Origin of the sequence: Burkholderia sp. BCC0097 (assembly GCF_902832985.1) — a bacterium.
Taxonomy (GTDB): Bacteria; Pseudomonadota; Gammaproteobacteria; order Burkholderiales; family Burkholderiaceae; genus Burkholderia; species Burkholderia orbicola.
Window position 1 is genome coordinate 1 of sequence record NZ_CADFDM010000001.1, and the last position, 57671, is coordinate 57671.

General features: G+C 68.6%; 42 protein-coding genes, 1 tRNA gene, 1 pseudogene and 2 riboswitches (1 of these 46 running past the window's edge). Of the genes and pseudogenes, 20 read left to right on the forward strand and 24 right to left on the reverse strand.

What is annotated here, in order from left to right; all coding sequences use genetic code 11:
- Positions 1-57: 57 nt before the first annotated feature.
- A tRNA-Arg gene (locus HWX07_RS00005) sits at positions 58-133 on the reverse strand.
- Between the two features lie 251 nt (positions 134-384).
- Between HWX07_RS00005 and HWX07_RS00010 the strand changes: the two genes are divergently transcribed.
- Positions 385-1272, forward strand: coding sequence for a c-type cytochrome (locus HWX07_RS00010; protein WP_175874688.1), 888 nt, complete (start codon positions 385-387; stop codon positions 1270-1272).
- A 112-nt stretch (positions 1273-1384) separates the two neighbouring features.
- Here HWX07_RS00010 and HWX07_RS00015 read toward each other — a convergent pair whose 3' ends face one another.
- Positions 1385-3472: a UvrD-helicase domain-containing protein gene (locus HWX07_RS00015; RefSeq protein WP_175874689.1), complete on the reverse strand. Its 2088-nt coding sequence runs from the start codon at positions 3470-3472 to the stop codon at positions 1385-1387.
- A gap of 311 nt (positions 3473-3783) precedes the next feature.
- On the opposite strand from HWX07_RS00015, the gene HWX07_RS00020 reads away from it, so the two are divergent.
- The 8 genes from HWX07_RS00020 to HWX07_RS00055 all read left to right on the forward strand — a co-directional run bounded on the left by HWX07_RS00020 (position 3784) and on the right by HWX07_RS00055 (position 14451).
- Positions 3784-4491 carry an SGNH/GDSL hydrolase family protein gene (locus HWX07_RS00020; RefSeq protein WP_175874690.1) on the forward strand — a complete coding sequence of 236 codons (708 nt, stop codon included), beginning with the start codon at positions 3784-3786 and terminating at the stop codon, positions 4489-4491.
- Between the two features lie 523 nt (positions 4492-5014).
- Positions 5015-6067: an oxidoreductase gene (locus tag HWX07_RS00025; RefSeq protein WP_006477327.1), complete on the forward strand. Its 1053-nt coding sequence runs from the start codon at positions 5015-5017 to the stop codon at positions 6065-6067.
- Between the two features lie 218 nt (positions 6068-6285).
- Entirely contained in the window at positions 6286-6651 is a 366-nt protein-coding gene (locus HWX07_RS00030; protein ID WP_034174299.1) for a hypothetical protein, read from the forward strand.
- 114 nt (positions 6652-6765) lie between these two features.
- Positions 6766-6869, forward strand: a riboswitch (glycine riboswitch).
- 33 nt (positions 6870-6902) lie between these two features.
- Positions 6903-7036, forward strand: a riboswitch (glycine riboswitch).
- A gap of 83 nt (positions 7037-7119) precedes the next feature.
- A complete protein-coding gene (gene gcvT, locus HWX07_RS00035) occupies positions 7120-8238 on the forward strand; it encodes a glycine cleavage system aminomethyltransferase GcvT (protein ID WP_175874691.1) in 1119 nt (372 codons plus the stop codon).
- A gap of 127 nt (positions 8239-8365) precedes the next feature.
- On the forward strand, positions 8366-8746 hold the full coding sequence (gene gcvH, locus HWX07_RS00040; protein WP_089466348.1) for a glycine cleavage system protein GcvH: 381 nt from the start codon (positions 8366-8368) through the stop codon (positions 8744-8746).
- A 61-nt stretch (positions 8747-8807) separates the two neighbouring features.
- Positions 8808-11735: an aminomethyl-transferring glycine dehydrogenase gene (gene gcvP / locus HWX07_RS00045; RefSeq protein WP_175874692.1), complete on the forward strand. Its 2928-nt coding sequence runs from the start codon at positions 8808-8810 to the stop codon at positions 11733-11735.
- Positions 11736-11889: 154 nt separating this feature from the next.
- The gene (locus HWX07_RS00050) at positions 11890-13032 is read left to right on the forward strand and encodes an alginate lyase family protein (protein ID WP_105798302.1); all 1143 of its coding nucleotides are present in this window, start codon (positions 11890-11892) and stop codon (positions 13030-13032) included.
- A 30-nt stretch (positions 13033-13062) separates the two neighbouring features.
- Positions 13063-14451, forward strand: coding sequence for an L-serine ammonia-lyase (locus tag HWX07_RS00055; RefSeq protein ID WP_059503223.1), 1389 nt, complete (start codon positions 13063-13065; stop codon positions 14449-14451).
- A gap of 59 nt (positions 14452-14510) precedes the next feature.
- On the opposite strand, the pseudogene HWX07_RS00060 reads toward HWX07_RS00055, so the two are convergent.
- From HWX07_RS00060 to HWX07_RS00070, 3 genes and pseudogenes are all read right to left on the reverse strand, one after another.
- Positions 14511-14746 (reverse strand): annotated as a pseudogene (locus HWX07_RS00060) (AbrB family transcriptional regulator).
- A 182-nt stretch (positions 14747-14928) separates the two neighbouring features.
- Positions 14929-15213, reverse strand: a complete 285-nt coding sequence (locus tag HWX07_RS00065; protein ID WP_175874694.1) for a type II toxin-antitoxin system RelE/ParE family toxin — start codon at positions 15211-15213, stop codon at positions 14929-14931.
- Positions 15210-15671 carry a hypothetical protein gene (locus HWX07_RS00070; RefSeq protein ID WP_175875457.1) on the reverse strand — a complete coding sequence of 154 codons (462 nt, stop codon included), beginning with the start codon at positions 15669-15671 and terminating at the stop codon, positions 15210-15212. The genes HWX07_RS00065 and HWX07_RS00070 overlap by 4 nt, the downstream gene beginning before the upstream one ends.
- Before the next feature lie 281 nt (positions 15672-15952).
- Between HWX07_RS00070 and HWX07_RS00075 the strand changes: the two genes are divergently transcribed.
- Positions 15953-17656, forward strand: a complete 1704-nt coding sequence (locus tag HWX07_RS00075) for a thiamine pyrophosphate-binding protein (protein WP_175874695.1) — start codon at positions 15953-15955, stop codon at positions 17654-17656.
- Positions 17653-18750 carry an ADP-heptose--LPS heptosyltransferase gene (locus HWX07_RS00080; RefSeq protein WP_175874696.1) on the forward strand — a complete coding sequence of 366 codons (1098 nt, stop codon included), beginning with the start codon at positions 17653-17655 and terminating at the stop codon, positions 18748-18750. Before HWX07_RS00075 ends, HWX07_RS00080 begins: the two co-directional genes overlap by 4 nt.
- Before the next feature lie 232 nt (positions 18751-18982).
- Here HWX07_RS00080 and HWX07_RS00085 read toward each other — a convergent pair whose 3' ends face one another.
- The 3 genes from HWX07_RS00085 to HWX07_RS00095 form a co-directional block, all read right to left on the reverse strand.
- Positions 18983-19999, reverse strand: a complete 1017-nt coding sequence (locus HWX07_RS00085; RefSeq protein ID WP_175874697.1) for a helix-turn-helix domain-containing protein — start codon at positions 19997-19999, stop codon at positions 18983-18985.
- 209 nt (positions 20000-20208) lie between these two features.
- On the reverse strand, positions 20209-20757 hold the full coding sequence (locus HWX07_RS00090; protein ID WP_175874698.1) for a hypothetical protein: 549 nt from the start codon (positions 20755-20757) through the stop codon (positions 20209-20211).
- A 182-nt stretch (positions 20758-20939) separates the two neighbouring features.
- Positions 20940-22466, reverse strand: a complete 1527-nt coding sequence (locus HWX07_RS00095; protein WP_011694006.1) for an aldehyde dehydrogenase family protein — start codon at positions 22464-22466, stop codon at positions 20940-20942.
- Positions 22467-22704: 238 nt separating this feature from the next.
- On the opposite strand from HWX07_RS00095, the gene HWX07_RS00100 reads away from it, so the two are divergent.
- Positions 22705-23226: a pyridoxamine 5'-phosphate oxidase family protein gene (locus tag HWX07_RS00100; protein WP_244129925.1), complete on the forward strand. Its 522-nt coding sequence runs from the start codon at positions 22705-22707 to the stop codon at positions 23224-23226.
- Between the two features lie 228 nt (positions 23227-23454).
- Here HWX07_RS00100 and HWX07_RS00105 read toward each other — a convergent pair whose 3' ends face one another.
- Complete coding sequence (locus HWX07_RS00105; RefSeq protein ID WP_175874700.1) at positions 23455-25080, reverse strand: MFS transporter; 1626 nt, start codon at positions 25078-25080, stop codon at positions 23455-23457.
- Between the two features lie 164 nt (positions 25081-25244).
- On the opposite strand from HWX07_RS00105, the gene HWX07_RS00110 reads away from it, so the two are divergent.
- The gene (locus tag HWX07_RS00110) at positions 25245-26129 is read left to right on the forward strand and encodes a LysR family transcriptional regulator (RefSeq protein ID WP_023477992.1); all 885 of its coding nucleotides are present in this window, start codon (positions 25245-25247) and stop codon (positions 26127-26129) included.
- Between the two features lie 60 nt (positions 26130-26189).
- Positions 26190-26834 carry a hypothetical protein gene (locus HWX07_RS00115; RefSeq protein ID WP_175874701.1) on the forward strand — a complete coding sequence of 215 codons (645 nt, stop codon included), beginning with the start codon at positions 26190-26192 and terminating at the stop codon, positions 26832-26834.
- Positions 26835-26972: 138 nt separating this feature from the next.
- On the opposite strand, the gene eutC is transcribed toward HWX07_RS00115, so the two are convergent.
- The 4 genes from eutC to HWX07_RS00135 all read right to left on the reverse strand — a co-directional run bounded on the left by eutC (position 26973) and on the right by HWX07_RS00135 (position 32354).
- Positions 26973-27767, reverse strand: a complete 795-nt coding sequence (gene eutC / locus HWX07_RS00120) for an ethanolamine ammonia-lyase subunit EutC (RefSeq protein ID WP_175874702.1) — start codon at positions 27765-27767, stop codon at positions 26973-26975.
- Positions 27764-29161 carry an ethanolamine ammonia-lyase subunit EutB gene (locus HWX07_RS00125; protein ID WP_006477307.1) on the reverse strand — a complete coding sequence of 466 codons (1398 nt, stop codon included), beginning with the start codon at positions 29159-29161 and terminating at the stop codon, positions 27764-27766. Before HWX07_RS00125 ends, eutC begins: the two co-directional genes overlap by 4 nt.
- 98 nt (positions 29162-29259) lie before the next feature.
- A complete protein-coding gene (gene eat, locus HWX07_RS00130) occupies positions 29260-30672 on the reverse strand; it encodes an ethanolamine permease (protein ID WP_077220366.1) in 1413 nt (470 codons plus the stop codon).
- 218 nt (positions 30673-30890) lie between these two features.
- Entirely contained in the window at positions 30891-32354 is a 1464-nt protein-coding gene (locus tag HWX07_RS00135) for a mechanosensitive ion channel (protein ID WP_034174293.1), read from the reverse strand.
- Positions 32355-32629: 275 nt separating this feature from the next.
- Here HWX07_RS00135 and HWX07_RS00140 point away from each other — a divergent pair, with 275 nt between their 5' ends.
- Positions 32630-33511, forward strand: coding sequence for an AraC family transcriptional regulator (locus HWX07_RS00140; protein WP_034174292.1), 882 nt, complete (start codon positions 32630-32632; stop codon positions 33509-33511).
- Between the two features lie 159 nt (positions 33512-33670).
- On the opposite strand, the gene HWX07_RS00145 is transcribed toward HWX07_RS00140, so the two are convergent.
- Positions 33671-34054 carry a zinc ribbon domain-containing protein gene (locus tag HWX07_RS00145; protein ID WP_175874703.1) on the reverse strand — a complete coding sequence of 128 codons (384 nt, stop codon included), beginning with the start codon at positions 34052-34054 and terminating at the stop codon, positions 33671-33673.
- Between the two features lie 10 nt (positions 34055-34064).
- Positions 34065-36587 (reverse strand): heavy metal translocating P-type ATPase, encoded by a 2523-nt coding sequence (locus HWX07_RS00150; RefSeq protein WP_175874704.1) that lies wholly within the window; start codon positions 36585-36587, stop codon positions 34065-34067.
- 81 nt (positions 36588-36668) lie between these two features.
- Between HWX07_RS00150 and cadR the strand changes: the two genes are divergently transcribed.
- Both cadR and HWX07_RS00160 read left to right on the forward strand, forming a co-directional pair.
- Positions 36669-37100, forward strand: coding sequence for a Cd(II)/Pb(II)-responsive transcriptional regulator (gene cadR / locus HWX07_RS00155; protein ID WP_006477300.1), 432 nt, complete (start codon positions 36669-36671; stop codon positions 37098-37100).
- A gap of 68 nt (positions 37101-37168) precedes the next feature.
- The gene (locus HWX07_RS00160) at positions 37169-37741 is read left to right on the forward strand and encodes a PadR family transcriptional regulator (protein ID WP_175874705.1); all 573 of its coding nucleotides are present in this window, start codon (positions 37169-37171) and stop codon (positions 37739-37741) included.
- A gap of 45 nt (positions 37742-37786) precedes the next feature.
- On the opposite strand, the gene HWX07_RS00165 is transcribed toward HWX07_RS00160, so the two are convergent.
- The 4 genes from HWX07_RS00165 to HWX07_RS00180 form a co-directional block, all read right to left on the reverse strand.
- The gene (locus HWX07_RS00165) at positions 37787-39217 is read right to left on the reverse strand and encodes an FAD-binding oxidoreductase (RefSeq protein WP_175874706.1); all 1431 of its coding nucleotides are present in this window, start codon (positions 39215-39217) and stop codon (positions 37787-37789) included.
- Positions 39218-39232: 15 nt separating this feature from the next.
- On the reverse strand, positions 39233-40021 hold the full coding sequence (locus tag HWX07_RS00170) for an ABC transporter substrate-binding protein (protein WP_006477297.1): 789 nt from the start codon (positions 40019-40021) through the stop codon (positions 39233-39235).
- A 48-nt stretch (positions 40022-40069) separates the two neighbouring features.
- Positions 40070-41224, reverse strand: a complete 1155-nt coding sequence (locus tag HWX07_RS00175) for a pyridoxal phosphate-dependent aminotransferase (protein ID WP_012327613.1) — start codon at positions 41222-41224, stop codon at positions 40070-40072.
- Positions 41225-41427: 203 nt separating this feature from the next.
- On the reverse strand, positions 41428-42096 hold the full coding sequence (locus HWX07_RS00180) for a TetR/AcrR family transcriptional regulator (RefSeq protein ID WP_175874707.1): 669 nt from the start codon (positions 42094-42096) through the stop codon (positions 41428-41430).
- A 131-nt stretch (positions 42097-42227) separates the two neighbouring features.
- Between HWX07_RS00180 and HWX07_RS00185 the strand changes: the two genes are divergently transcribed.
- Entirely contained in the window at positions 42228-43880 is a 1653-nt protein-coding gene (locus tag HWX07_RS00185; RefSeq protein WP_175874708.1) for an acyl-CoA dehydrogenase family protein, read from the forward strand.
- Between the two features lie 50 nt (positions 43881-43930).
- Positions 43931-45439 carry an AMP-binding protein gene (locus HWX07_RS00190; protein ID WP_175874709.1) on the forward strand — a complete coding sequence of 503 codons (1509 nt, stop codon included), beginning with the start codon at positions 43931-43933 and terminating at the stop codon, positions 45437-45439.
- 215 nt (positions 45440-45654) lie between these two features.
- Here HWX07_RS00190 and HWX07_RS00195 read toward each other — a convergent pair whose 3' ends face one another.
- From HWX07_RS00195 to hemE, 4 genes are all read right to left on the reverse strand, one after another.
- Entirely contained in the window at positions 45655-46794 is a 1140-nt protein-coding gene (locus HWX07_RS00195; protein ID WP_011546793.1) for a branched-chain amino acid ABC transporter substrate-binding protein, read from the reverse strand.
- 84 nt (positions 46795-46878) lie between these two features.
- Positions 46879-50811 carry a trifunctional transcriptional regulator/proline dehydrogenase/L-glutamate gamma-semialdehyde dehydrogenase gene (gene putA, locus HWX07_RS00200; protein WP_175874710.1) on the reverse strand — a complete coding sequence of 1311 codons (3933 nt, stop codon included), beginning with the start codon at positions 50809-50811 and terminating at the stop codon, positions 46879-46881.
- 415 nt (positions 50812-51226) lie between these two features.
- Positions 51227-53488: a primosomal protein N' gene (locus HWX07_RS00205; protein WP_175874711.1), complete on the reverse strand. Its 2262-nt coding sequence runs from the start codon at positions 53486-53488 to the stop codon at positions 51227-51229.
- 451 nt (positions 53489-53939) lie between these two features.
- On the reverse strand, positions 53940-55034 hold the full coding sequence (gene hemE / locus HWX07_RS00210; RefSeq protein ID WP_279612733.1) for a uroporphyrinogen decarboxylase: 1095 nt from the start codon (positions 55032-55034) through the stop codon (positions 53940-53942).
- A gap of 149 nt (positions 55035-55183) precedes the next feature.
- On the opposite strand from hemE, the gene HWX07_RS00215 reads away from it, so the two are divergent.
- Positions 55184-55996, forward strand: a complete 813-nt coding sequence (locus HWX07_RS00215) for a transporter substrate-binding domain-containing protein (RefSeq protein WP_175874713.1) — start codon at positions 55184-55186, stop codon at positions 55994-55996.
- A gap of 735 nt (positions 55997-56731) precedes the next feature.
- Here the strand turns inward: HWX07_RS00215 and HWX07_RS00220 are convergent.
- Positions 56732-57671: the 3' portion of an AMP-binding protein gene (locus tag HWX07_RS00220; protein ID WP_175874714.1), read on the reverse strand. The gene runs 788 nt beyond the window's last position; only the last 940 of its 1728 coding nucleotides appear in the window; its start codon lies beyond the right edge, outside the window; the stop codon is at positions 56732-56734.

The window sequence follows — 57671 nt, forward strand, 5'->3', positions numbered from 1 at the left end:
TCACTGAAGTGGGAGAAAACGATGAAGTAGCGAAACCGCTGGAAGCCTTACTAGGCTTGGCGCGCCCGGCTGGGATCGAACCAGCAACCCCTGCCTTCGGAGGGCAGTACTCTATCCATTGAGCTACGGGCGCGTGAGACAGTGAAGCGACCCCATATACAGGCCACCCACGATTGGCAAGACGGCAAGGATACCCGGTTTCGCATGACGCGTCCACCTTGCCTGCCGAATCGCCGCCGGGCACCGCTGCGTGCGGGTAAACACGCGCCATCGCGCCGCTCGCCGTGATGTAAACGTTCCGTCTATAATCGTCCGTGCTTCATTGGACTGCCATTTTGCCGTTGCACCGCGCTCACAATTCCTATTCATGGAGACGAGGCAAGCATGAGCGAAGCACCCCACGAATCTCCCGTCAAAACCCCCGGGCAGCTGATTGCCGTCATCATCGCGTCGTTCGCGATTCCGATCATCCTGATCGTCCTGTTCGCCAATTACGCGAACCATGCGTTCCGTTCCGGCGCCGGCACGGACGCGCTATCCGACGAGCAGGTCGCCGCACGTATCGCCCCGATCGCGAAGGTCGAGGTGAAGGACGCCAACGCACCCCGCACGTACAAGACCGGCGAGGAGGTCTACAAGGCCGTCTGCGTGACCTGCCACGGCACCGGCGCCGCCGGCGCGCCGAAGTTCGGCAACAAGGACGACTGGGCGCCGCGCATCTCGCAAGGCTTCGACACGCTGCTGAAGACGGCCCTCGCGGGCAAGGGCGCGATGCCGGCGCGCGGCGGCACGAGCCCCGACGACGTCAGCGACTATGAAATCGCCCGCGCGATCGTCTACATGGCGAACAACGACGGCGCGAACTTCCCCGAGCCGGCCGCACCGGCCGCCAACGCGGCGCAGCCCGCCAGCGGCGCGCCCGCGTCGGGCGCCGACGCGTCGAACGCGCAGGCCGCGGCCGCCATGGCCGCGATCGCCGCGATCCCGAAGGCCGGCGAAAAGCCCGCGGCCGCCCCGGCCGGCGCCGACGCGGCAACGGCCGGCAAGGCGCTGTACACGTCGACCTGCCAGGCCTGCCACGCGGCCGGCGTGCTGGGCGCGCCGAAGTTCGGCAGCAAGGAAGACTGGGCGCCGCGCCTGAAGGACTCGATGGATACGGTCTACAACTACGCGCTGCACGGCAAGGGCGCGATGCCGCCGAAGGGCGGCTCGAACGCGTCGGATGCCGACGTGAAGGCGGCCGTCGACTACATGGTCAACGCGGCGAAGTAACGACGTCGACCGGCCATCCGTTAAAAACCCCCGCGACGCACGCGCATCGCGGGGGTTTCGTTTTTGTGTCGCCGGTTAGCCGCGCCAGCGTGCGCGCGGCGGCGGCGCCGCGTCACTTCTGCAGCAATGCCTTCAGGCTCGCGAGCCGGTCCTTCGGCGACATCGGCGCTTCTTCCGGCGTCGGCGGCGGCGCTTCGTCGAGCCCCATCTCCGGGATGAAGCGCGACGGTTCGCACACGACCGTCTCGCGCGCCCGCTTGCGCTTCTTGCACCAGTTCAGGTGCAGGCTGCGCTGCGCACGGGTGATCGCGACGTACATCAGCCGACGCTCCTCCTCGATCCGCTCGTTGTCGATCGGGCCGTCGTCCTCGCTGCCGCCGCGGTGCGGCATGATGCCTTCCTCGACGCCGACCAGGAACACGTGCGGATACTCGAGCCCCTTCGACGCATGGACGGTCGACAGCCGCACGGCGTCCGGGTCCTCGTCCTTGCCCTCGAGCATCGACATCAGCGCGACGGTCTGGATCAGGCCGAGCAGGTTCTTGCCCGTATCGGCGAGCCCGTCCGCGTTGTGGAAACCTTCGGCCTCGCCGTCGACGGCTTCCGTCTCGGGTTTCGTGCCCTTGCGCTTCAGCCATTCGAGGAATTCGAGCACGTTCTGCCACTTCGATTGCGCCTGCCGCTCGTCGAACGCGTCGTAGAGATACGCCTCGTAGTGGATCGCCTCCATCATGTCGTCGAGCACGACGGTCGCGGGCTCCTTGTCCGCGCGCTCGGTCAGGCGCTGGATGAAGTCGCAGAACATCCGCAGCGGCTCGACCTGGCGCGCCGACAGCCGCGCCTCGATCCCGCCCATGTACACGGCCTCGAACAGCGACACCTTCGCCTGCCCCGCGAACGAGCCGAGCGCTTCCAGCGTCGTGTTGCCGATCCCGCGGCGCGGCGTCGTGACCGCGCGGATGAACGCGGGATCGTCGTCGGCGTTCGCGATCAGCCGCAGGTACGCGCACAGATCCTTGATCTCGGCCTTGTCGAAGAACGACTGGCCCCCCGACAGCACGTACGGAATCCGCTCGCGCCGCAGCACCTGCTCGAAGATGCGCGCCTGGAAATTGCCGCGGTACAGGATCGCGTAGTCGCGGAACTGCGCACGCCGCTCGAACTTGTGCGCGGACAGCCGGAACACGACCGATTCGGCCTCGTGCTCCTCGTCGTTACACGCCGTGACGGTGATCGAATCGCCCATCCCGTGCTCGGACCACAGCTTCTTCTCGAACAGCTTCGGGTTGTTCGCGATCACGTTGTTCGCGGCGGTCAGGATTCGCACCGTCGACCGGTAGTTCTGCTCGAGCTTGATCACGTGCAGCTTCGGGAAATCCTTGCCGAGCTGCGCGAGGTTCTCCAGCGTCGCGCCGCGCCAGCCGTAGATCGCCTGATCGTCGTCGCCGACCGCCGTGAACGCGGCGCGCGGGCCCGCGAGCTGCTTCAGCAGTTCGTACTGGCAAGCATTGGTGTCCTGGTACTCGTCGATCAGCAGGTAGCGCAGCTTGTTCTGCCAGCGGTCGCGCACCTGCTCGTTCTTCGCGAACAGCTCGGCCGGCAGGCGGATCAGGTCGTCGAAGTCGACCGCCTGGTACGCGTGCAGCGTCGCCACGTAGTTGCGGTAGACCAGCGCGGCCTGGTGCTCGTCCTCGTTGGCGGCGATCGCCATCGCTTCGTCGGGCATGATCAGGCCGTTCTTCCACAGCGAGATGATGCTCTGGATCTTGCGGATCAGCCCTTTGTCGGTGGTGCCGAGCTGCTCCTGGATCATTCCGAAGCAGTCGTCCGAATCCATGATCGAGAACTGCGGCTTCAGGCCGACGTGCTCGGCCTCCTGGCGCAGGATCTGCACGCCCAGCGAGTGGAACGTGCAGACGGTGAGCTGGTTGACGGGCACCTTGCGGCCTTCCTTGCCCGGCGTGGTGAGCGTCTTGCCTTCCAGCAGCTTCGAAACGCGCTCGCGCATTTCGGCGGCCGCCTTGTTCGTGAACGTGACGGCGGCGATATGGCGCGGCTCGAAGCCTTTCGCTTCGATCAGGTGCGCGATCTTCTGCGTGATCACGCGGGTCTTGCCGCTGCCTGCGCCGGCAAGCACGAGACAGGGACCGTCGAGATAGCGCACCGCTTCGTTCTGAGCGGGATTGAGGCCTGCTGACATGATGGCGGATGGTGTTGCTGGTTGACGGCGAAACGCCGGGAGGATGCCGTGCGCGGCAGGCTGGCGTAGCAGGCGGACACGCGGGCAGGACGCGCATGTTAACACGTCGGCGGCGCGTATTTCGGGCGCGCCGCCGGACGGGGGTGCACAGGCTTGCCGGGCGGGCGCGCCCTGTCCGTTCGGCGTGGTCGTGGCTGTCCGTTCGGTCAATCGGGCCCTGTCCGCGCTGCGATCGGACACAATATGTACTCCCTCGGCGCCATCCGCGCCGCCCCGCTTCAATGCGTTTCAATCACCGCCGGATCGACCTCATGGGATACCCGTTCGCCACCGCTGCCCTCGGCCCGCTGCTGTTCGCGCAAGGGCGCTACGTGCGCCGCGTCACGCCGCGGCTGCCCGAGGCGGCCGGCCCGCGCGACGGCGTGGCCGGGGACGGTCCGCCGCTGCGCGTGCTGGTGGTCGGCGATTCGGCCGCCGCGGGCGTCGGGGTCGCGACGCAGCACGATGCGCTCGCCGGGCAACTGGCGAGCGCGCTGGCGGCCACGCACCGCGTGCATTGGAAACTGCTCGCGCGCACCGGCCTGACCACGCTGGAGCTGGTCGACTGGCTCGCCGCCGAGCCGGCCGAGCCGTTCGACGTGGCCGTGACGTCGCTCGGCGTCAACGACGTGACGGGCGGCGTGCCGCCCGGGCGCTGGCTCGCGCAGCAGGCCGAGCTGGTGCGGCTGCTCGCCACGCGTTTCCAGGTCGGGCACGCGATCCTGTCGGCGGTGCCGCCGATGGAGCGCTTCCCGGCGCTGCCGCAGCCGCTCGCGTGGTATCTCGGGCAGCGCGCGAAGCGGCTCAACGCGGCGCTCGCCGGCTGGGCAGGCGCGCAACCGCACTGCACGTTCCTGCGGGTCGACCTGCCGCTCGAACGCCACTTGATGGCCGCCGACGGCTTCCATCCCGGCGCAGCCGCGTGCGCGGTGTGGGCCGCGCAGGTCGCGGCCGCCGTGCGGCAGCGGCCGGGCGGATGATGGGTAGCGTTCGGGGGCTGACTGCCGTCACGGCTTGCCGGGGGTTGGAGGCCGGGAGCCGGGGGCTTGGGAGGGCCGGGCCGGGCTTGGGCTTGGGCTTGGGCTTGGGCTTGGGCTTGGGCTTGGGCTTGGGCTTGGGCTTGGGCTTGGGCTTGGGCTTGGGCTTGGGCTTGGGCTTGGGCTTGGGCTTGGGCTTGGGCTTGGGCTTGGGCTTGGGCTTGGGCTTGGGCTTGGGCTTGGGCTTGGGCTTGGGCTTGGGCTTGGGCTTGGGCTTGGGCTTGGGCTTGGGCTTGGGCTTGGGCTTGGGCTTGGCTTGGGCCGGAGCCGCGAACCACTCAACCATACCGCGGCGCAGCGTGCGATCCCGCGCAAAATGCCGGCATTCCCCGCGCAAGCGCCGCCTCGCTCCGTGCATTTCGCCCGACGCGTCTGTGCAAGCAGCGGCGCCATGCCAAAATAGCCGGTCGTCCTCGCGCCGCTCCGGCGCGCCATCCTTTAGTTTCCTTCGCAGCCAGGAATTGCCATGTCGTCATTGCTCAGGATTGGTTTGATGGGTTTCGGTTTCGCCGGCGCGACGTTCCACGCGCCGGTGATCGCCACGAGCGGCCGCACCGAAGTCGCCGCGATCGCGACGGGTCAGCCCGATCGCGCGCAGGCCGCGTATCCGGGCGCGCGCATCGTCCCCGATCTCGACACGCTGCTCGGCCTCGATGACATCGAATGCGTGGTGATCGCCACGCCGAACGACACCCACTTCACGCTCGCGCGCCAGGTGCTCGAAGCCGGCCGCCACGTAGTCGTCGACAAGCCCGTCACGCTCACCGCCGACGAGGCGCTCGCCCTCGCGCGGCTCGCGAACGCGCGCAGCCGGCTGTTCGCGCCGTTCCACAACCGCCGCTGGGACGGCGATTTCCTCACCGTGCGCCGGATCGTCGAATCGGGCGAGTTGGGCCGCCTCACCTACTTCGCGTCGCACTTCGACCGCTTCCGGCCGACGCCGCGCACGCGCTGGCGCGAGGAGCCGGCCCGCGGCGGCGGCCTGCTGCTCGACCTCGGCCCGCACCTGATCGACCAGGCGCTCGCGCTGTTCGGCACGCCGGAAACGGTGAGCGCCACCGTCAAGACGCGCCGCGACAACGGCACGGCACCCGATTTCGTGCACCTGCTGCTCGGCTATCCGGACAAGGACGTCGCGCTGCATGCGAGCGCGCTGTCGGCGATCGAGCCCGCGCGCTTCACGCTGCACGGCACGCGCGGCAGCTACCAGAAGTTCGGGCTCGACACGCAGGAAGACCAGCTCAAGGCCGGCCTTACCGCGGACGACGTCGAATTCGGCGGCGGCAATCCGCCCGGCCTGCTGCGCGTGCTCGACGGCGACCTCGAGGTCGAGCGGCCGGTGCCGACGCTCGACGGCCAGTACGCGGAGTTCTACCGCGCGCTCGCCGCGTCGATCCGCGACGGCGCGCCGTTTCCCGTCACCGCGCAGGACGCGGTCGACGTGATGACGATCATCGAGCTCGCCGCGCAGAGCGAACACGACGGCCGCCGGGTGCCGTTCGTGCGTCGCACGGTCTGACGGCCACCGGCCGGGTCCGTGCCGACCCGGCCGCCCTCCGCGCCACGCGGCCAGGCATCGGCACCAGCACCGGCGGCGCTTGCATCTGCCGTCATGTCCCCCGCGGCCACGACTCCGAACATTCCGTTACAAATGGTGCGGGAACGAAAGTCAGCGGTCGTCCGGTCTGACGCGTTTCTCAAAAAGTCGATTCGACACTTATCCGTCAGGAGAATGTGATGCAACGGTTCATTCGCGCAGCGGCATGCTGCGTCCTGGTTTCCTCGCTCGCGGCCTGTATCGTGCAGCCGCAGCGGCCGGCCCGGCAGGCGCCTCCGCCGCCACGACCGAATCCGCAGGTCGTCGCGAACGACCGCATGCAGGAGGTCCAGGGCCGGATCGACAATCTGCATCGCCGGATCGACGCGCGCGTGAACGGCGGCTACTACCCGCCGCCCTACGGGGCGCAGCTGCACCACCGTCTCGACGTGATCCGCCAGGAAGCGAACGACATGTCGGCCCAGCACAACGGCGGCCTGTCCGGCGACGAGCAGCGCGTGCTGAACCAGGAACTCGACACGGCCGCGCGCGCGATCGGCGAGTAACGCGCCGGCGCCTGCCGGAGCGCAGAAAAGCGGCGGCGCCGGCCGCCGCCGCTTGTCGCGAAGCGACATTCTTTTGCTCAAATTGACAAGGCCCACCCGCTCGCGTACAGTCGCCCGCACGCGTCGGGAGAGCGTGTGACCGGGTCGTTCCGACACCGGTTGCGCCGCCGAAGGGGCACACCCGCAAACTCTCAGGCAAAAGGACCGACCGCGTCGGGGAATCGCGTCCGCGCACTGCGCGGGCCATACTCTCCCCGCACTCTGGAGAGCGGCAGTAGCCCGCAGCGCATTGGCTGCGCGGGCAAGCTGCCCACCGAAGGGGCGCGCGTTCGCCGGGCTTGGCCCGCAGCGCAATCTCTCAGGTATCGAGGACAGAGGGGCATGTACCGGATCGCTCGAGGCCATCGGCCGCGGCGGTCGGCACATGGCCGTTCTGATCCGCGCGCAAGCGCCTTGCCTGAGGCCTCGATGACTGCACTGAATCACACCCCGCTCAACGCCGCGCACCGCGCGCTCAATGCCCGCATGGTCGACTTCGGCGGCTGGGACATGCCCGTCAACTACGGCTCGCAGATCGAAGAACACGCTGCCGTGCGCACCGACGCCGGCATGTTCGACGTGTCGCACATGTGCGTCGTCGATTTCACCGGCAGCCGCGTGCGCGCGTTCTTCGAGCATGCGATCGCGAACCACGTCGGCAAGCTCAAGACACCCGGCAAGGCGCTCTACTCGTGCCTGCTCAACCCGCAGGGCGGCGTCATCGACGATCTGATCGTCTATTACTTCACCGAAGAATTCTTCCGCGTGGTCGTCAACGCCGGCACCGCCGAGAAAGACATCGCGTGGTTCAACCAGCTGAACGAGCAAGGCGGCTACGGCCTGACCATCGCGCCGCGCCGCGATTTCGCGATCGTCGCCGTGCAGGGTCCGAACGCCCGTGAAAAGGTCTGGGCGACGGTGCCGTCCGCCCGCGCCGCCACCAGCGAACTCAAGCCGTTCAACGCCGCGCAGGTCGCCGGCACGCCGTTCGGCGATCTCACCGTCGCGCGCACCGGCTACACCGGCGAAGACGGCTTCGAAGTGATCGTCCCGGCCGTGCACGTCGAAGCATTGTGGAACGCCCTCCAGCAAAACGGCGTGCGTCCGTGCGGGCTCGGCGCGCGCGACACGCTGCGCCTCGAGGCCGGCATGAACCTGTACGGCCAGGACATGGACGACACCGTCTCCCCGCTCGACGCGGGCCTTGCGTGGACGGTCGACCTCACCGCGCCGCGCGACTTCGTCGGCCGCGCCGCCCTGGAAGCCAACGGCACGCGCGCCGCGTTCGTCGGCCTGATCCTGCAGAAGGAAAACGGCAAGGCGGGCGGCGTGCTGCGCGCGCACCAGAAGGTCGTCACGCCGCACGGCGAAGGCGAGATCACGAGCGGCACGTTCTCGCCGTCGATGCAGGAATCGATCGCGTTCGCGCGCGTGCCGGCGGCCGTCCAGATCGGCGACATCGTCCAGGTGCAAATTCGAGACAAGAATCTTCCCGCGCGCGTGGTAAAACTGCCGTTCGTGCGCAACGGCAAGGTCCTCGCTGCGTAACGACCGAGAGGCGGCCGCGGGGCCGCCTTCCGGCCAAGCCGGGAGATGGCGCCCGGCGCAACCCTATTCGGCGTGCCATGGCGGCGCGCCAGCAGAACGAACACACCCTTTTATCCAGGAGCATCCGATGAGCAACGTCCCGGCCGATCTGAAGTACACCGACGAACATGAGTGGATCCGCACCGAGGCGGACGGCACGCTGACGGTCGGCATCACCGATCACGCGCAGAGCACGCTCGGCGACATCGTCTTCCTCGAACTGCCCGAAGTCGGCAAGTCGGTGAACGCGGGCGACGCCGTCGGCGTCGTCGAATCGGTGAAGGCGGCATCCGACATCTACTCGCCGGTGTCCGGCGAGATCGTCGCCATCAACGAAGCGGCCACCGACTCGCCGGAAGACGTGAACGGCGACGCATACGGCGTGTGGCTCTTCAAGATCAAGCTCGCGGCCGGCGCATCGACCGACAAGCTGATCGACGCCGACGCCTACAGCAAGCTGATCGACTAATTTTCCTTACCCGAACCGCGCGCGGCCGGGCAGCCGGCCCGCGCGGGACCAGAGTCACGCCATGAAGCTCGAACACCCGGACCGCCTGATGAACCGCACGCCCCTCTCGCTCGCCGCGCTCGAAACGCATGACGCGTTCGCCGAACGCCACATCGGCCCCGACGCCGCCAGCCAGCAGGCCATGCTCGACACGCTCGGCTTCGCGTCGCGCGCCGCCCTGATCGACGCCGTGATCCCGGCCTCGATCCGCCGCGCCGAAACGCTGCCGCTCGGCCCGTTCGCGCAGCCGAAGAGCGAGGCCGAAGCCCTCGCCGCGCTGCGTGCGCTCGCGGACAAGAACCAGGTGTTCCGCTCGTATATCGGCCAGGGTTATCACGACACGCACACGCCGGCCGTGATCCTGCGCAACGTGCTCGAAAACCCGGCGTGGTACACGGCCTACACGCCGTACCAGCCCGAAATTTCCCAGGGCCGCCTCGAGGCGCTCCTGAACTTCCAGCAGATGGTGGCCGACCTCACGGGCCTCGCGATCTCGAACGCGTCGCTGCTGGATGAAGCAACGGCCGCGGCCGAAGCGATGACGTTGCTGCAACGTACCGGCAAGCCGAAGTCGAACGTGTTCTACGTGGCCGACGACGTGCTGCCGCAAACGCTCGAAGTGATCCGCACGCGCGCGCTGCCGATCGGCATCGAGGTCAAGACCGGCCCGGCCGCCGACGCCGCGCAGGCGAATGCGTTCGGCGTGCTGCTGCAGTACCCGGGCGTGAACGGCGACGTGCGCGACTACCGCGCGCTCACCGAGGCGATCCACGCGGCCGGCGGCCACGTGGTCGTCGCGGCCGACCTGCTCGCGCTCACCGTGCTGACGCCGCCCGGCGAATGGGGCGCGGACGTCGCGATCGGCAACACGCAGCGCTTCGGCGTGCCAATGGGCTTCGGCGGCCCGCACGCCGCCTACATGGCCGTGCGCGACGAATTCAAGCGCCAGATGCCGGGCCGCCTCGTCGGCGTGACGGTCGACGCGCAGGGCAAGCCCGCGCTGCGCCTCGCGCTGCAGACGCGCGAACAGCACATCCGCCGCGAGAAGGCGACGTCGAACGTGTGTACCGCGCAGGCGCTGCTCGCGATCATGGCCAGCATGTACGCGGTCTACCACGGCCCGCACGGCCTCAAGACGATCGCGCTGCGCGTGAACCGCATCGCGGCGCTGCTCGCGGCCGGCGTGAAACAGCTCGGCTTCGCGACCGTCAACGACACGTTCTTCGACACGCTGACGATCGACACCGGCGCGCGCACCGCGCAGGTCCACGAATTCGCGAAGGCGAAGCGCATCAACCTGCGCCGCGTGAGCGACACGCAAGTCGGCGTATCGGTCGACGAAACGACGACGCGCGACGACCTCGCCGATCTCCTCGACGTGTTCGCGCAGGCCGCGGGCGGCACCGCGCCGGCCGTCGATGCGCTGGACGCGGGCCTTGCCGGCGTCGCCGCGCTGCCGGCCGGCCTCGAGCGCACGAGCGCGTACCTGACGCACCACGTGTTCAACCGCCACCATTCCGAAACCGAAATGCTGCGCTACCTGCGCAGCCTGTCGGACAAGGATCTCGCGCTCGACCGCTCGATGATCCCGCTCGGCTCGTGCACGATGAAGCTCAACGCGACGTCGGAAATGCTGCCAGTCACGTGGCCCGAGTTCGGCGGCATCCACCCGTTCGCGCCGGCCGAGCAGACCGTCGGCTACCGCGAGATGATCGATCAGCTCGAGGAAATGCTCGTCGCGGCCACCGGCTACGCGGCCGTGTCGCTGCAGCCGAACGCCGGCTCGCAAGGCGAGTACGCGGGTCTGCTGATCATCCACGCGTACCACGCATCGCGCGGCGAAGGCCATCGCGACGTGTGCCTGATCCCGGCGTCCGCGCACGGCACGAACCCGGCATCCGCGCACATGGCCGGCATGAAGGTCGTGGTCGTCGCCTGCGACGCGCAGGGCAACGTCGACATCGCCGACCTGAAGGCGAAGGCCGAGCAGCACTCGGCGAACCTCGCGGCGATCATGATCACGTATCCGTCGACGCACGGCGTGTTCGAGCAGAACGTCCGCGAGATCTGCGAGATCGTCCATGCGCACGGCGGCCAGGTGTACGTCGACGGCGCGAACATGAACGCGATGGTCGGCCTGACCGCGCCGGGTCAGTTCGGCGGCGACGTGTCGCATCTGAACCTGCACAAGACCTTCTGCATCCCGCACGGCGGCGGCGGCCCGGGCGTCGGCCCGGTCGCGGTCGGCGCGCACCTCGCGAAGTTCCTGCCGAACCAGCGCTCGACCGGCTACGCCCGCGCGGAAGACGGCATCGGCGCGGTGTCGGCCGCGCCGTACGGCTCGGCGTCGATCCTGCCGATCTCGTGGATGTACATCGCGATGATGGGCGCGAAGAACCTGACCGCCGCGACCGAAACCGCGATCCTCAACGCGAACTACATCGCGAAGCGCCTCGCGCCGCACTACCCGGTGCTGTATTCGGGCCCGGGCGGGCTGGTCGCGCACGAGTGCATTCTCGACCTGCGCCCGATCAAGGAATCGAGCGGCATCAGCGTCGACGACGTCGCGAAGCGCCTGATGGACTACGGCTTCCACGCGCCGACGATGAGCTTCCCGGTGCCGGGCACGCTGATGGTCGAGCCGACCGAATCGGAATCGCAGGAAGAACTCGACCGCTTCATCGCCGCGATGATCGCGATCCGCGAGGAAATCCGCGCGGTCGAGGAAGGCCGCGCCGATCGCGAGGACAACCCGCTGCGTCACGCGCCGCACACGGCGGCCGTCGTCACCGCGAACGAATGGCCGCACGCGTACTCGCGCGAGCAGGCCGCGTACCCGGTCGCGTCGCTCGGCACGAACAAGTACTGGCCGCCGGTCGGCCGTGCGGACAACGCGTACGGCGACCGCAACCTGTTCTGCTCGTGCGTGCCGATGTCGGACTACGCATAACGCCCGTCTCGCACCGGAGCGTCCGACCGTGAACCCGCCGCACGCAGCCACCGGTTGCGTGCGGTTTTTACGTTCGCCGCCCGCCCAACCGTTTCACGCTCGCCCGCCAATCCGGCTAACATCACACGCGATCCAGCCAATGAAGGAGTTCCGCATGGTGCGTCCGATGTTTCCGGGCCATGGTGCAACAGCGCGGCGGCCGCGCACCCGCGCAGGCCGCTACGTGCCGACGCTCGTCGCAGCACTGTCGCTGGCCGCCGCCGGCCTCGGCGTGTCCGGCAGTGCGCGCGCGGCGATGAATTTCTGCGCGGCGCCGGCGCTGCAGGCGAGCGAGACGACGCAGGCCGAACCGGGCGTGCAGGCGCTGATTCGCAGCGTCGACGCGCGCATCGGCGAGCAGCCGAAGGCGATGGCACGCGTGCACACCGAGGGCACGCTGCCGCACGAAGGCATCTATGACCAGAGTGCGGCCGCGCTCAAGGACATGGACCTGATGCGCGATGCGGCGCTCGCGTGGCGCGTGACGAACGCGCCGCGCTACCTGCAGCTCGTCGACCGCTTCCTGTCCGCGTGGGTCTCGACCTACCAGCCGAGCTTCAACCCGATCGACGAGACGCGCTTCGAGAGCCTGATCGTCGCGTACGACATGACCGCGAGCGCGCTGCCGGTAAAGACGCGCAACGCGACGGCCGCGTTCATCGCGAAGCTCGGCGCCGGCTATGTCGCGCAGGTCGACGCGCAGAAGCGCCCGCTCACCGGCACCTGGCGCAACAACTGGCAGAGCCACCGGATCAAGCTGATCGCGCTGTCCGCGTTCACGCTCGGCGACCGCAAGATGATGAACGCCGCGCAGCGGCTGTTCGTCGAGCATCTCGCCGACAACATCGGCCCGGACGGCAAGACCTGGGATTTCGAGGAACGCGATGCGCTGCATTACGCGGTCTACGATCTGCAGCCGCTGGTGACGGCCGCGCTCGCCGCGCGCCGCTTCAACCGCAACTGGCTGCGCGAGCGCGGCGCGAACGGCGCGACGCTCGCGGCCGCGCTCGACTGGCTCGTGCCGTACGCGCTCGGCGAGAAAACCCACGAGGAATTCGTGAATTCGCCGGTGCCGTTCGACGCAAAGCGCCGCGAGGCCGGCTTGCCGGGCTACACGGGGCAGTGGGACCCGAAAAACGCCACCGAACTCTTTCATCTGGCCGCGCGGCTCGACGGGCGCTATGCCCGCGTCGCGCAGCAGCTTTCCCCAACGCCGCCCGCATGGCTCGCCGCGTGCCTGCCCTTGCAGGCGCGCTAGCATCATTCTTATCGCAAGGCAGGTATCGAAATGGCAGTCAGCGTGTTTGACCTCTTCAAGATCGGCATCGGTCCGTCCAGTTCGCACACGGTCGGACCGATGCGCGCGGCGCTGATGTTCGTCCAGGGCCTCGAGCGCGACGGGCTGCTCGACGCGACGGCCCACGTGAAGGTCGAGCTGTACGGCTCGCTCGGCGCCACCGGCAAGGGCCACGGCACCGACCGCGGCGTGATGCTCGGCCTGCTCGGCGACGCGCCCGACACCGTCGATCCCGACACGATCGACGCGCGGCTGGAGGACATCCGCAAGACGAAGCAGCTCGCGCTGCTCGGCACGCATCCGGTGCCGTTCGTGCTGAAGGAGAACATCGCGTTCTACCGTCAGGCGCTGCCCGAACATCCGAACGGGATGAAGCTGCGCGCGAGCGACGCGAACGGCGCGGTGCTGGTCGAGCGCACTTATCTGTCGGTCGGCGGCGGCTTCGTCGTGACGGCCGGCGCACCGAACACCAAGGTGCTGAGCGCGGCCGAGCAGATGACGCACCCGTTCCGTACCGGCGCGGAGCTGCTCGCGCTGACCGCGTCGACCGGCAAGTCGATCGCGCAGCTGATGTGGGAAAACGAACGCGCGTGGCACACCGAGGAAGAAACGCGCGACGGGCTGCTGAAGATCTGGGCCGTGATGCAGTCGTGCGTGTCGCGCGGCTGCGGGATCGGCAATCCCGATGCCGACGGCAACCTGCCCGGCCCGTTCCAGGTCAAGCGCCGCGCGCCGCAGCTGTACCGCACGCTGACGGGCAGCCCGGAGCGCGCGCTGCAGGACCCGCTGTCGATGATCGACTGGATCAACCTGTACGCGATCGCGGTCAACGAGGAAAACGCGGCCGGCGGTCGCGTCGTCACCGCGCCGACCAACGGCGCGGCCGGCATCATCCCGGCGGTGCTGCATTACTACACGCGCTTCACGCCGGGCGCGAACGAACAGGGCGTGATCGACTTCCTGCTGACGGCCGCCGCGATCGGCATCCTGTACAAGCTCAACGCGTCGATCTCGGGCGCGGAAGTCGGCTGCCAGGGCGAAGTGGGCGTCGCGTGCTCGATGGCGGCAGGCGCGCTCGCGGCCGTGCTCGGCGGCACCCCGCAGCAGGTCGAGAACGCGGCCGAGATCGGGATGGAACACAACCTCGGCCTGACCTGCGACCCGGTGGGCGGGATGGTGCAGATCCCGTGCATCGAGCGCAACGCGATGGCGTCGGTGAAGGCCGTCAACGCGGCGCGCATGGCGCTGCGCGGCGACGGCTCGCACTACGTGTCGCTCGACTCCGTGATCAAGACGATGCGCGAGACGGGCGCCGACATGAAGACCAAGTACAAGGAAACGTCGCGCGGCGGGCTGGCGGTGAATATCGTCGAGTGCTGATGCGGGAGCCGGCGGTCATGGAGGACGCTCCGCGTCTCGCATGACCGTCGGGTGCACAATCACCCATCCTTGCGTTCGGCCTGCTCCTGGTCGCCATGCCCTTCGGCCATGAAATTCGGCCCGAATTGAGCGAACTTCTCGAGCACGTGGGTCAAAGGCCGTCGCACCGGCCGAATACGGATCTCGTCGCCGACGCGCTTGATTTCCAGCTCGATATCGCTGCATTCATAGGCGAAGTCGGCAGGAATTTGCACGGCCTGCGCGCTGCCATTCCAAATACCCTTGTGGTGCGCATGTCGTTCTCCCACGTCTGGACGTACCGGAGATAGACGTAAATCATGCAGTCGATGATGCGCGCCCTGGCGCGCGCATGTCATCCACCCGGCATCAATTCGAAAACACACGCGGCCCCGGCAGTCTTTTCCGTCCCGGACTTGGCCCGCCACACCCGGTGAATCAGCCGGCGCAAATATCGCATCACGGCCACTGCCGCCGCGCATGCAGCACGCGGAGAATCTCCACGATGCCCTCGGCCGGCCGGAGGCGGTACACAAGCACATAGTTCGGCGCGACCGCCAGCTCACGCGTGCCGGCCACCCGCCCTTGCCGATACAACTCGGCATGGGCCGGTAGCGCCGCCGCCCTTTCTTCCAGCAGTTCGTCGAGTTCGAGCGCGGCCAGCGGGTCGTCCTCGGCGATGTATTCCATGATCGCGGCGCGATCCTCGTACGCCTTCGGATTCCAGTGCAACGCGAGGGTCAAGAAGCATCCCCGCGCTTGCCTGCAAGCCGCTCACGCAACGCCGCACGGCGCGACGCGAAGTTGGCGCTGACTTCGGCGTCCGGAATCGATGCACGCGGGTCGTCCAGCGCCTGCTGCACCTGCTCGCGAAACCAGCGATCGTGCGCCGCTGCCTCGTGTGCCGCCTTCAACGCCACCGCGCGATCGGGCCGGGTCGCCCGGCCGGCCGCGTCCGGGTCGAATGCCGACGCATCCACATCGAACCGGTTGATGCCGATGTCGCGCAGAAAGCCGACCAGCGTTTCAAAACGGCGAAACACCCGCACGTCGCCGCGCTTGGCCGACAGGAAGCGCTCGTGCGCGCCGCAACGGGCCGACAGCGCCCAGCCGTTGCCGCAACCGACCACGCGGGCCGCACGGACCGCGCCGGCTTCGACCAGCTCCGTCAGCGTCTTTTGATCAATCGTTTCGGTCGTCATGGCGATTCTCGCCCCCTTTTCTCCACGCATTCGCTGAAATTTTACTATTAAGTGATATCCCGATTTATTGTTATTTGGGATGCCCGCTTTCGGATCGAGACAAACGTCAGCCCGCCATCCGTAGCGCCCACTTTCCGCCGTCACGCAAGCGGGCACAAGCTGGCCGGATGGCCAATCGAAGCCAGCACGCAATCCCCGAACCGCCCAGCGTTCCGACACTTTTCAGCGGCCGGCCAACCGGCGTAAGCTGTACGTCCCGCTACCCAGGGAGACGGCAGCCCATGTCGCATTCCAAGGATCTCGAGCCGCGCGCCACCACCGGTGCGCGACTGCTCGTCGATGCGTTGCTCGCCAATCACGTCGAACGCGTGTTCTGCGTGCCGGGCGAGAGCTTCCTCGCCGTGCTCGATGCGCTGGCGGACGACACCGCCCGCATCCAGACGGTCGTCTGCCGCCACGAGGCGGCCGCCGCGAACATGGCCGAAGCGGTCGGCAAGCTGACCGGCCGCCCCGGCATCGCATTCGTCACGCGCGGGCCCGGCGCGACCCATGCGTCGATCGGCGTGCACACCGCGTTCCAGGATTCGACGCCGATGATCCTGTTCGTCGGCCAGTGCGCACGCGAACACCTCGACCGCGAAGCCTTCCAGGAAATCGACTACCGCCGGATGTTCGGCCAGATGGCCAAATGGGTCGCGCAGATCGACGATCCGCGCCGCATCCCCGAATACCTGAGCCATGCGTTCCACGTCGCGACGTCCGGCCGACCCGGCCCGGTCGTGCTCGCGCTGCCGGAGGACGTGCTGTCCGACGCGTGCGCGCCGCAGCCCGTCGTGCCGGCCGCGAAACGCATCGCGGCCGCGCCGTCGCCCGCGCAGATCGACGAGCTGCGCGAGCGGCTCGCGCGCGCGGAACGGCCGTTCGCGATCGTCGGCGGCAGCGGCTGGACGCCGGACGCCTGCGCGAACCTGCGCACCTTCGTCGAACGCTGGCAATTGCCGGTCGCGTGCGCGTTCCGCTTCCAGGACACGATCGACAACGCGCACCCGAACTACGCGGGCGACGTCGGGCTCGGGATCAACCCCGCGCTCGCGAAACGCATCCGCGACGCCGACCTGCTGCTCGTGATCGGGCCGCGCCTCGGCGAAGCGACGACCGGCGGCTACACGCTGCTCGACATCCCGAAAACGCGCCAGACGCTGATCCACGTGCATCAGGGCGCGGACGAACTCGGCCGCGTGTACGCCGCCGACCTGCCGATCGTGTCGGGCATGCCCGAGATCGCCGCGCCGCTGGCCGCGCTCGAACCGCCCGAGCGCCCCGCATGGGCCGGCGCGGCCGCCGACGCGCACCGCGCGTACCGCGAATGGCATGCACCGCTGCCGATGCCCGGCGACGTGCAGCTCGGCGACGTGATGGTGCAGTTGCGCGAGCGCCTGCCGCACGACGCGATCCTGACCAACGGCGCGGGCAACTACGCGATCTGGCTGCATCGCCACTTCGCGTACCGGCACTTCCGTTCACAGCTTGCGCCGACGAGCGGCGCGATGGGCTACGGACTGCCGGCCGCGCTCGCCGCGAAGTCGCTGTATCCGCAGCGCACCGTCGTCGCGCTCGCGGGCGATGGCTGCTTCATGATGGCCGGCAACGAGCTCGCGACCGCGATGCAATACGGGCTGAACATCGTCGCGATCGTCGTCAACAACGGCCATTTCGGCACGATCCGCATGCATCAGGAGCGCAACTACCCGGGCCGCGTGCACGGCACGGGGCTCACGAATCCCGATTTCGCCGCGTATGCGCGTGCGTTCGGCGCGCATGGCGAGACGGTCGAGCGCACCGCCGATTTCGCACCCGCGCTCGACCGCGCACTGACCTGCGGGCTTCCGGCGGTGATCGAGATCCGCATCCCGCAGGACGCCAGCACGCCGGCCGCGACGCTCGAACAGATCCGCGAGCAGGGCCGCCGCGCGCGCGGCGCATGACGACGGTGGACCTGCGCACCGCACCGCCCGTCTCCGCGCTGTCGCACGACGATGCGCTGGCGTACCCCGGCACGCTGCTCGCGCCCGACGGCACGCTCGTCGCGCCGTACGACGTCGAGCAGAGCGACGTGCGCGCCGAAGGCTACGTGTCGGCCGCGCCCGCGTTCGGCCTGCTGCATGCCGCGCACCGGCCGTTCCGGCTCGATTACAGTGCGGCGCGGCACGTACACGTGATCAACGGAATGGGGGTCACGCTCGGCGATTCGGTGATCGGGCTGACGGCCCTCGCCGCGCTGCGAGCGGCCCATGCGGGCCTGCGCTTCACGCTGTACCGGCCGGCGCGCGCGCCGCGCTATGTCGACGCGCTGTATGCGCTCGCGGCCGATGTCGTCGCGCCGTCGCGCGCGCTGCCGTGCCTCGCCAACGCGCTGCCCGCCGATGCGCACTGCATCGACGTCGGCAATCACCTGTACTGGCCCGCGTTCGCGCGGCTGCCGATGATCGATTTCTTCCTCGACGCGCTGGGCGTCGATCCGGCCGCCGTGCCGGCCGCCGCGAAGCGCAATCGCTGGCTCGCGCGGCTGCCGCTGCCCGCACTGCCGGCTGAATGGCAGCGACCGTACGTGCTGTTCTGCCCGAATGCGAGCACCGCGGTGCGCAGCGTGCCGCCCGCATTGCGGGTCGCGTTCGTGGAACGGCTCGCGCAGCGTTACGGGCTGCCGGTGGTGGGGTTCGGTCCGATCGCACATCCCGCCTACGTGGATATGAGCCGCGACGCGACCGACACCGCGCGCTTCATCGCGTGGATCAAGGGCGCGAGCGTGCTGTTCTCGCCCGACACGGCGGCCCTGCATCTCGCCGACGGTTTCGACGTGCCGACGCTCGCGTGCTTCACGACGATCGGGCCGGCGCTGCGCGTGCGCGACTATCCACATTGCGTGCCGGTCGCGCTCGACGTGCCGGCCGAATTGCACGGGCTGCATCGCAGCGAGCGGCCGGATGATCTGGCGGCGGTCGAAGCCGCTTACCGTGCCATCGACTGGGACGCGCTCGCGTGGCCCCCACCGCGCGACGTGGCTGCACCGGCAATCTGAGCGAAGCCGGCGCAGCGGTGAGCGGAACGACCGAACCGGCAGCCGTACGCGCACGGCATGAGCACCGCGCGGGGGCCCCTTCGGCGGCCCGACTGCCCCCGCCAAGCTCGCCTAGCCACTTGGGCGAAACCGGCGCGACGGCGAGCGAAAGGGTCGAACCGTCAGCAGCGCGCCCCGGCGCCAGCATTGCCGAAACGCCGCGCCACCCGCCCGGCTTATCCCGCCAAGCCCCTCACGCGCGATCGCGCAGCGTCTCCGACGGCCGCTTGCCGAACAGGCGCCGGTAATCGGTCGCGAACTGGCTCAGATGCCAGAAGCCCCACGCCTCCGCGACGTCCTGCACCGAACCGGCCGCGCGCCCGCACAGGTCGCGCCGCGCCCCGTTCAGCCGCAGCGTGCGCAGGTAGGTCGCGGGCGCCATCCCGAGCACGTCCTGGAAGCAGTACTGCAGCGTGCGCCGGCTCACGTGCAATTGCTCGCACAGCTCGGGCACGCCGACCGGGCGCGTGCGGTGCGCGAGCACGTAATCGCGCGCCTGGTCGACGATCCAGCGCCGCGTCGACGGCGCGGCGCCGCCGCCGTCGTCGGCCGGTTGCGCGCACGCATCGAACAGCGCGGCCAGCACTTCGGCCTGCAGGTCGTCGCGCTGCGCATCGGGCAGCGGGCCGGCCATCGCCACCGCGCCGTCGAGCCGGCGCCCGAGCAGCGCGCACAGGCGCGCGAGCCGCGCCTCGCCGACCTGCATCACGCGCTGCGTGAACAGCCGTTCGTCGAGCGCGCGCCGTTCGACTTCCTCCGCATAGCGGCGCAGCACGTCGCCGCGCACGACGACGCCGTAGATCGAGAACTGGGCGGGCGTCACGAGTTCGAATTCGACGTTGCCGGGCCGGAACGCGAGCGCGCCGGGGCCGATGCGGCACGCATCGACGCGCGCCGAGCCGTCGCACACGAGCGGGATGCCGAACCAGTACGCATCGCCGCGCACCTCGCACGCCTGGCGCAGCAGATGGCTGGTCGATTCGCGAAACAGCTTCATCGTGTCGAGCGGCAGCTCGGTCAGCGTGCCGACGAAGCGGCCGGCCGCGAGCTGGTCGTAGGTCTGCCGCCAGCCGATCAGGTTGCGCGCCTGCTCGTCCGCATCGTGCGCGACGCTGACGACGGCCTGCCCGGCGAACGCGTCGTCGCCCTGCGCGCTGCGCCGCGTATCTTCGGCGGTCGGCTCCTCCGTACACGCCACATGTTGATTCATCGTGTCCTCCCTCACCTGCGCGGAACCGTGCGTATTCATCACGCAAGTCCCGTGCCGAACCTCATGGCCCGGCGAGCAGCCCGCCATTGCACGCTGTCCGGCCAATGCGCGCCATGCGGGCGCACCCGAAGGCGGCATGCCGCGCACGCCGCCGGTGCGATCCGCGCGGCGACCGCGCATGCGCGCCGCCGCCCGGGCCCGGATGCCGGCTACCGGGCCGGCTTCAGCCGCACCACCCGCGTCCCGCAATTGCCGTATGCCTGCACGATCGTCAGCTCGACGATCGCGCTGCCGGCCGCCCACGGCGCCGCGTCCGCTTCCGGCAGATCGGCGCGCAGCGTAGCGCGACCGTTGATCCGGTAGCGCAGGCCGCGCACGAAATCGACGAACAGCAATCCGACCCCGCTGCCGTCGCAGGCGGCCGCGTCGATCCGCCCACCGCCGCCGTCATGCGCGGCGGGCAGCGCGAACCGCAGTGTCTTCGTATCGATCACGCGCACCACCGGCAGCAGATCGCCGTTCGCGTCGCGCCGGCTCTGCACGATGTCGCAGGTCATCGAGGCACCGCCGCCGCATGCCGCGCCGACGAACATGAACGGTTGCGATTCGACGAACTGCCGTACGCCGAGGCTCAGCCGCGTCGTGACGGCGTCGCTCATCCGCTCGGCTTCGTCGGCGACGCCGAAGCGGTGTTGCGCGTCGAGTTCGCCCGGATGGAAGACCGGGTGGGGGGGAAAGGATCGGGGCGGTTCTGCCATGCTGGTTGTCGTCGTCGCACGCATCGGCGCACCGCGCCGCCGCGCATGCGCGACGGCCGGCAGCGTCGCCGGCGCCGGCCGCGCAACGAAGCGCAACCGGCGCCGACTATCGAAACAAGGAAATCGAACCGGGCGACGTGCCGGCCCCAACCGGCCCCGGCACGTCGCCACGGCTTCGGCGATCAGAAGAACCCGAGCGCCTCGGCCTGGTAGCTGACCAGCAGGCACTTCGTCTGCTGATAGTTCGACAGCGCCATCTTGTGCGTCTCGCGGCCGATGCCCGACTGCTTGTAGCCGCCGAACGCCGCATGCGCGGGGTACAGGTGGTAGCAGTTGGTCCACACGCGGCCGGCCTCGACCTCGCGGCCCATCCGGTACGCACGCGTGCCGTTGCGCGTCCATACGCCGGCGCCGAGCCCGTAGAACGTGTCGTTCGCGAGTTCGATCGCTTCCTGCTCGTCCTTGAACGTCATCACCGACGCGACCGGCCCGAAGATTTCCTCCTGGAACACGCGCATCTTGTTGTTGCCGAGCAGCATCGTCGGCTTCACGTAGTAGCCCGTGCCGAGGTCGGCGGCCGGCGCCGCGCGCTCGCCGCCCGTCAGGCATTGCGCGCCTTCGCCGCGGCCGATGTCGATGTACGACAGGATCTTGTCGAGCTGCTGCTGCGACGCCTGCGCGCCGATCATCGTCTGCAGGTCGAGCGGGTGGCCGGACTTGATGCGCTCGACGCGCGCGACGGCCTTCTCGATGAAGCGTTCGTAGATCGATTCCTGGATCAGGATGCGCGACGGGCACGTGCACACTTCGCCCTGGTTCAGCGCGAACATCGCGAGCCCTTCGAGCGCCTTGTCGAGGAACGCGTCGTCCTGATCGAGCACGTCGGCGAAGAAGATGTTCGGGCTCTTGCCGCCCAGTTCGACCGTCGACGGGATCAGGCTGTCGGCCGCCGCACGCAGGATGTGCTTGCCGACCGGCGTCGAGCCCGTGAACGCGATCTTCGCGATCCGCTTGCTGGTCGCGAGCGCTTCGCCCGCTTCCTTGCCGAAGCCGTTCACGATGTTGATCGTGCCGGCCGGGAACAGGTCGCCGATCAGCTCCATCAGCACGAGCACCGACGCGGGCGTCTGCTCGGCCGGCTTCATCACCACGCAGCAGCCGGCCGCGAGCGCCGGCGCGAGCTTCCACGCGGCCATCAGCAGCGGGAAGTTCCACGGGATGATCTGGCCGACCACGCCGAGCGGCTCGTGGAAGTGGTACGCGACGGTGTTGTCGTCGATTTCGGAGATGCCGCCTTCCTGCGCGCGGATGCAGCCCGCGAAGTAGCGGAAGTGGTCGATCGCGAGCGGCAGGTCGGCCGCCATCGTCTCGCGCAGCGGCTTGCCGTTGTCGATCGTCTCGGCCACGGCCAGCAGCTTCAGGTTCTTTTCCATCCGGTCGGCGGCGGCGAGCAGCAGGTTCGCGCGCTCGGCAACCGACGTCTTGCCCCACTGGCGGCGCACGGCATGCGCGGCGTCGAGCGCCAGCTCGATGTCGTCGGCGCCGGAGCGCGGGATGCGGCAGAACGGCTGGCCGTTGATCGGCGACACGTTCTCGAAATACTCGCCCTTCACCGGCGGAACCCACTTGCCGCCGATGTAGTTGTCGTATTGCTGACGGTACGGGTATTCGACGTCGAGGCCCAGTTGTTTCAGGTCAAACGGGTTCATACATGTCTCCTGTTCATCGTGCTTGTGTGAGTACAGCGCCGGTTGGAATGCGCTGGTCCCGTTTACGCAACATGCGTGCCAAACGGAACGGGAGGGAACGAGCGCACGTCGAGCGCGGCCGGCGCGCGCTCGCACCGTGCGGTGTTCATGCGCGCAACACGGCGGGTGTACCGATTCTGAACACCGCGATTGCGCAGCGACGGGGCCGGTGTTCGGAATTTCCACAGTGCGCGGCGGTGTGCGGCCCGCGCACGCGCGCCGTGCTGCGTGGCATGTCGCTTGCGTGCGGATCAGCGATCCACACGCCACGGCGCACGCGCCGACCGACACCATGAACGATCGCGGCCCCCTGACCGACGACGCCATCGCATTCATCCGCGAACAGGCTTTCCTGATCGTCGCGACTGCCGACGCGGCCGGCAACGCCGACTGTTCGTACCGCGGCCGTCAGCCGCGCGCCGACGGCTCGTTCACGCCGCTCGTCGACATCCCGGACCGCCGCACGCTGGTGCTGCCCGACTTCGCGGGCAACCACCTGCTCAACACGATCGGCAACCTGCTCGTGAACCCGGCCATCGCGCTGCTGTTCGTCGATTTCGTGCGGCAGACGACCTGGCTCGTGCAGGGTCGCGCGACGCTCGACGACGATGCGCAAGGGCGCGCGCATCTGTGGCCGGATGCGCTGCGCTATCTGGTGATCGAGGTGGAACGTGCGGAGGCGCGAGCGGATGCGACGCTGCCGCCGCTCGTGCTGGCGTGATGCGCGGCGGCGAGCAGACGAGTTGGGCACGGCCGCTGCATTGACCAAAACACCGAAGCACCCGAGAACCGGGAACCAAGAACCGAAACATCGAAGCACTGAGCACTGAGCACTGAGCACTGAGCACTGAGCACTGAGCACCGGGCACCGGGCACCGGGCACCGGGCACCGAGCACCGAGCACCGAAACATCGAAACATCGAAACACCCGCGCGCCACGGTGCAACGCTCAACGCCCTTGCGTCTCCACACACGCCGGCTCACCTCGACTGCGCGCCGCCGACGCATCGGCCTGCGCGTGGTCATCCGCCTCGTCGCCCGTTTCGTCGGCCGCCGGCCGCCCGCCGAGAAACCCGAACACCACCACCGCGCACAGCACCGTGACGACGGCCAGCCCGATCAGCAGCCGGTCGAACGCATGCGTGTAGCTCGCCAGCAATGCCGCACGACCGACGCCCGGCAACGCGGCAGCCGCACCTGCGAGATCGCCGGTCGCGAGCCGCGCGGCCGCACGCAGCGTTGCGTCGGGCGTGGCCGCGGCACCGGCCGCGTGCGCGAGCCCCGTTTGCGCGAGCGCGGCCAGCACCGCGCCGACGATCGCCAGCGCAATCCCCTCGCCGGCGACGCGCGTCGTACTGAAAATGCCCGTGGCCATCCCCGCGCGCTCTTTCGGCACGACGCTCACCGACAGCCCGTCCATCAGTCCCCACGGCATGCCGGCGCCGACGCCGATCGCGAGCATCGGCGCGATCGCCGCCGGCCCCGCGCCGCCGCGCAGCGCGATGCCGAGCCACACGAGCCCCGCCGCCGCGACCAGCAGCCCGAGCCCGGAAATCACGCCGGCCGACAGCCAGCGCGTGAGCGTCGCCGCGACGAGCGGCACGACCAGCATCGGCGCGGAGATCGCGAGCATCAGCCAGCCGGCGTCGATCTCGCTGAAGCCGTCGATGCCGATGAAGCGCAGCGGCAGCACGACGAGCAGCACGATGTAGCAGCAACAGGTCGACACAGGCAGCACCTGCACGCCGACGAAGCGCGCGATGCGAAACAGCGACAGGTCGAGCATCGGCCGCGCGACGCGCGTCTCGATCGTCACGAATGCGCACGCGCCGAGCGCCGCGCCGGCCAGCAGCGCGATCACGAGCGGGCTCGACCAGCCACGCGCGGGCGCCTCGATCACGCCGAACGTGAACAGCGTCAGCGCGGCCGTGAACGCGGCCGTGCCGGGCCAGTCGAGCCCGGTCGCGTGCGGATCGCGCGACTCGTGCATGCGCGGCAGCCCGAACGCGAGCGACAGCACGCCGGCCACCGCGCTCGTCACGAAGATCGCGCGCCAGCCGTAATGCCCGATCAGCCCGCCGGCGATCACGGGCCCGAACGCGAGCCCGATGCCGAACGTCGTGCCGAGCAGGCTGAACGCACGCGTGCGCGCCGCGCCGTCGAATTCCTGCGCGAGCGCGGCCGTGCCGCCGGCCAGCGCCGCGGCCGCCGCGAGCCCTTGCGCGGCGCGCAGCAAATCAACGGCGAGCATCGACGGCGCGAACGCGAGCGCAATCGACATCAGCGTGAAGCCGCCGACACCGATCGCGAACAGGCGCTTGCGGCCGAACTGGTCGGCGAGCGCGCCCGACGCCATCAGGAAGCTGCCGAACGCGAGCATGAACGCGTTGGTGATCCAGTTCATCGCGACCGGGCTGCCGTGCAGGTCGCGGCCGATCGCCGGCGTCGCGACCGCGCCGCCCGAAAACGACAGCGGCAGCGCGACGGCGGCCATGCAGACGGCGGCCAGCACCCATGCGCGCCGGCGCGCCGCGTGGGCCACGTGGGCCGGGGCGGCTGAAACAGGGTGATCCATCATCGCTCCTCGAAAAAGCCGGCGCGGATGCGCCATCAGAGCGACAGACGATAAATCGGATTCAATCCGCGAAAAACTACGCGAAGCTCCGCATATAACGGACTAAAATTCTGCAATACACCTCCCCGCGTGCGTCACCGCACGTCCTTCGATTCGATGGAAAGATGGAAAACCTCACCGGCATCGTCGCGTTCGTCCGCACCGCCGAAGCGCTGAGCTTCGTCGCGGCCGGCCGCGCGCTCGGCATCTCGGCGTCGGCGGTCGGCAAGACGATCGCGAAACTGGAACAGTCGCTCGGCGTGCGGCTGTTCAACCGCACGACGCGACGCGTGACGCTCACCGACGAGGGGCGGCATTTCTACGAGCGCTGCCAGCGCATCCTCGAGGATTTCCGCGACGCGGAGGCGACCGTGACGGCGTCCGCGCAGCGCCCGCGCGGCAAGCTGCGCGTGAGCCTGCCGGTAATCGGCTACCGCTTCCTGCTGCCGGTGCTGCCCGAATTCCGGCAGCGCTATCCGGACGTCGAGCTCGATCTCGATTTCAACGACCGGATGGTCGACGTCGTCGAAGGCGGCTTCGACGCGGTGATCCGCAGCGGCCCGCTGTCCGATTCGAGCCTGATGTCGCGGCGGCTCGGCCCGTTCGCGTTCGTGCTGTGCGCGACGCCCGCGTATCTCGCGCAGGCCGGCACGCCGCGCACGCCGCGCGAGCTCGAAGCGCACGACTGCGTGCGCTACTGTTTCCCGACCACCGGCAAGCTGCAGGACTGGGCGCTCGCGGCCGACGACGGCAAGCCGCTCACGCTGCGCACCGCGATGACCTGCAACAACATGGAAGCGCTGCGCGGCGCCGTGCTCGCGGGGCTCGGCATCGGCTACATGCCCGACTTCCTCGCGCGCGACGCGCTCGAACACGGCGCGCTCGTCACCGTGCTCGACGACTACCGGATCGCGCCGGGGCAGTTCTCGATCGTGTGGCCGTCGAGCCGGCAGTTGTCGCCGAAGCTGCGCGTGTTCGTCGATTTCCTGTGCGAGCGGCTGTTCAGGTAGTCAGTTGGTAAGCAACTGGGACTACGGAATCAGAAAGCGAGAAGAATTAGCGTTGTGGACATGATCGATCTGTATGCCATACACGAGCAAAAAGCCCGGGAAGGTCTTCTGACAATTCATCCATCTCGATGGCTATACACCGGCCGCCAGCTAGGGCTAGGTGGTGTGTTCGAATTTCTCTCTCAGGGAAAACAAGAAATTCGAATTGGTGATCAGCTCATTCAACACTTCAGTCAACTTCGTAACGCGGGGTTGAATAGCAAAGTGCGCCATAAGCATGGTTACTACTTCGCTACACCAGAGATTGCCGAGCGATACCTCAAATATGTCCCGCGAGATCGCGGGCTCGAATGCGCCGTACGAGACGTCTTATCCGTGCGAAATCCGGCCGGGCAAGCCGAAGTCCATACCCTGGTCGGCTACGTCGATCTGCTACTTCCTACTGCGGTCATAGAGGTAAAAAGCTTCGTCAAGTGGAAGCATGCGCTCGGGCAAGTCCTTGCATACTCAAATTACTACCCGGATCGACGCAAAGTAATTCATCTCTACATTCCTGGCGCCCAACGCCCGCAGCTAGCCGAGCAGCTAAAAATTTGCACCGAATTTAACGTGGAGATCACGTATCAAAACCTTCTACCTAGTCGACTCGGCCCTATGTCGAAACTTGGTCAGGAATTTAGTCCCAGGGAGGCAACACGCGCATGAGCTCCAAACCCGCGGCGCGTCATTAGCGCGAATAGGTTCACTGGGTCGAAGCTTGTCCGTCTGATACCTGCTCCCGATCTCCTACGACTGATTCTCGCCTCCCTTCCGATCTCCTCCTGGCTCGGTCCAGTCCCACCGTCACGTCGCCCCGATCCGCTCCGCCTCCGCCGCCGGCAGCAGCGCGTCGCTGTCGTCCTTCAGCCCGACGCCCGTCAACTGGAGCCGGCGCGCATGCGTCATCAGGTAATGCAGCTTGTGCGCGGCGGCCGCGTGCGGCAGCCCTTCCGGCCGCACGTTCGAGATGCAGTTGCGCAGCGCGTCGTGACAGCCGACCTTCGGCGCCCACGTCAGGTATACGCCGAGGCTGTCCGGCGAACTGAGCCCCGGCCGTTCGCCGATCAGCATCGCGACCACCTTCGCGCGCAGCAGCTCGCCGATCTCGTCGCCGAGCGCGACGCGCGCCTGCGTCGCGACCACCACCGGGCCGATCCGCCAGCCGTCCGCGTCGAGCCGCGGCCGCACGGCCTGCAACAGCGGCAGCGCCTGCTTCGCGGCCGCGAACGCCGACAGCCCGTCGCCGACCACGAACACGACATCGGGCGCGTCGTCGAGCGCCGCCCCGTAGCCGGCCAGCAGCCCGCGGCTGTCGTCCGACAGCTTGCGGCCGAGATCGGGCCGGCGCAGGTAATGGTCGCGGTCGGGCGCGGCGCTCTGCACGCGCAGCGTCGGCAGCAGGCCGGCCGCCTCGATCTCGCGCCGCAGCGCATCCGCGTCGAGCGGCTGGTGCACCGCGTCGCGCGCCTGCGCATGCGACAGGTTGAAGGCCAGCAGCGGCGCGGTCGGCAGGCTGTTGCCCGCGCGGCCGAGCGCAATCCGCGCGTTCGTGAACGACTTGAGCTGCGCCCACGGGTTCTTTTCGACGGCGTCGCTCATGCGGACACCCCCATCCAGTCGTTCGCGCCCGCGAGCAGCGGCACGCGTGCCGTCGCCGCGCGCAGCGCGCCGTGCGCATCGGCGATTTCCATCGTCTCCAGCCATTCCTCGAACTCGGGCGCGCGGCGCAGGCCGAGCACCTCGCGCACGTAGAGCTGATCGTGGAACGACGTGCTCTGGTAGTTCAGCATCACGTCGTCCGCACCCGGAATTCCCATGATGAAGTTGATGCCGGCCGCCCCCAGCAGCGTCAGCAGCGTGTCCATGTCGTCCTGGTCGGCTTCCGCGTGGTTCGTGTAGCAGATGTCGCAGCCCATCGGCACGCCGAGCAGCTTCCCGCAGAAGTGATCCTCGAGCCCCGCGCGGATGATCTGCTTGCCGTCGTACAGGTATTCGGGCCCGATGAAGCCCACCACCGTATTCACGAGGAACGGCTCGAACTTGCGCGCGACCGCATACGCGCGCACTTCGCAGGTCTGCTGGTCGACGCCGAAATGCGCGTTCGCCGACAGCGCGCTGCCCTGCCCCGTCTCGAAATACATCAGGTTGTTGCCGACCGTGCCGCGCTTGAGCGCCAGCGCGGCCTCGCGCGCCTCGCCGAGCAGCGCGAGCGAGATCCCGAAGCTGGCATTGGCCTTCTCGGTGCCCGCGATCGACTGGAACACGAGGTCGACCGGCGCGCCCTTCTCGATCGCCGCGATCGTGTTGGTCACGTGCGTGAGCACGCACGACTGGGTCGGCACGCCATAGCGCTCGCGGAAGCCGTCGATCATCGCGAGCAGCTTCACGATCGCCGCGAGGCTGTCGGTCGCCGGGTTGATGCCGATCATCGCGTCGCCGCAGCCGTACATCAGCCCGTCGAGCATCGACGCGGCGATGCCCTTCACGTCGTCGGTCGGGTGGTTCGGCTGCAGCCGCACCGACATCCGGCCGGGCAGCCCGACCGTGTTGCGAAAGCGCGTGACCACGCGGCGCTTCCGCGCGGCCGCGATCAGGTCCTGGTTGCGCATCAGCTTCGACACGGCCGCGACCATCTCGGGCGTGAGGCCCGGCGCGATCCGTTCGAGCGCCGCGCCGTCGGCCGCGGGCGACAGCAGCCAGTTGCGGAAATCGCCGACGGTGAGGTGCGAGATTTCCGCGAACGCCTGCGCATCGTGATCGTCGATGATGAGGCGCGTGACCTCGTCGTCTTCGTACGGGATCACCGCTTCGTTCAGGAACGCCTTCAGCGGCACGCCCGCGAGCGCGATCTTCGCGGCGACGCGCTCCTCCTCGCTCGCCGCCGCGACGCCGGCGAGCTGGTCGCCGGAACGCAGCGGGCTCGCCTTCGCGAGCAGCGTCTTCAGGTCCGCGAAGCGGTACGTGCGCGGACCGATCGTCTCCGTATAGGACATCGTTCGAATCTCCTTCAAAAGCCGACGGCGCGCCCGTTCGACGGGGCGCGCCGGATGCCGTCAGGAACGGCCTTTCACGTTCACCGTCGTCACTCTGCTTACTCCTCCAGCAGCGCGTCGCCGGGCGCGCTCGCGCGCTGCGAACGGGTCGCGAGGAAGTACGCGTAGCCGACCGCGAGGAAGCCGACGAACACCAGCGCGACCAGCCCGTTGAAATACACCATCGTACCGAGGCAGACGAGCGCCGCCAGGATCGCGAATGCCGGGAAGATCGGGTACAGCGGCGCGCGGAACGGCCGCTCCAGGTTCGGCTGCGAGCGGCGCAGCTTGAACAGCGCCGCCATGCTCACGATATACATCACGATCGCACCGAACACCGACATCGTCACGATATTCGCGGTGAGCGTCTGGCCGCCGAACTGGATCAGCTCGTCGCTGTAGATCGCGGCAATCCCGACCACGCCGCCCGCGAGGATCGCGCGATGCGGGGTCTTGAAGCGCGGATGCACCTTCCCGAGCCACTCCGGCAGGTAGCCTTCGCGGGCCAGCGCGAAGATCTGGCGCGAATAGCCGAGGATGATCCCGTGGAACGACGCGACGAGCCCGAACAGCCCGAGCCACACGAGCATGTGCATCCAGCCGCTGTTCGCGCCGACGATGTACTTCATCGCCTGCGGCAGCGGATCGTTGATGTTCGCGAGCTTGGTCCAGTCGCCCGCGCCGCCGGCGAACACCATCACGCCGATCGCGAGCGCCACGAGGGTCAGGATGCCGGCCACGTACGCGATCGGAATCGAGCGCTTCGGGTTCTTCGCTTCCTCGGCGGCCATCGCGACGCCTTCGATCGCGAGGAAGAACCAGATCGCGAACGGAATCGCCGCGAACATCCCGTGGAACGCGCCCACGCTGAAGTGATCGGCGCCCGACCAGCCGCCCTTCGTGAAATTGCTCCACGAGAAGCCCGGCGACACGACGCCCATGAACACCAGCAGCTCGAAGATCGCGAGCAGCGTGACGACGAGCTCGAAGGTCGCCGCGATCTGCACGCCGACGATGTTCAGCGCCATGAACACGAGATACGCGCCCATCGCCGCGTGTTTCGGTTCGAGCCCCGGAAACTGCACGTGCAGGTACGCGCCGATCGCGAGCGCGATCGCGGGCGGCGCGAACACGAACTCGACCAGCGTCGCGGCGCCGGCCAGATAGCCGCCGGTCGGGCCGAATGCGCGGCGTGCATAGGCGAACGGGCCGCCCGCATGCGGGATCGACGTCGTCAGCTCGGTGAAACTGAAGATGAAGGTGGTGTACATCGCCGCGACGAACAGCGCGGTGATCACGAAACCCAGCGTGCCCGCGCTCGCCCAGCCGTAGCTCCAGCCGAAGTATTCGCCGGAAATCACGAGGCCGACCGCGATGCCCCACAGTTGCCAGGTCCCGAGCGTCTGCTGCAGCGCGGGCTGGCCGGAGGACTTGGCGCCGGCGGCGGGCCGGCCATTCGACTCTGCTTTCATCGGACTCTCCTCAAAGGCGCCGGCCTGCGGGCCCGCGCGACTGAGAATCGATGCTAGAGAGTCATTAAACGACGTGTTATCGAAATTCGGCAAAGATCGCGGCTGACATTTCGCTTGCGGAAACGCTTGCGGTACCGTTCGCGGCAACGCCCGCCGCGCCCGTTGCCACGCCGGTCCGGCCCGCGCGGTGCGGGCCGGATCGGCCGTGCCGACGGGCCTTACTGGCCGCCGCCGCGCTGGTTGAACCAGCGGTCGAGCAGCTTGCCTGCCGCTTCCCGGCCGCCGAGGCCGAACGACAGCGCAACGGCCACCGCGATCGCGCCGAGCACGAGGCCGAACGCGAGCTGGACGATTTCGTTCGCGATGCCCATCGCGCGCAACCCCATCGCGAACACGAGGCCGAGGATCGCGAACTGGGCGATCCGCGCGAACAGCACGCTGTGTTCGCGATCGGCCTGCTCGATCACGCGGCGCGCGAGGCCCGCGAGCCACACGCCGATCACGAGGATCACGCCGCCCATCAGCACGTGGCCGCCGAATTCGATGAACAGCGTGACGACGTCGCGCACCTGCGTGAAGCCGAGCCGGTTCGCGGCTTCGACCGACGCGAACAGCATCGCGAAGAACACGATCAGCCGCGCGACCAGCACCGACGGCTGCAGGATGCCCGAGAACACGCGCTCGACGCCGAGCACGGCCGGCAGCCCGTCGACGCCGGCGGCTTCCAGCAGCTTCTGCGCGAGCGACGCGACGAAGCGCGCGAAGTAGAACGTGACCAGCACGATCACGATCGCCGCGACGATGTCCGGCACCGCGCCGAGGAACTGGTTCAGCATGTTGGTCGCGGGAATCGAGATCGCGTCGATCTTCAGCGCGTCGAGCGCGGAGATCAGCGTCGGCACGAACACGAACACGTAGACGATGGTGCCGACCAGGCTCGACACGCGCACGGGCGTCGGGCTGTCGATCCCTTGCGTGAGGCGGTCGGCGCCGGCGGCGACCAGCAGGTTCGTCACGAGGCCGCGCAGCACGCGCGCGACGACCCAGCCGACGAAGCCGATTACCGCGGCCGCGAAAATGTTCGGCACGATCGCGAGCAGCTTGTCGACCATTCCCTGCACCGGCGAGAGCAGGCCCGACAGCGCGAACGACGCGAGGATCGCCGGCAGGAACATCAGGATCACGAGCCAGAACAGCACGTCGCCGAGATAGCCGCTCATCGGCTGCATGCCGGCGTTTTCGGACAGCTTGTCGTCGACCTTGCTCGCCTTCAGCGCGCGGTTCGCGAGGCTGCGCAGCAGCGACGCGATCAGCCACGCGATCAGCGTCAGCGCCGCGCCGCCGATCAGGTTCGGCAGGTAGTTGACGATGTGCGTGACGAGCAGCGAGAACGGATTGGACACCGCATACAGGTTGAGCACATTGAAGATGCCCACCGCGGTGACGAGCAGCACGAGCCAGAACAGGCCGCCGGCGATGATGCGTTCGACGCACGCGCCCTGGCCCGTGCTGTCGGTGATCCGCTGATCGACCTTCAGTGCGCTGAGCAGCCGGAGCGCACCGGCCCGCACGGCCACGGCGATCAGCCAGCCGATCACCAGGATGCCGATCGCGCCGGCGATCTTGGGCAGGTATCCGCCTAGCGTGGCCTGCAGCGACGTGATGAAGCTGGAAGCATCCATTTCTTCTTCTCCCGAAAACGTGGTGTGGCGATTGAACATCGACGAACGACCTGCGTAATTCGAAAAGCGTGCTGCTCCGTCCGGGCAACTTACCCGAGAAAAATGACGCGTTCACCCGATTTCACCGTCTTTAACTTTAGTCATAGATCCCGGAGGGGCAAGACCCCATTTCGCTGAACTCAAAAAGGGCCGTATCGGCGGGTGTCCGGCATTTCCGCAAGATTTGTCCATTCGGCCCGTGCTACCGTGGCGTCGGTTCCAGCCCGGACACGCCGATGACCCCAGCCGAAACGAAAACCGACCCGCCCGCGTGGGTGCGCTACGCGGCAAGCGTGGCACGGGTCCACGCGTACATCAGCGCGCATCTCGACGGCCCGCTCGACCTGAACCGGCTCGCCGAAGTCGCGTGCCTGTCGCCGTATCACTGGCAGCGCGTCTACCGCGCGCTGTACGGCGAGTCGATCGTGCTGACGGTGCGGCGCATGCGGATCGTGCGGGCGTCCGAGGATCTGGTCTGCACCACGCGGCCGCTCGACGAGATCGCGCGGCGCGCGGGCTACGGTTCGACGCACGCGTTCGCGCGGGCGTTTCGCGACGCGTACGGCGTGCTGCCCGCGCAGCACCGGCGCACCGGCATCCACCGGCCGATTTATCCATTACAGCGAGGAGAGGCAGACATGTTCAAGCACGAGGTCGAGATCCGGCGCCTGCCGGAACTGCGCGGCTATGCGGTGGCGCACACCGGCGCGTACATGAAGGTGGGGGACGCGTTCGCGCGGATCGGTGCGTGGGTCGGGCAACACGGGCTGATCGGCCCGGGCGCGAAGATGATCGGGATTTTCTACGACGATCCGGACACGACGCCCGAAGCGCGGTTGCGCGCGAAAGCGTGCTTCATGCCGGCCGACGGCGCGCCGGACGTCGCACCCGTGCCGCCGGTCGAGCGTGCGACGATCGCAGCCGGCGAATACGCGGTGCTGCTGCATACGGGGCCGTATGCGGACCTGAAGACGGCCTACCAGTGGCTGTACGGCGACTGGCTGCGTCACTCGGGCCGCGAAGCCGCCGACGCGCCGCCGTTCGAGCTATACCTCAATACGCCGATGGATACGGCGCCGGCCGACCTGCGCACCGAAATTCATCTGCCGCTGCGCTGAGCGACGGGTGTGCCGCGGAGCCGTGTATCTGGACGGACCGCGACGATATTGCTGGTGCGAGGATGCCCGGGACGACATCAGGCATGCCGGTGCGCCGGCCGTCGAATGGAGCGTGCCGGCCCGTGCGCATGTGCGGCCAGCGCCAACGCGCGGATAGCGTCAAGCCGCCTGCGTCCCGCAGCCGGGACAGAACCGCGCGTCGGCCGCCAGCGCCGCATGGCAACGACTGCACGCCTTGCCGCGTTGCGCCGCGCCGCACTGCGCGCAGAAGCGTGCATCCGCTGCGTTGAGCGCACCGCAGCCCGCGCACGCGAGCTGGCTCAGCGGCACGTTGCCGCGCTGGCCGCCTTGCCCGCCACCGGCGTCGGCCGGCGCCTGCCAGCCCCAGCCGTGGCGATCGCGCCCGCGCGCATCGTGGCCGCTCTGGCGCGACCCGCCGTGATGCCCGCCACCGTGGCCGCCATGGCCCCCGTTTCCGCTATTGCCGTGCCCGCCGCCGTGGCCGCCGCCATGGCCGCCGAGTATCCGTCTCAGAAAGCTCATCGTCCGCTCCTCAACGCTTGGCCGGTGCGCCGCCGAACGCCCCGGAGGACGACAGCAGCCGCAAGCCGTTGGCCACGACGATCAGGCTCGCGCCCGCGTCGGCGAAGACGGCCATCCACATCGTCCCGAGCCCCGCGACCGTGAGGCCGAGGAACACGACCTTCACGCCGAGCGCGAAGCCGATGTTCTGCACCAGCACGCGGTGCGTCGCGCGCGACAGCCGCACGAATGCGGGAATCTTGCGCAGGTCGTCGTCCATCAGCGCGACGTCGGCCGTCTCGATCGCCGTGTCGGTGCCCATCGCACCCATCGCGAAGCCGATGTCGGCGCGCGCGAGCGCCGGCGCATCGTTGATCCCGTCGCCGACCATCCCGACCGCGCCCGCGCCGCCCGCCGCCAGTTCCTCGACCGCCGCGAGCTTGTCTTCCGGCAACTGGTTGCCGCGCGCGTCGTCGATGCCCGCCTGCCTGGCGATCGCCTGCGCGGTATGCGGGTTGTCGCCCGTCAGCATCGCGGTGCGGATGCCGAGCGCATGCAGATCCGCGATCGCGTCGCGGCTCGTGTCCTTGATCGTGTCGGCCACCGCGAAGATGCCGAGCACGCGCGTGGCGTCGACCAGCACGACGACGCTCTTGCCCTGCCGCTCCAGCGCGTCGAGCTTCGCCTCGAGCGCCGTCGAGCAGCGCTCGAGTTCCTCGACGAGGCGGTGATTGCCGAGCCAGTAGCGCGTGCCGTCGATCGTGCCGCGCACGCCGCGCCCGACGATCGCTTCGAAGTCCTGCACGTTCGCGAATGCCGTCGTGCCGGCGTCGCGGGCCGCGGCGGCAATCGCCTGCGACACCGGGTGATCGGAGCGCGCCGCGAGGCTCGCGCCGAGGTGCCGCACGCGCGCCGCGTCGGCATCGTCCGCATGCACGTCGAAGTCGGTCTGCACCGGCTTGCCGTGCGTGATCGTGCCGGTCTTGTCGAGCGCGAGCCACGCAAGCTTGCGCCCTTCTTCCAGATAGACGCCGCCCTTCACGAGAATCCCGCGCCGCGCCGCGGCCGCGAGGCCCGACACGATCGTCACCGGCGTCGAGATCACCAGCGCGCACGGGCACGCGATCACGAGCAGCACGAGCGCGCGGTAGATCCAGTCGTGCCACGCGCCGCCCATCACGAGCGGCGGCGCCACCGCGACCAGCAGCGCGACCGCGAACACGATCGGCGTGTAGACGCGCGCGAACTGGTCGACGAAGCGCTGCGTCGGCGCCTTCGCGCCCTGCGCTTCCTCGACCGCGTGGATGATCCGCGCGAGCGTCGAATTGGCCGCGACGGCCGTCACGCGGTAGTCGAACGAACCCGATTCGTTGATCGTGCCCGCGTACACGGCGTCGCCGCTCGCCTTTTCGACGGGCAGGCTCTCGCCGGTGATCGGCGCCTGGTTGACCGTCGAGCGGCCCGCGACGACTTCGCCGTCCAGCCCGATGCGTTCGCCCGGCTTCACGCGCACGACCGCGCCGAGCGCGACCTGCGCGGCCTCGATCGTGCGCCACGCGCCGTCGGCCTGCTGCACGGTCGCGGTATCCGGCGCGAGCTGCATCAGCCCCTGGATCGCATTGCGCGCGCGATCGAGCGACTTCGCCTCGATCAGCTCGGCGATCGTGAACAGCACCATCACCATCGCGGCTTCCGGCCACTGGCCGATCGCCATCGCGCCCGTCACCGCGATGCTCATCAGCGCGTTGATGTTCAGGTTGCCGTTGCGGATCGCGATCCAGCCCTTCTTGTACGTGGTGAGCCCGCACGCGAGCACCGCGGCGAGCGCGAGCGCCGCCGACAGCCACACCGGCAGCCCGGCCCAGGTTGCGCCTTCCGACGCGATCGCGGCGACGCCGGCGAGCGCCAGCGGCCACCACGGTTTCGCGGGCGCGTCGGCGACGCGCGCTGCCGGGGCGCCCACCGTGGCGGCTTCCGGCGTCATCCCGAGCGTGCGGATCGCGCTTTCGATCGCCGGCTGCGCGCCGGCCACGTGCTCGACGGTCAGCATCCGCTGCATCAGGTTGAATTCGAGCGCCGACACTTCGCTCATCCCGCCGAGCTTCTTGCGGATCAGCGTTTCCTCGGTCGGACAGTCCATCTGCATGATGCGGAACGCGGAGCGCACGTGGCCCGACGCGGTTGCCTGCGCGACCGGCAGCGGCGCGAGCGTCAACGCGGCCGGCGCGCAGCAGTCGCCGGCCGTGTGGTCGTGGTCGTGGTCGTGGTCGTGACCGGCATGGTCATGCGCGGCGTGGTCGTGCGAACACGTCGCGCCGTGCACATGCTGGTCGTTGCCCGCATGGCCGTGATCGTGGGCATGACCCGTATCGCCGTGCGCGGCGTGATCGTGCCCATGGCCGTGATCGTGGTCATGGCCGTGCGCGTGCTCGCCGGCCGCCGACACCGCGTCGGCAATGGTCGCCGTCTGCGTGTCGCGCGCATCGGCGCAGCACGCATCGGCGCCGCCGGCATGACGGTGTCGCGGGTCGTGGGGACGCTTGGCGTCGGTCATGACAACCTCCTTTGTGGCTTGACGGTGTAGAGTTAACACCCTGAAGCCACTACAAGGTCAACCCTTACACGGGAGAAAGGCATGAAGATTGGCGAACTGGCCAAAGCGGCCCGCTGCACGCCCGAGACGATCCGTTTCTACGAGAAAGAGGGTCTGATGCCGGATGCGGAGCGCACCGATTCAAACTACCGCAACTACACCGACGTGCACGTCGAGCGGCTGCGCTTCATCCGCAACTGCCGCGCGCTCGACATGGCGCACGACGAAATCCGCGCGCTGCTGCGGCTCACCGACACGCCGGCCGACCGCTGCGATTCGATCAATTCGCTGCTCGACGATCACATCGGACACGTCGACGCGCGCCTCGCGGAACTCACGCATCTGCGCGACCAACTCACCGAATTGCGCCGCCAGTGCGTCGGCGAGCATTCGGTCGAGGATTGCGGAATCGTGCATGGCCTTGCGACGATGGAAACCGTCGCGCCGGCCGCGAAGCGCTCGCACCTCGGCTGAAACCCTTGCCAAACAAGATAGTCTGATCGAGAATAGTTATATTATTACTAGATATATTTTAACTATTCATGTCTACGAGCCACCCGTCTCCGCTCGCGCTGGCCGTCCTTGCGACGCTCACCGAAACGCCGATGCATCCGTACGGGATGCTGCAGCAACTGAAGGCCCGCGGCTACGACGAAGTCGTCAACGTGCGACAGCGCACGAGCCTCTACCAGACGATCGACAGGCTGCTGCGCGACGGGCTGATCGCCGTGCACGACACCGAACGCGACGGCGCGTTTCCGGAGCGCACGGTGTATGCGCTGACGGAAGCCGGGCACACGGCGGGGCAGGCGTGGCTGCATGCGCTGCTCGCGGAGCCCGCGCGTGAATTTCCGGCCTTCGGCGCCGGCCTCGCGTTCCTGCCGCTGCTCGATGCGGAAGATGCGCGTCACCAGCTCGAGCTGCGCATCGCACGGCTCGACGCCGAGCGCGAGCGGCTCGAAGCGCTGCGCGCCACCGCGCAGGCCGACCAGGTGCCCCGCCTGTTCCTGCTGCAGAACGAACACGCGCTCGTGCTGCTCAATGCGGAGCTCGACTGGGCGCGCAGCGTCGTCGAACACCTGAAGATCGGCGCGCTGCGCTGGGTGGACGGCTGACGCGCCGCGCCGGCCGATGCCCGGCGGCAGCGGCCGTCGGCCGCATCAAAGCACCTTGCCGGGATTCAGGATCCCGCGCGGGTCCAGCGCGGCCTTCAGGCGCCGCATCAGCTCGATTTCCGCGCCGCTGCGCGTATGCGCCAGATACGGACGCTTGAGCACGCCGATCCCGTGCTCGGCCGACACCGAGCCGCCCATGTCGCGCACCACCGCATACACGCAGTGATCGAGCGCATCGGCGTCCGCGTCGGTCATCTCGGCCAGCGACACGCCGATATGCACGTTGCCGTCGCCGACATGGCCGAAAAACAGGCACGTGAGCGCCGGCCAGCGCACCCGCAACGCCGCCTCGCAGCGTTCGGCGAACGCGCCGAGTTCGCCCGTCGGCAGACTCACGTCGAAATTGACGAGATGGGGCAGCGCATCGATCGCGAGGCCTTCGCGCAGTGTCCACAAATCGCGTGCCTGCCGCTCGGAGGTCGCGAGTACCGCATCGTCGACGAGCCCCGCTTCGAGCCCCACAGCCAGCCCCGTTTCGAGCGCCTGGTGCGCATCGCCGCCCGGCGCGCTCGTCGCGCATTCGATCAGCACCACGAAACCGCCGTCGCCGATGAACGGCGCCGTGACGCCCGGCGTATGCCGCGCGACGTAGTCGTAGAACGCCGGCCACATCGCCTCGAAGCTGACGACTTCCGGCAGCGTGCGCAGGCGATTCCACAGCGCCACCACCGCGTCGTAGTCGCGCACGCGGCAGAGCGCCGTGGCGGGCGCCGCGAGCAACGGATGCAGCCGCAGCACCGCGCGCGTGACGACGCCGAGCGTCCCCTCGCTGCCGATGAACAGCTGCTTCAGGTCGTAGCCCGCGTTGTTCTTCAGCATCCGGTTCATCGACGACACGACCGTGCCGTCCGCGAGCACGGCCTCGAGCCCAAGCACCTGCTCGCGCATCATCCCGTAGCGGATCGCGCGCGTGCCGCCCGCGTTGGTCGCGAGCATGCCGCCGATCTGGCACGAGCCACGCGCGCCGAGATCGACGCCGAACGTGAAGCCCGCCGCTTCGGCGGCTTCCTGCACGGTCTGCAGCGGCGTGCCCGCGCGCACGGTGATCGTGCCGGCCGCCGCGTCGAGCGCCTCGACGCCCGCGAAGCGCTCCATCGACAGCACCACCTCGCCGCCCAGCGCGACCGCGCCGCGCGCGAGCCCCGTCAGTCCGCCTTGCGGCACGACCGGCTGGCCGAGCCGCGCGCACAGCGCGAGCGTGCGCGACACGTCGTCGATGCTGCGCGGGCGCACCAGCGCGCGCGGCCGCACGCCGGCCGGCTCGTTGTACGCGGTGAAGTAACGCGGATCGATATCGGCCGCGCGCGTGACGAGCGCGTCGCCCAGTTCGGCGGCGAGCACGGCATCGACGGCATCGTCCGGGAGCGGCCTGCCGTCCGGTGCGCTGCCCGCGGCGGTCCGGTTCGAGGTCGGCATCGTGCGCGGCCCCGCTTACTTCGTCGAGATGTCGATATCGCCGAAATACTTCAGCCCGAGCGACTTCACCGTGCCGTCCGCCTTCAGCTTGTCGATCGCCGCGTCGAGCTTCGCCTTCAGCGCATCGTCGCCCTTGCGCAGGCCGAACGCGATGCCGCTGCCGAGGATCTTGTCGTCGTGCACCGGCTGGCCGACGAACGAGAAGCCCTTGCCGTCCGGGCGCGACAGGAAGCCGCGCTGGCCCGACGGCGCGAGGACGAGCGTCGCGTCGAGGCGGCCCGCGACCAGATCCGCATACGCCTGGTTCTGGTCCTGGTACGCGACGACCGCGACGCCGGCCGGCTCCCAGTGCGCCTTCGCGAAGGTTTCCTGGATCGATGCCTGCAGCACGCCCACGCGCTTGCCCTTCAGCGATTCGGGCGTCGGCAGCAACCCGCTGCCGGTGCGCGCGATCAGTTGGGTCGGCACGCGATAGATGATCGTCGTGAAATCGATTGCCTGGCGACGCTGCTCGGTCGCGTTCATCGCCGAGTTGATCGCGTCGAACTTGCGGCCCTTCAGCGCCGGAATCAGCCCGTCGAACGAGGTCTCGACCCATTTGCACGACAGCTTCGCCGTCTGGCAGACGGCATTGCCGACGTCGATGTCGAAGCCCTGCAGGTCGCCGTTCGGCGCCTTCGATTCGAACGGCGGGTATTGCGCTTCGAGGCCGAAGCGCAGCGTCGGCGCATCGGCGAGCGCCGCGCCGGAGCCGATGGCGCACGCGAGTGCAAATGCGAGTTTCAAGGTAGCCGTGTGTTTCATCGTGATCTCCTGGGTCTGGTCGATGCGACGTCTCCGCCGCCGGTTGTCTTACAGCGAACGCAGCCGCCGCGCGCCTTCGACCAGCGTCGCGTCGTCCTTCGAAAAACTGAGCCGGATCACGCCGGCGTCGGTGCCGTCGGTATAGAACGCCGACAGCGGAATCGTCGCGACACGCGCGTCGCGGATCAGGCGCAGCACGAAATCGCTGTCGCTTTCGTCCGAGAAGTGGCGAAAGCGCGCGAGCATGAAGAACGAGCCTTCGCTCGGCAGCAGCTCGAAACGCGAATCGGCCAGCTCGCGCGTGAGCAGGTCGCGCTTGGCCTGGTAGAACGCCGACAGGCCGAGATAGCTGTCCGGCCGCGCGAGGATCTCCGCGAACGCGATCTGCATCGGTGTATCGGCCGAGAACACCATGAATTGGTGCACCTTGCGGATCTCGTCCATCAGCTCGGCCGGCGCGAGGCAATGGCCGACGCGCCAGCCGGTCACGTGGAATGACTTGCCGAACGACGACACGATCACGCTGCGCTCGGCCAGCTCGCGGTGGCGCGCGACGCTCTGGTGCTGCGCGCCGTCGAACACGACGTGCTCGTAGACTTCGTCGGACAGCACCACGATCCCGGTGTCGCGCGTGAGCTGCGCGAGCCGCGCCAGGTCGTCGGCGGAGAACACCGTCGCGGTCGGGTTGTGCGGCGTGTTGACGATGATCATCCGCGTGCGCGGCGTGATGGCCGCAGCCACCTCGTCCCAGTTCACGCGGAAATGCTCGGGCGACAGCTTGATCGCGACCGGCGTCGCGCCCTGCAGCCGCACGATCGGCGCATAGCTGTCGAACGACGGCTCGAAATAGATCACCTCGTCGCCGGGATGCACGAGCGCGCTGATCGCCGCGTAGAGCCCTTCGCTCGCGCTCGCGATCACCGTGATCTCGGTTGCCGGGTCGTAGCGCGCGCCGTACAGCGCCTCGGTCTTCTCGGCGAGCCGCTCGCGCAGCGCGATCACGCCGGCCATCGGCGCGTACTGGTTGTGACCGTCGCGCATCGCGCGTGCGACGCCTTCGACGAGCGCCGGATCGGGCGCGAAATTCGGCGCGCCCTGCGACAGGTTCAGCGCGTCGTGTTGGGCAGCCAGTTGGCCGATCACCGTGAAGATCGTCGTCCCGACGTCGGGCAGTTTCGAACGGGGCGCGGTGGCGCTTCGCATGACTCCTCCTAATGTCCTTCGGGCGGGCCGCGCCGTGCGCGGCCTGCATCTGCCGCATGATTTAGCCCGAGCCAATATCGGCGGACAATCGAAAGTTCGTCATGGCGGCCATGCATTTTTCTCATGGCTCACCCGGAGGAGGGCCTGATGGCAAGGCCAGCCTGCGCGCCTGATATGCGAATCAGGCATTTCCCCGAAGAAGGCTACGCGCCCGCCGCCGCGAGGTACGCGAGCAGCACGGCCCGCAGTTCACGGCGCTGCGCGGCGAAATCGAGCGCCGGCCCGAGCGTCAGCAGCGCCTGCGACAGCCCGCCATAGCAGATCGTGTGGGCCATCCGCGCGAGCCCGTCGAGCCGAGCGGCCGGCGGCGGGTCGGCCGCGTGGGCCAGCGCGTCGTGCCACAGCGCGACATAGGCGTCGTAATGCCGGCGATAGGCGGCGAGCGGCGACACCTGCCGCTCCAGCGCGAGCAGCGCGCCCCACAGTGCCGCGTCGGCGGCGATCGTATCGACCTGGAGGTCGACCAGCGCGACGGCGAGTTCGGCCCGCGGCGCACCGCGCAACCGCTGCACCGTGTCGCGCAGCCGGTCGGCCAGCGCCTGCACGCGGCGGTGGATGCAGAGCGCCGCGAGGCTCTGTTTGTCGCCGAAATACTCGTAGAAGGTGCCGATGCTGACGCCCGCGACGGCCGCGATCTCGCGGATCGTCGCCTTCGCGTAGCCGCGTTCGAGCAAAAGCTGAACGAACGCCTGCTGCAGCGCGTCGGAACTCGCCTGCGCGCGCGACTGGCGCGGCCGGCGGCGCAATGCGGGCGCGGGTTGCGCCGCCGGCGAGCCGGGCGGCGCCGGAACCTGAACATGTCGCGGCGGCATATTTGCTACTCTGAATTCAGCAGGGAATACGTTTTACCGGAAGCCGGAACCCGCGCCGAAACGCCCTGCGCGCGGCATCACGCCGGCTGACCGCGAAGCATGAGACCGGAGACAACCCGGAGACAACCGCGATGACCGACTCGACTCACGCCGTCACGAACCAGTTCGACGAACTCGTCGACTATAACCTCTTCGCGACGGATCTCGCGCTGCGCGATGCGCTCGCCCGGGCCGGCGCCGACTGGGCCGTGCCGCAGCTCGACGCGTACGGCGCGCGGCTCGGCAGCGCCGACACCGCACGGCTCGCCGACGAAGCGAACCAGCACACGCCGGAACTGCACACGTTCGACCGGCGCGGCCGGCGCATCGACCGCGTCGACTTCCATCCCGCCTGGCACGCGCTGCTCGGCCAGTACCGCCACGAAGGCTTCGTGTCGCTCGCGTTCCGCGACCCGCGCCGCGGCCGCTGGGCCGCGACGGCCGCCGGCTTCTACCTGCATGGCCAGATCGAGGCCGGCACGCTGTGCCCGGCGACGATGACGCAGGCCGCGATCCCCGTGCTGCAGAAGGAGCCGGCACTGTGGGACCTGCTGCGCGACAAGCTCTACAGCGACGACTACGATCCGCGCGACGTGCCGGTCGCCGACAAGCGCGCGATCTGGTTCGGCATGGGCATGACCGAGAAACAGGGCGGCTCCGACGTGCGGGCGAACACGACGCTCGCCACGCCGGTCGGCGCGGGCGGGCGCGGCGGCGAATACCGGCTGCGCGGCCACAAGTGGTTCTTCTCCGCGCCGATGTGCGACGCGCACCTGGTCGTCGCGCGCACCGAGGCCGGCAGCCCGTCGTGCTTCTACGTGCCGCGCTGGCGGCCGGACGGCACGAAGAACGCGGTCGAGATCCAGCGACTGAAGAACAAGGTCGGCAACCGCAGCAACTCGAGCAGCGAGATCGAGCTGAACGACGCGTGGGGCATCATGCTCGGCGACGAAGGCCGCGGCATTCCCACCATCATCGAGATGGCCACCTACACGCGGCTGAACTGCGTGCTCGGCAGCGCGGCGATGCTGCGCCAGGGCGTCGTGCAGGCGATCGCGTACACGCGCCAGCGCCATGCGTTCGGCCGCGCGCTCGCCGAGCAGCCGCTGATGCGCACCGTGCTCGCCGATCTCGCGCTCGAAAGCGAGGCGGCGCTGTCGCTCGCGATGCGGCTCGCCGACGCGTTCGAGCGCGACGACTCGCCCCGCGAACGCGCATGGAAGCGGATCGTCACGCCCACCGCGAAATTCTGGGTCTGCAAGCGCGCGGTCGAGCTGACCGGCGAGGTGATGGAAGTGTTCGGCGGCAACGGTTACGTCGACGACGGCCCGATCGCGCGCCTGTTCCGCGAGGCGCCCGTCAACTCGATCTGGGAAGGCTCGGGCAACGTGATGTGTCTCGACGTGCTGCGTGCGGTGTCGCGCGAGCCCGACGCGGCAGCCGCGCTGTTCGACGAACTGGCCGACCTCGGCGCGGGCGAACCGCGCATTCGTGCCGCGCTCGACGGATTGCGCGCGATGCTCGCCGCCCCGGCCGACACGCTCGAAGCGTCGGGCCGCGTGTTCGCGCAGCGGCTCGCGGTCGTCGCGCAGGCGTGCCTGCTGCGCCGCGATGCGCCGGCGGCCGTCGCCGACGCGTTCGTCGCGACGCGGCTTGCCGCGCCCGACTGGGGCCGTATCGCGGGCGGCTTCGATCCACGCGCGATCGACGTCGCCGCGCTGCTGCAGCGCGCGTACCCGGCCTGACGCCGGCCCGTTCACCCGAATTCACGTTCGTTCGCCCGCCCGGAGCCTCGATGAATCTCGTCGCCGCCCTCGACCGCGCCGCCCGTGCGACGCCCGACAAGCCGTTCCTCGTCAGCGAATCCGCGACGATCACGTATGCGGCCGCGCGCGAGCGTTCGCACCGCGCGGCGGCCGTGCTGAGCGCGCTCGGCGTCGCGGCCGGCGATCGTGTCGCCGCGATGTGCTTCAACACGCCGGCTTTCGTCGACCTGATGTTCGGCGCATGGCGGCTCGGCGCGGCGTTCGTGCCGATCAACCACAAGCTGCAGGCGCCGGAAGTCGACTACGTGCTCGAACACAGCGGCAGCACCGTGCTGCTGTTCGACGTGGCGCTCGCGCCGGTGGTCGAGCGGATCGTGCACCCGGCACGGCGGCTCGTGACCGAGGGCGAACTCGACGGCGTGCCGAACTTCGACACGATGTGCGCGACGATGGACGGCCTCCCGGGCATCGAGCCGGCCGACGACGACGTCGCGCAGATCCTCTACACGTCCGGCACGACCGGCCGCCCGAAGGGTTGCGTGCACAGTCATCGCACGGTGACGCTCGCCGCGATGCAGGCGGCGCTCGCGATCGGCATCGGCCGCAACGAGCGCACGCTGATGGCGATGCCGATCTGGCATTCGTCGCCGCTGAACAACTGGTTCGGCGGCACGCTGGTCGCGGGCGGCACCGTCGTGCTGCTGCGCGAATACCATCCGCTGCGCTTCCTGCAGACCGTCGAGCGCGAGCGCGTGACGCTGTATTTCGGCGCGCCGGTGTCGTACACGCTGCCGCTCGACACGATCGACGGCTTCGCGGCATTCGACCTGTCGAGCGTGCGCGCGTGGTTGTACGGCGGCGGCCCGATCGGCGCCGCGCAGGCCGAGCGGCTCGCGCAAGCGTATCGCAGCCACGCGTTCTTTCAGGTCTACGGAATGACGGAAACGGGGCCGGCCGGCACGACGCTGCATCCGGACGAGCAGATCGCGAAGGCCGGCTCGATCGGCCGCCACGGCGGCCCGGGCGTCGACCTGCGGGTCGTGCGGATGGACGGCGTCGATGCGCGGCCGGGCGAGACCGGCGAGATCTGGCTGAAGGCCGACAGCATGATGCTCGGCTATCTCGACGACGCGGCCGCGACGCGCGCCGCGTTCGCGCCGGGCGGCTGGTATCGCACCGGTGACGTCGCGCGGATCGATCAGGATGGCTATCTGTTCATCGTCGACCGGCTGAAGGACATGATCGTCACCGGCGGCGAGAACGTCTATTCGAAGGAGGTGGAGGACGTGCTCGGCGCGCACCCGGACATCGCCGAGGCGGCCGTCGTCGGCGTTCCGCATCCGGACTGGGGCGAAACGGTCGTCGCACACGTCGTGACGCGGGCGAACGCGGCGCCCGATGCGGATGCGCTGCGCGCGTTCTGCGGCGAGCGGCTCGCCGCGTACAAGATTCCGCGCGAGTTCACGTTCGCGCAGGCGCTGCCGCGCACGCCGACGGGCAAGCTGCAGAAGTTCTTGCTGCGCATGCGTCGCGAATAGCTGTGACGCACGAGCGAGTCGCGCGACGCGGCGTTGAACATACTGTCGACCAAATCATTACTTGGAAAGCCGCCTCCAGCTCCATGTCGCGCCGCGTAGCTCCGCCGGCAAATACAAAACCCGCCGAAAGCGCTTCGCGCTCGCGGCGGGTCCGGCATGCTCGCCGGCACCGCACAATTCCGCGGCCCGGCAATCATCCTGCTACGCCATGCGGCTTACTTGCCACCGATGCTCTTCAGCGGCTTCCAGTCGCCCTTCTCGACCTTGTACATCGTGATGCCGCCGTTCTTCAGGTCGCCCTTCGCGTCATACGCGACGTGCGTCGACGTCACACCGGCCATGTCGGTCTTCGCGAGCACCGGCAGGTACTTCGCCGGATCGGTCGAATCGGCCTTCTTCATCGCGTTCAGCATCGCCATCGCGCCGTCGTACGCGTACGGCGAGTACGTCTGCACGTCTTCGCCGAAACGCTTCTTGTACTTGTCCGCGTAAGCCTTGCCGCCCGGCATTTCTTCCAGCGGCAGGCCGGCCAGCGACGCGATCGTGCCTTCGGCCGCGTTGCCCGCGATCTTCAGGAACGTCGGCGTCTTCACCATTTCGCCGCTCATCAGCGGGGCGGTGATGCCGAGCGTCTTCATCTGCTTGACCATCGGCGCTGCCTGCGAATCCGCGCCGCCGTAGTAGACGAGGTCCGGCTTCGCCGCCTTCAGCTTCGTCAGAATCGCCTTGAAGTCGACGGCCTTGTCGTTCGTGAATTCACGGTCGACGATCGTCGCGCCGCCAGCCTTCGCGGCCTTCTCGAACTGGTCGGCGAGACCCTGGCCGTAGGCCGTGCGGTCGTCGACGATCGCGATCTTCTTCATGCCGAGATCCTTCGACGCGAACGTGCCGGCCACCGAGCCCTGCTGCGTGTCGGACGTCATCATGCGGAAGGTCGTCTTGTAACCCTGCTGCGTGTATTCCGGCGCCGTCGCCATCGCGATTTCCGGAATGCCCGCGTTCGCGTAGATGCGCGAAGCCGGAATCGTCGTGCCCGAGTTGAAGTGGCCGAGCATGCCCTTGATGCCGTCGTCGACCAGCTTCTGGGCAACCGTCGTACCCGTGCGCGGGTCAGCCTGGTCGTCCTGCGTGTCGAGCACGAACTTCACTGCCTTGCCGCCGATCTTCGGGTTCGTCGCGTTGAAGTCTTCCAGCGCGAGCACGATCCCGTTCTGCATATCCTTGCCGTAGTGCGCCTGCGCGCCCGTCATCGGCCCTGCGTAACCAATCTTCACGTCATCCGCATGAGCCGTCCCCGCCAGCGACATGACCGCGACGAACGTCGCGCCTGCCACCTTTTTCATCGTGTGTTGCATAGCATCTCCTTGGTACCAGGGTAAATGAAGCGGCTTCGGGATCGCCTGGCCGCTTCCTTTGTTTGATCCGAACGGCAAGGATGATCAGCCGATCGTCATCAAATTCGCATTGCCGCCCGCCGCGGCCGTATTCACGCTCACCGAGCGTTCCGTCAGCAGCCGCTCGAGCGCGTAGTCCTCCGCATCGCCGTTCTCGAACGCGCCCGCCGACACGCCCTGCACCGACACGATCGGGCCCGGCCGCTGCGCGACGTCCTTCACGAGCGTCTGCAGTTCGTCGCTGTCGCCTTCGAACAGCACCGCATCGAACGGCGCGTCGGCCTGCTTGCGCACGGCCGCGTGCGCCTTCAGCGACGCCGGCAGCGCGGCGACCAGCGCCTCGCCCGCCGCGCCGGCGAACAACGCGCGGTTGCCGGTCGCCAGCACCGCCGCGAACTGCGCACGTGCGCCGCCCGGCGTCGCCGCGACACACAGCACCGTGCCGCGCGGGCCGAGTGTATACGTGTTTCGCTCGCCCGTCGGGCCGCTCAGCACGGCGGTCGCGCCGGCCGGCACCTGTGCGAGATAGCCGTCGCAACGCGCGGCCAGCGCCGGCTCGCGCTGCTCGATCAGCCAGTCGCGCAGCGTCGTGAGCGCCGCGGCCGGGTTGCCGCGCGCATCGCTTTCGGTCGCGCCGTCCGCCACCAGCGCCTGCGCGAGCGCGCGAGGCAGGCCCGACGGACGCGTCGCGAGCAGGCGCTGCAGGTACAGCGCGCCGCCGGCCTTCGGGCCCGTGCCCGACAGCCCTTCGCCGCCGAACGGCTGCACGCCGACCACCGCGCCGATCACGTTGCGGTTCACGTAGATGTTGCCCACGTGCGCATTCGAGATCACGTGCGCGATCGTCTCGTCGATCCGCGTATGGATGCCGAGCGTCAGCCCGTAGCCGGTCGCGCGGATCTGCTCGAGCAGCTTGTCGAGCTGGCTGCGGCGGTAGCGCACCACGTGCAGCACGGGGCCGAACACTTCACGCTTCAACTCGTCGATGCTGCCGATCTCGATCAGCGTCGGCGGCACGAACGTGCCGTGCGCGCATGCGTCGGGCATCGGCAGTTGCGTGACCGCGTGGCCCTTGTCCTTCATCGCCGCGACGTGCGTGTCGATCGTCTGCTTCGCTTCGGCGTCGATCACCGGGCCGACGTCGGTCGACAGCCGGTCCGGGTTGCCGAGCGCCAGCTCGTGCATCGCGCCCTTGAGCATCGTCAGCGTGCGGTCCGCGACGTCGTCCTGCAGACACAGAACGCGCAGCGCCGAACACCGTTGACCGGCCGAGTCGAACGACGACTGCATCACGTCCGCGACGACCTGCTCCGCGAGCGCCGACGAGTCGACGATCATTGCGTTCTGGCCGCCCGTTTCGGCGATCAGCGGAATCGGCTTGCCGTCCGGATCGAGGCGCGCGGCGAGCGTCTTGTTGATCAGGCGCGCGACTTCGGTCGAACCCGTGAACATCACCGCCCGCGTGCGCGGATCGGCGACCAGCGCCGCGCCGACGGTCTCGCCGGTGCCCGGCAGCAGTTGCACCGCGCCGGCCGGCACACCGGCCTCGCGCAAGAGGCGCACGGCTTGCGCGGCGATCAGCGGCGTCTGTTCGGCCGGCTTCGCAAGCACCGTGTTGCCGGCGGCGAGCGCCGCGGCCACCTGGCCCATGAAGATCGCGAGCGGGAAGTTCCACGGGCTGATACAGACCACGGGGCCCAGCGGGCGGTGCGTGTCGTTCGAGAATTCACCGCGGATCTGCGCCGCGTAATAGCGCAGGAAGTCGACCGCTTCGCGGATTTCGGCGATCGCGTTCGGCAGCGACTTGCCGGCTTCGCGCACGATCAGGCCCATCAGCGTGTGCATCTGCGCTTCGAGCAGGTCGGCGGCGCGCACCAGGCAATCGGCGCGCGCGTCGACCGGCGTCGCCTGCCAGATCGGCGCGGCGGCCACCGCGTGCGCGAGCGCCGCGCTCACGTGCTCGGACGTCGCTTCGCTGACCGTGCCGACCACGTCGCGCTGGTCGGCCGGGTTACGCACGTCGCGCGCCGGGGCGTCGGCGAGCGCGTCGTCGGCGAGCATCGGCGCCGCGCGCCACGGGTGGTGCGCGCTCGCGAGCAACGCGGACGACAGCGACGCGAGACGATGTTCGTTCGACAGGTCGAGCCCCATCGAGTTGGGACGCTCGTCGCCGTACAGGTGGCGCGGCAGCGGAATCTTCGCGTGGGGCGCGCCGAGCGGCACGACCTTCGACGCTTCGTCGACCGGATCGGCGACCAGCTCCTTCACCGGCACGGTCTTATCCGCAATGCGGTTCACGAACGACGTGTTCGCCCCGTTTTCCAGCAAACGGCGCACGAGGTACGCGAGCAGCGTCTCGTGCGTGCCGACCGGCGCGTACACGCGGCACGGACGGTTCAGCTTGTCGCGGCCCGTGACTTCCTCGTACAGCGGCTCGCCCATCCCGTGCAGGCACTGGAATTCGTACTGGCCCGGGTAGTAGTTCTGGCCGGCCAGGTGATAGATCGCGGCCAGCGTGTGCGCGTTGTGCGTCGCGAATTGCGGGTAGACGGCGTCCGGCGCTCCGAGCAGCTTCTTCGCGCACGCGAGGTACGACACGTCGGTGTAGATCTTGCGCGTGTAGACCGGATAGCCTTCGAGGCCGTCGACCTGCGCCCGCTTGATCTCGCTGTCCCAGTACGCGCCCTTCACGAGGCGGATCATCAGGCGGTGACGGCTGCGGCGCGCGAGATCGATCAGGTAGTCGATCACGAACGGGCAGCGTTTCTGGTAACCCTGCACGACGAAGCCGATGCCGTTCCAGCCCGCGAGCTCCGGATCGAAGCACAGCGCCTCGAGCAGGTCGAGCGACAGTTCGAGACGGTCGGCTTCTTCCGCGTCGATGTTCAGGCCGATGTCGTAGCGGCGCGCGAGCAGCGCCAGCGCACGCACGCGCGGCAGCAGCTCGCTCATCGTGCGGTCCTGCTGCGAACGCGAGTAGCGCGCATGCAGCGCCGACAGCTTGATCGAGATGCCCGGGCCTTCGTAGATGCCGCGGCCGCCGGCCGCCTTGCCGATCGCGTGGATCGCCTGTTCGTACGACGCGTAGTAGCGCTGCGCATCCTCTTCGGTCGTCGCCGCTTCGCCGAGCATGTCGTACGAGTAGCGGAAGCCGCGCGCTTCGTACTTGCGGCTGTTCGCGAGCGCCTCGGAAATCGTTTCGCCGGTGACGAACTGCTCGCCCATCAGGCGCATCGCCATGTCGACGCCCTTGCGGATCAGCGGCTCGCCGCCGCGGCCGATCAGGCGCGTGAGCGCCGACGACAGGCCCGCTTCGCTGTTGGTCGTCACGAGCTTGCCGGTGATCATCAGCCCCCAGGTCGCCGCGTTCACGAACAGCGACGGCGCGTGGCCGACGTGCGAGCGCCAGTCGCCCTTGCTGATCTTGTCGCGGATCAGCGCATCGCGCGTCGCGCGATCGGGAATACGCAGCAGCGCTTCGGCGAGGCACATCAGCGCGACGCCTTCCTGGCTCGACAGCGAGAACTCGTGGATCAGCCCCTCGACGCCGCCGCCCGAGCTCTTCTCGCGCAGCGCCTCGACCAGCTTCGTCGCGAGCGCCTGCACGTCCGCCTGGAGGTTCGCGGGCAGGCGCGCCTGGCCGAGCAGGAACGGCACGCATTCCGGCTCCGGACGGCGGTACGCGGCCGTGATCGCCGCGCGCAGCACCGATTGCGGCTGCACGTTCTGCGCGAACTCGAGGAACGGATGCGGCGAGTTGTCGTCGTCGCCGTCCGCGGCCTGACCGTCGGCGAGCTCCGTCACGCCGCTGTGGCCCGACAGCTCGGGCGGCAGCTGGCCGTGCTCGATCCGCTCGAGATACGCGAAGATCGCCTGCTTGATCAGCCAGTGGGGAGTGCGCTCGAGACGCGCCGCCGCGTCTTTCAGGCGCGAGCGGAGAAGGTCGTCGACTTTGACGCCGAGAGTCGTGCTTGCCATGGTGGGTTCGTGCGCCGGTGCGAGTCCGGCAATGTGGTGTAAGAGGATGCGCGAAATCCTACGGCACGCAATAAAAAGGTGCAACCAAATTGAGAGATAGGTTGCACCCATAAGTTAGTCAATATAATCAGCCACTTATGTGGTTGCAACCTAGGGGTTGCCCGTGGTTCGAGGATCGGTGTTTTCCCTGATCGGGACGATTCGGCACACGTGTGCAACCCTCCGCCTGCGCGGACACGGCCGGAAACGGGTTGCACTGGGGTGTGACGCGGCGCGGTGCCGGCGTCGGATAGGCGACGGAGGGGATTGGGCACCGGCGCCCAGGTGTTCGGGTCGGGCAATGCGACGGACGAGGGTTCGGGTACGCGGCGGCAACCCGAGTGCCGGATATCCCGCAACGCCGCGCGGGCGCCGTTCAGATATCCAGCGGATCGACCTCGACGCTCCACCGCAGCACGCCCTTCAGCGCGCGCAGTTCCGGCTGCCATGCGCGCAGCGCGTGCTGCAGCGCCGCCCGCGACGCGCTTTCGAGCAGCAGCTGCGCGCGGTGAACGTTCGCGACCTTCACGATCGTCATCGGCACCGCGTCGTACACGGTCACGCGATCGGCGCCCGGCAGCCCCGGCAACGCGGCCGCGGCCTGCAGCAAGAACGCGAGCGCCGCGTCGAGCGTGCGCCCTTCGGCGCGCAGCAGCGCCTGATAGACGAATGGCGGCAGGTGCGCGTCGCGACGCTCGGCGAGCGTCGAATTCGCGAAGCCCACGTAGTCCTGCCGCCCGAGCGCGTGGTACAGCGCGTGACGCGGGTAGCGCGTCTGCACCATCACCTCGCCCGGCAGCCCGGCGCGCCCCGCGCGGCCGCTCACCTGCATCAACTGCGCGAACAGCCGCTCGCTCGCGCGGAAGTCGTGCGAGAACAGCGCGGTATCGGCATTAAGCACACCGACGAGCGACACGCGCTGGAAGTCGTGCCCTTTCGCGATCATCTGCGTGCCGACCAGAATGTCGACTTCGCCCGCGTGCACGTCGGAAAAAAGCGCCTGCGCGCTGCCCTTGCGGCGCGTGCTGTCGGCATCGATCCGCAGAATCCGCGCGCCCGGCACCGCCTCGGCGAGCGCCTCCTCGATGCGCTGCGTGCCGCGCCCGAGCGGCGCGATGTCGACGTTCCCGCACTCGGGGCACGAGCGCGGAATGCGCGCTTCCCAGCCGCAGTGATGGCAGCGCAGCGCATGCTCGGGCTTGTGCAGCACGACGTACGCGCTGCAACGCGGGCAGCCGGCCACCCAGCCGCATGCGTCGCACGCGAGCTGTGGCGCGTAACCGCGCCGGTTCAGGAACACGAGACTCTGTTCGCCGCGTTCGAGCCGCGCCTTCAGCGCCGCGACGAGCGGCCCCGACAGCCCGCCCATCGACGCACGCCCGCGCCGCCGTTCCTCTTCGAGATCGATCAGCCGCACGGTCGGCAGCGTCGCGTCGGCCACCGCGCGACGCGACAGCGTGAGCCGCGTGTAGCGCCCCTGCTCGGCCTGCCACCAGCTTTCGAGCGACGGCGTGGCCGAGCCGAGCACGACCGGGATGCCGAGCTGCTTTGCGCGCCACACGGCCAGGTCGCGGGCCGAATAGCGCAGCCCTTCCTGCTGCTTGTACGCGGGCTCGTGCTCCTCGTCGACGACGATCAGCGCGAGCGTCGGCATCGACGCGAGCACCGCGAGCCGCGTGCCGAGCACGATCCGCGCGCGGCCCGTGTGCGCGGCAAGCCAGTTGCGCGCCCGTTCGCCTTCGGCGAGCCCGCTGTGCAGCGTGACGATCGCGTCGTCGGCGAGCGCGCCTGCGAAGCGCGCGCGAAACGCGGCCTCGAACTGCGGCGTCAGGTTGATTTCGGGCACGAGCACGAGCGCCTGCGCGTCCGGCCGCGCGTCGAGCAGCGACGCGAGCGCATGCAGATAGACTTCGGTCTTGCCGCTGCCCGTCACGCCATGCAGCAGGAACGGCGCGAAGCCTTGCGCCGCGCGAATCGCGTCGAGCGCCTCGGCCTGCTGGTCCGTCAACGCCGGCGGCACAGCTCGTCCACTGCTTGTCGACAGGTTATCCACAGGGTTGGCCACAGGCGCATCGGCCCAGCCGATCTCCTCGACGTCCACCCAGCCGCGCGCCGCCCAGTCGTCGAGCGTCGCGGCCGCCTTCGGATGGAGCGCGCGCGCATCCGGCAGCGTCAGCGAGCCGGTATCGGCCAGCGCCTGCGCGAGCCGGCGCAGCGCGGCGCCGCGCGCGGGCAACGCATCGGGCAGCGCCGCGCGGCCGGCTTCGGTCGGCCGGTAGCGCACTTCCGGCGCGAGCAGCCGCCCCCAGCGCCCGGCGTCGCGCAACGCCTGCGGCAGCGCCGGCAACGCGACCTCGCCGCGCCCGCGCTGATAATAGTCGGCGGCGAACGACACGAGCGCGAGCCAGTCCGCCGACAACGGCGGCAGGTCGGCACAGATCGCGTCGACCGCACGCAGCCGCGACGGCGGGACATCGGTGTGAGTGGTGACTTCGCAGACGAGCCCGACGGCCTGCCGCTTGCCGAACGGCACCTGCACGAGCGTGCCGGGCACGGGTGTCGGCTGCACGTCGCAGCGGTAGTCGAACAGGGTCGCGAGCGGGTGGTCGAGCGCCACGCGCAGGTAGGTACCGCTCATCCACACGCTCCGGCAGCGGCGGCACGCAAGGGACGGACGGCCAGCATCCGCGCCCGCATCGCGACGGCGAACTTAAAGTAAAACTTCAGATTCGGCGCTAAGTTTTGGATTCGCATTAGGAATCGCCGTATACCCTGCCCAGCCTGTGGATAACTTTGTTGAGAACTCGCCCCTCAACGGCCGCAACGCGCGCGGGGCCGCGCTTTCCGCTGTTTTTCGCCGCTTGCGGAGGTATCCCGCGAAGCCTTATTCCATAAGGCTGCTATTCAAATTACCGAACCATAGCGAGACAAATTGACCGATACGGGGCTCTACCGCGCTGCAACGTGGAAAATGTGTATAAGTCAAGTCTTGACAAGCACCGAATCGGCAACGGGAGCGGCGTTGCGTCCTGTTTAGTTTCAGAAACGAAACATCGTCATGCCGCAGCGCAGCATGACGACGCTTGCGTTCAGCGCGCCGCTCCGCTACGGATCGCGCGGCTGTGGGTATGCACTTCGTCGACGAGTTCGGCGACGTGATCGGGCGACGTGAATTGCGAGATGCCGTGCCCGAGGTTGAACACGTGGCCCGGATGGTTGCCGTAGCTGTCGAGCACCGCGCGCGCCTGTTCGCGCACCGCGGCCGGCGGTGCGAACAGGATCGTCGGGTCGAGGTTGCCCTGCAGCGCCACGCGCCCCGCGACGCGCTCGCGCGCGGCGCCGAGGTTGACCGTCCAGTCGAGCCCGACCGCGTCGACGCCGGTCGCCGCGATCTCCTCGAGCCACAGCCCGCCGCCCTTCGTGAACGTGATCACCGGCACGCGCTCGCCGTCATGCTCGCGCTTGAGCTGCGACACCACGCGGCGGATGTAGTCGAGCGAGAAGCGCTGGTACGCGCCGTCGGCCAGCGCGCCGCCCCAGGTATCGAAGATCATCACGGCCTGCGCGCCCGCTTCGATCTGCGCGTTCAGGTATGCGGCCACCGCCTGGGCGTTCACGTCGAGGATCCGGTGCATCAGGTCGGGGCGCGAATACGCCATCGACTTCACCGTGCGGAAATCGTCCGAGCCGCCGCCTTCGACCATGTAGCACGCGAGCGTCCACGGGCTGCCCGAGAAGCCGATCAGCGGCACGCGCTGACGGCCCTGGCCGTCGGTGAGCGCGCGGCGGATCTCGCGCACGGCGCCCGTCACGTAGCCGAGCGTCTCCTCGATGTCCGGCACCGCGAGCTTCGCGACGTCGGCCTCGGTGCGCACCGGATGCGCGAACTTCGGCCCTTCGCCGACCTGGAAGTCGAGGCCGAGCCCCATCGCGTCGGGAATCGTCAGGATGTCGGAGAACAGGATCGCGGCGTCGAGCGGAAAGCGCTCGAGCGGCTGCAGCGTCACCTCGGTCGCGTAGTCGGGATTCTTCGCGAGACCCAGGAAGCTGCCGGCGCGCGCGCGCGTCGCGTTGTATTCGGGCAGGTAGCGGCCGGCCTGACGCATCAGCCAGATCGGCGTGTAGTCGGTCGGCTCGCGCAGAAGCGCACGCAGGAAGGTGTCGTTGAGCAGGTTATGGGCCACGGTAGGAGCGACGATGCGAAGGCAAAGCGGCATTTTACCGGACAGCCGCGATCGGGCTGCGCATGCCGATGCGATGGCGGCCATATGACGCGCGCGATGGCTCCGTTATGATCGGACGCTCATATCGAACCGAACGAAGGAGGAGACCGATGAAGACATTCGCCACGCTTGCCATGCTCGCTGCCGCCGCCGCGTTTTGCTGCGCCGCCGCGCACGCGCAGGGCACGACCACGGCGGCGCCCCCGAGCGCCGCTGCCGCCGGCTCGCGGCTCGACGACGTGCTCGCGCGCGGCGCGCTGCGCGTGTGCACGACGGGCGACTACAAGCCGTATTCGTACTATCGCGCGGACGGCCGCTTCGAGGGCATCGACATCGACATGGCGGAATCGCTCGCGAAATCGCTCGGCGTGAAGACCGACTACGTGAAGACGAGCTGGTCGAACCTCACCAACGACTTCGTCGCGAAATGCGACATCGCGGTAGGCGGCGTATCGACGACGCTCGAGCGCCAGAAGCGCGTGTTCTTCACGCAGCCGTACGTCGTCGACGGCAAGACGCCGATCGTGCGCTGCGCGGATGCCGACAAGTACCAGACCGTCGCGCAGATCGACCGGCCCGAGACGCGCGTGATCGTGAATCCGGGCGGCACCAACGAGCGCTTCGCGAAGCAGTTCTTCACGCACGCGAACCTGACCGTCTTCCCGGACAACGTGACGATCTTCAAGCAGATCCTCGCGGGCAAGGCCGACGTGATGGTGACGGATGCGTCCGAGACGCTGCTGCAGCAAAAGCTGAATCCGGGCCTCTGCTCGGTACACCCGGACAAGCCGTTCCAGTTCGGCGAGAAGGCGTACATGGTGCCGCGCGGCGACGTCGCGTTCCAGCAGTACGTCGACCAGTGGCTGCATCTCGCGCTGTCCACCGGTGAATATCAGGCGATTTCGGACAAGTGGCTGAAGTAAGCGGCCCACGCCACGGCGGCCGATCACGGGCACCGACCCAGCGGCCGCCGGGCGTCGACATCTCGCCCGGGCGGCGGCCGGCATGCCGCCGTTACATCTTCCTTCGCGAAGCCGCGACCTTCCCGCAGCGCCAAACCCGCCGCATTGGCCGAACGGCCGACTTTCGCGCGCGCCGATCACGTTTCAAAATCTTTCCGACGAATGAATCGTCATGCGCGGTATCGATCGCGCCGTGCACTTTCTCGCGTGAAAATCGGCAATTCATCGCGCCCGATACGCATGAAAAACTCATCGTGCGCACACCTTGAAAACGCGGTGGAAAATATGGGTAAAAATGACCTTTTTCAGGACCCCGAAAACAGCAAAAAATCCCGGAAAGCCTTATCTGGCGGGCGTTACAACCTGAAACACTTTGTTACCGCGACGGGTCATTAATTCGCCCACAATGGGCCTCAACGGTTTCAACACGGATGCGGTCTCGTGTGCCAAGTGTGAGCGGACGCGAAGCGCTGCGAGCCAGTCGGTCACGTACCGAAGCCCTTCCGAGGGGCATCCCTGTTGGAGTCGTTTCCGGCCCCCCGCCGGACTCGGTTTCATCTTTGGTCTCCTCGCGCTAACCCCGTAGCGTGTGGTTTTTAGCGGGCTAATAAGCCCGCTTTTTTTCGTCCATCGAAAACGTAGCGACCCGCAGGCCGCCACGTTTTTCCAGCATTTTCGGCACCGCACCGTCCCGCTTCACGCCGTCTTCTGCACGTCGAGCTTCAGTTCCTCGATCATCCGCTCGCGCATCACGAACTTCTGCACCTTGCCCGTCACCGTCATCGGCAGCTCGTCGACGAAGCGGATATAGCGCGGAATCTTGTAGTGCGCGATCTGCCCGGTGCAGAACGCGCGCACGTCGTCCTCGGTCATCTGCTCGTCCGCGCGCAGCACGATCCACGCGCACAGCTCCTCGCCGTACTTCGCATCGGGCACGCCGAATACCTGCGCGCTCTGGATCTTCGGATGGCGGAACAGGAATTCCTCGATCTCGCGCGGATAGACGTTCTCGCCGCCGCGAATCACCATGTCCTTCAGGCGGCCGACGATGTTGCAGTAGCCGTCCGCGTCGAGCGTCGCGAGATCGCCCGTATGCATCCAGCCGTCGACCAGCACCTCGCGCGTCTTCGCGTCGTCGTCCCAGTAACCGAGCATCACCGAATAGCCCTTCGTGCACAGCTCGCCCGTCGCGCCGACCGGCACGATGTCGCCGCTCGGATCGACGATCTTCACTTCGAGATGCGGCTGGATGCGGCCGACCGTCGTCGTGCGCTTTTCCAGCGGATCGTCGGTCGAGCTCTGGAACGACACGGGGCTCGTCTCCGTCATCCCGTACGCGATCGTGATTTCGGAAAGATGCATTTGCGACACGACACGCTTCATCGTCTCGATCGGGCACGGCGAGCCGGCCATGATCCCGGTGCGCAGCGTCGACAGGTCGAATGTCGGGAATGCCGGATGATCGAGCTCGGCGATGAACATCGTCGGCACGCCATGCAGCGCGGTGCAGCGCTCCTCGGCCACCGCCGCGAGCGTCGCCACCGGGTCGAACGCTTCGCCGGGGAACACCATCGCGGCGCCCTTCGACACGCAGGCGAGCACCGCCAGCACCATCCCGAAGCAGTGATAGAGCGGC

What these genes read in the sequence shown, in the direction of transcription:
- gcvT (WP_175874691.1), top strand. Translation starts at nt 7,120, where the DNA reads ATGACTGCACTGAATCACACCCCGCTCAACGCCGCGCACCGCGCGCTC.
- HWX07_RS00075 (WP_175874695.1), top strand. Translation starts at nt 15,953, where the DNA reads ATGTCGCATTCCAAGGATCTCGAGCCGCGCGCCACCACCGGTGCGCGA.
- HWX07_RS00165 (WP_175874706.1), bottom strand. Translation starts at nt 39,217, where the DNA reads ATGCCGACCTCGAACCGGACCGCCGCGGGCAGCGCACCGGACGGCAGG.
- putA (WP_175874710.1), bottom strand. Translation starts at nt 50,811, where the DNA reads ATGGCAAGCACGACTCTCGGCGTCAAAGTCGACGACCTTCTCCGCTCG.
- eat (WP_077220366.1), bottom strand. Translation starts at nt 30,672, where the DNA reads ATGAAAGCAGAGTCGAATGGCCGGCCCGCCGCCGGCGCCAAGTCCTCC.
- HWX07_RS00170 (WP_006477297.1), bottom strand. Translation starts at nt 40,021, where the DNA reads ATGAAACACACGGCTACCTTGAAACTCGCATTTGCACTCGCGTGCGCC.
- HWX07_RS00190 (WP_175874709.1), top strand. Translation starts at nt 43,931, where the DNA reads ATGAATCTCGTCGCCGCCCTCGACCGCGCCGCCCGTGCGACGCCCGAC.
- HWX07_RS00195 (WP_011546793.1), bottom strand. Translation starts at nt 46,794, where the DNA reads ATGCAACACACGATGAAAAAGGTGGCAGGCGCGACGTTCGTCGCGGTC.
- HWX07_RS00215 (WP_175874713.1), top strand. Translation starts at nt 55,184, where the DNA reads ATGAAGACATTCGCCACGCTTGCCATGCTCGCTGCCGCCGCCGCGTTT.
- HWX07_RS00105 (WP_175874700.1), bottom strand. Translation starts at nt 25,080, where the DNA reads ATGGATCACCCTGTTTCAGCCGCCCCGGCCCACGTGGCCCACGCGGCG.
- cadR (WP_006477300.1), top strand. Translation starts at nt 36,669, where the DNA reads ATGAAGATTGGCGAACTGGCCAAAGCGGCCCGCTGCACGCCCGAGACG.
- HWX07_RS00010 (WP_175874688.1), top strand. Translation starts at nt 385, where the DNA reads ATGAGCGAAGCACCCCACGAATCTCCCGTCAAAACCCCCGGGCAGCTG.
- gcvP (WP_175874692.1), top strand. Translation starts at nt 8,808, where the DNA reads ATGAAGCTCGAACACCCGGACCGCCTGATGAACCGCACGCCCCTCTCG.
- HWX07_RS00140 (WP_034174292.1), top strand. Translation starts at nt 32,630, where the DNA reads ATGACCCCAGCCGAAACGAAAACCGACCCGCCCGCGTGGGTGCGCTAC.
- HWX07_RS00080 (WP_175874696.1), top strand. Translation starts at nt 17,653, where the DNA reads ATGACGACGGTGGACCTGCGCACCGCACCGCCCGTCTCCGCGCTGTCG.
- HWX07_RS00085 (WP_175874697.1), bottom strand. Translation starts at nt 19,999, where the DNA reads ATGAATCAACATGTGGCGTGTACGGAGGAGCCGACCGCCGAAGATACG.
- HWX07_RS00015 (WP_175874689.1), bottom strand. Translation starts at nt 3,472, where the DNA reads ATGTCAGCAGGCCTCAATCCCGCTCAGAACGAAGCGGTGCGCTATCTC.
- HWX07_RS00030 (WP_034174299.1), top strand. Translation starts at nt 6,286, where the DNA reads ATGCAACGGTTCATTCGCGCAGCGGCATGCTGCGTCCTGGTTTCCTCG.
- gcvH (WP_089466348.1), top strand. Translation starts at nt 8,366, where the DNA reads ATGAGCAACGTCCCGGCCGATCTGAAGTACACCGACGAACATGAGTGG.
- HWX07_RS00095 (WP_011694006.1), bottom strand. Translation starts at nt 22,466, where the DNA reads ATGAACCCGTTTGACCTGAAACAACTGGGCCTCGACGTCGAATACCCG.
- HWX07_RS00180 (WP_175874707.1), bottom strand. Translation starts at nt 42,096, where the DNA reads ATGCCGCCGCGACATGTTCAGGTTCCGGCGCCGCCCGGCTCGCCGGCG.
- HWX07_RS00115 (WP_175874701.1), top strand. Translation starts at nt 26,190, where the DNA reads ATGATCGATCTGTATGCCATACACGAGCAAAAAGCCCGGGAAGGTCTT.
- HWX07_RS00055 (WP_059503223.1), top strand. Translation starts at nt 13,063, where the DNA reads ATGGCAGTCAGCGTGTTTGACCTCTTCAAGATCGGCATCGGTCCGTCC.
- HWX07_RS00050 (WP_105798302.1), top strand. Translation starts at nt 11,890, where the DNA reads ATGGTGCGTCCGATGTTTCCGGGCCATGGTGCAACAGCGCGGCGGCCG.
- HWX07_RS00160 (WP_175874705.1), top strand. Translation starts at nt 37,169, where the DNA reads ATGTCTACGAGCCACCCGTCTCCGCTCGCGCTGGCCGTCCTTGCGACG.
- HWX07_RS00150 (WP_175874704.1), bottom strand. Translation starts at nt 36,587, where the DNA reads ATGACCGACGCCAAGCGTCCCCACGACCCGCGACACCGTCATGCCGGC.
- eutC (WP_175874702.1), bottom strand. Translation starts at nt 27,767, where the DNA reads ATGAGCGACGCCGTCGAAAAGAACCCGTGGGCGCAGCTCAAGTCGTTC.
- HWX07_RS00025 (WP_006477327.1), top strand. Translation starts at nt 5,015, where the DNA reads ATGTCGTCATTGCTCAGGATTGGTTTGATGGGTTTCGGTTTCGCCGGC.
- HWX07_RS00185 (WP_175874708.1), top strand. Translation starts at nt 42,228, where the DNA reads ATGACCGACTCGACTCACGCCGTCACGAACCAGTTCGACGAACTCGTC.
- HWX07_RS00125 (WP_006477307.1), bottom strand. Translation starts at nt 29,161, where the DNA reads ATGTCCTATACGGAGACGATCGGTCCGCGCACGTACCGCTTCGCGGAC.
- HWX07_RS00070 (WP_175875457.1), bottom strand. Translation starts at nt 15,671, where the DNA reads ATGACGACCGAAACGATTGATCAAAAGACGCTGACGGAGCTGGTCGAA.
- HWX07_RS00110 (WP_023477992.1), top strand. Translation starts at nt 25,245, where the DNA reads ATGGAAAACCTCACCGGCATCGTCGCGTTCGTCCGCACCGCCGAAGCG.
- HWX07_RS00135 (WP_034174293.1), bottom strand. Translation starts at nt 32,354, where the DNA reads ATGGATGCTTCCAGCTTCATCACGTCGCTGCAGGCCACGCTAGGCGGA.
- HWX07_RS00020 (WP_175874690.1), top strand. Translation starts at nt 3,784, where the DNA reads ATGGGATACCCGTTCGCCACCGCTGCCCTCGGCCCGCTGCTGTTCGCG.
- HWX07_RS00090 (WP_175874698.1), bottom strand. Translation starts at nt 20,757, where the DNA reads ATGGCAGAACCGCCCCGATCCTTTCCCCCCCACCCGGTCTTCCATCCG.
- HWX07_RS00145 (WP_175874703.1), bottom strand. Translation starts at nt 34,054, where the DNA reads ATGAGCTTTCTGAGACGGATACTCGGCGGCCATGGCGGCGGCCACGGC.
- HWX07_RS00205 (WP_175874711.1), bottom strand. Translation starts at nt 53,488, where the DNA reads ATGAGCGGTACCTACCTGCGCGTGGCGCTCGACCACCCGCTCGCGACC.
- HWX07_RS00175 (WP_012327613.1), bottom strand. Translation starts at nt 41,224, where the DNA reads ATGCGAAGCGCCACCGCGCCCCGTTCGAAACTGCCCGACGTCGGGACG.